Genomic DNA, 57,439 nt, shown 5'->3' with positions numbered 1-57,439 from the left:
ATGGCCTGGGACGAGTCGTCAGACGTTGTGGATGAGTCGTCAGACGTTGCAGATGAGTCGTCAGACGTTGTAGATGGCGGTCTTGTAGCGGGCCAGGTTCGACGGGTCGGAGAAGAACCGGACGGTCTGCTCCAACCCCTCCTGGAGGCTGTGGGCCGGTGCCCAGCCGGTCGCGGCGCGCAGCCGGGAGGCGTCGCAGACCAGCCTCATCACCTCGGACGCGGCGGGCCGGATGCGCTGCGCGTCCTCGCGGACCTCAAGCTCGGCCCCCATGAGCTTGCCGACCAGCGTCACCAGGTCGCCGACCGAGATCTCTCCGCCCGTACCGGCGTTGAACGTCCTGCCGACGACCGCCTCGGCGGGAGCGGTGCCCACCGCGAGGAACGCCTGGGCGGTGTCCTTGACGAACATGAAGTCCCGGGTGGGCCGCAGGTCGCCCAGGGCGATGGTCCGCTCGCCGGCCGCTACCTGCCCGATGACGGTCGGGATCACCGCCCGCATGGACTGGCGCGGCCCGAAGGTGTTGAACGGCCGCAGGGTGGCCACCGGGATGCCGAAGCTGGCGTAGTAGCCGTCGGCCAGCCGGTCGCCGCCCGCCTTGGAGGCGGAGTACGGGGACTGGGTGTTGATCGGGTGGTCCTCGGTGATGGGGACGGTCTGCGCGGTGCCGTACGTCTCGCTGGTGGAGGTGTGCACCATCCTGGGGATGCCGAGCCGGCGTACGGCTTCCAGCACGTTGAGCGTCCCGGTGACATTGGTGGCCACGTAGCTGTGCGGTGCCTGGTAGGAGTACGGGATCGCGATCAGCGCGGCCAGGTGGTAGACGGCCTCGGTGCCGGTGAGCAGGTGCTGCACCGACCCGGCGTCGCGTACGTCGCCGAGTACGACCTCCACGCTGTCCATCACGTCCTGCGGCAGGGTCTCCAGCCAGCCGTACGACGAGAAGGAGTTGTACTGGGCCATGGCGCGTACCCGGTGTCCTGATGCGACGAGCGCCTCCACCAGGTGCGAGCCGATGAATCCCTCGGCACCGGTTACTGCGACGGTTGTGGGAGCGGACGAGGTCACGGATCTGTCTCCTCTGAATGTGAATGTGAATGTGAATCGGTCAGGCCAGGGCGTCAGGGCGCCATGAGGTCACGGGGGCCCACGGGTTGCCGGGATCCGGTCAGCGGTGGGCCGTGGTCCGGCCCATCCGAGTGCACGCGACCGCCAGCAGCACCGCCGTCGCGCAGCCGCAGGCCGCCAGCTCGGCGGTCGCCGGGCTGAACAGAGCCGGTCCCCGGTGGGCCCCGTCCGACAGCGCCGCCTCCGCCACGGCGGCGGCGAGGCAGGCCACGGCGGACGGCCAGGCGATGCCGGCCGCCTGGAGCAGCAGGGCGACCCAGAGCGCCGCGCCGAGGGCGAGCAGCGGCAGCGGCGGCACCCCGGTGACCAGTGCCGGGGCGGCGAGCACCGCGAGGTACTCGGTGAGGCACAGGGCGAGCACGCCGGCCGCCCGGAGCCGGAAGCCCCGGGGGGTCCGGCTGTGCCGCAGAGCGGTGAGCGTCAGGCTCCGGTAGCGGTAGAGCAACCACTCGGCCACGCCCATGCTCAGCGTCAGCACGACGGCGGCCGGCCTGCCCGCCGCCGGGGCCATCAGCGTCAGCGCCCCGCCGGCCAGGCCGAACAGCCCGTACGGGAGGGAGGCGGTGAGCCGTGCCGTGCCCGGCACCGAGGAGCTGGTGGTGCGCAGCGACCGGACGATCTCCCGTACCGCCGACAGCACCGCCGCTACGACGGTGGCCAGCAGCAGCACGGCGACCGGCACCGGGCCGGGGCGCCACAGCGGTATGCAGGCCGCCCCGGCCGCCGTCGGTACGAGCGCGATCAGCAGGTGCTGTTCGCGTCCCAGCACGAGCAGCACTGTGGCCGCCGCCAGATAGAGCGCCTCTCCCGCCGCGAAGGCCGGGACGGCGCCCGCCCCCGAGACGGCCAGTGCGGTCGCCGCCGCTGCCGTCACCCCGGCCGGGGCCCCGAGCAGCAGGCACCGCGCGGCTGCCCGCCGACCTCCCGCGGCGAGCCGTACGTAGGCGCGGTGGGCCAGTGCCTGGTTCCAGGCCCAGGCCACGAGTGCAGAGGCGGCGAGCCCGGTGACCCGGCCGGGCAGCAGTCCTGCGCCCAGCAGGTAGGCCAGCCCGGGCAGGCCGAACAGCATCCCGCGCAGCAGGCACTGCCACGGGCTGGTCCGCCACGGGTCGGGCCCCGGTCCGGGGTCCGGGAACCGGCGCGGCACCCGGGCGTACAGCTCCTCCGCGACGGCGAACAGGTCCCGTCGCGCGTAGCGGGTGGTGATCTGTTCGTGCGTCAGCCCGTCGGACTCCAGCACCGCGGCGATCTCGTCCGGGTGAACGGCGGCCCCGCACACGTCCGCCAGCCGTTCGGCGAGCCCGTCGAGCGGGTCGTCGGCCCAGGTCGGTCGCCGCGGCGGGGTCGACAGGCGCAGCAATACGGTTCGGTCGTCGCCCGGCCGGTTCACCACTCACCTCCGGCCCGTCGGGCGCGCGGCGCCGGGTCCTCGGCCAGGTGCGTCCGGGTCTCGGAAAGGTGTGTCCGGTCCTCGCCCGCTGCCAGCGCGCCATAGATCTCCCGAAAGGAGTCGATGGTGTGCCGGAGCGTGAACTGGTCGATCACCCTCAGTCGCGCGGCCTCGCCCATCCGGGCCCGGCGGTCGGGCGCGCGCAGCAGTTCCAGGGCTGCCCGTGCCATCGCCTCCGGTTCGCGCGGCGGTACGACGAGTCCGGCGTCGCCCACTGCCTCGCGGACCCCGCCGACGTCGGTGGAGACGGTGGCCCGGCCGCACGACATGGCCTCGATGAGGGTGAAGGGGAAGCCCTCGCTGATGCTGGAGAGCATGACCACGGTGCCCGCCGCGTAGGCGTCGCGGATGTCCTCCACCCGGCCCTCGAAGGCCACCGCTTCGGCGATGCCCAGCTCCCGGCCGAGAGCCTGGCAGCGTTCCCGGTAGGCCTGGCCGCCGCTGGGTGTGCCGCCGAACAGCCGCAACCGCACCTGGGGCATCTCCCGGCGTACCAGGGCGAAGGCCCGGATCAGCGTTTCCAGGTCCTTGATGGGATCGACCCGCCCCGCCCAGGCCAGTGTGGGGGTCTCCGGTTCCGGACCGGCGGGAGGAAAGGCCCCGGGGTCCACACCGTTGTAGACGGTACGGATCTTGTCGGGCGCGGTGCCGCCCCGTTCCTCCCAGCGTCGGTTGTAGTGGCTTCCCGGCGTGATGAGCGCGGCGCGGGCGTAGGTCTCCTGTGCCAGCAGCCGGAAGAAGCCGAGCAGCAGTGCCTTCACCGGCCAGTGGTAACCGCCGGCGCCGTAACCGAGGTAGCGCTCACGCAGGTAGACGCCGTGTTCGGTGAGCAGCAGGGGCGTGCCGTACAGGTGCTGGGCCAGCAGTCCGGGGAGGGCTGCCAGTCCGCCGCTGACGGCGTGGGTGATGCCGTGCCTGGGTGGGGCGGCCGCCAGTGGGCGCAGGGCGTGTTCCAGCAGGTCGGTCGCGGTCAGTACGTCGTGCATGGTCGGCCGGGCGGCGTGGGTGGGTAGGTGCGGACGGTTCCAGACGGCGGCCAGGGTGCGTATCGCTGCCTCCGTGCGCAGCGCCGCCGTCAGCTCCCCGTACCGGGCCCGTGCCGCGAGGCCGTACAGCCCTTCGGCGAAGCGCTCCAGGGTGCTGGGGCCGGCCTGGGAGCCGGAACCAGGGCCGGGATCGAGGCCGGGATCGAGGAGGGCCAGCAGGAACATCTCGTAGGTGTCGAGGAAGCCCCGCAGCCGCCGGCCGCGCGGTGCGCGGCCGGTCGGCGTCGGTCCCCAGGTGGGTATGGAGACCACCTTGCTGACGTGCGCGGGCGTTTCCCAGGTGAGGGACTCACGGCCGTCACTGGTGACCGCGAGTATCTGGAAGTCCACGTCGGGTATGCCGTGGACCAGCTGATCGCACCAGACACTCACTCCGCCGTGGCTGTGCGGGTAGGTGCCCTCGGTGAGCATGGTGACGCGGGTCGCGCCGGTGTTGAGGGCCGCGATGGCCCTGGCCGTGCCGGATGGCGGTGTGTCCCCGAATGCCGGCATGGTGCGGTCGGTCCCTGCCAAGGTCCCCGTATCCCCGTATCCCCGTGTCCCGTCGTGCCCGTTGGGCCCGCTGGGACGGTGGCGCCCGTCGTGCAGGTCGTGCCCGTTGATCACGGTCAGCGCTTGCGGCGGACGGTGTCGCCGGGGCCTGCCGGGACAGGGCTGGTCACACCACTGGGCACACGCAGCGCGGGCGCCGGTGCGGCTGCCTTCGCGGTGCCGGTACCGTTGCCGGTGGGGGCCGCGGGCGTGGCCTGCGTGGTCAGTTGCAGGGTGATCGAGGCCTGCAGCACGCCGGGGGTGGTCCAGCCGGACAGCTGCCCGGCGTAGGCGGTGCCGAAGGCGGTGCTGCCGAGCAGCTGGTTCTGGGTGGTGCCGGCGGGCATGGTCGCGCTGGTCTGGGTGCCGTTGGGCGAGCTGATGGTGACCGTGTTGCCGATCCGGTAGGCGGTGACCTGGTTGTTCTTCACTGCGGCGGCCCAGGCGGCGCGGTTCTTCAGCTCGGTCCCGATGTCCTTCAGCCGCAGGTTGACCAACGGGGTGTTGGCGGCGTAGAGGCTGGTGTAGTCGCCCAGGATCTTGTCCAGCACCGGGTAGGCGATGCGGTCCTCGGCGAGGTTCGACTGGTGCATGTACACCGGCCGGGGGTCGTTGGAAAGCGCGTGTCCGAGGGCGATACGGCTCTCCAGCGGGACGATGTACGACGTGTAGCCGGTCTGGGGGTCCAGCGGGGCGCTCAGGCAGGTGGTGGTCGAGGAGCCCTCGCAGATGCCGCTGCCGCCGTTGGCCTTGCTGGTGTAGATGTAGTTGTACTCGTCCACTTCCTCGGTCGCGTGGCCCGCGTTGTAGTAGACGTTCATCGGGAAGCGCGGCACGGTGAGGGCGGGGCCGATCTGGCGCTGCTGCGGGTCCCGGGAATTGTCGCTGGCCAGCCACTTCACCCCGGTGGCGTTCAGGGACGGGGCCAGGTTGGGGTTGTCGTCGGGCTGCTGCGGCAGCACCTTCATCCCGGAGTGCTCACCGGTGACCAGTTCCGTGTTGTCGAGGGCGAGGCCCTTGCCATTGGCCCAGGTACGGTTCTGGGTGATCTGCGAGGTGATGTCGGCCTGGCTGACCCACTGGATCTTTCCGCTCGCGTCGGTGGAGCACTTCCACGGCACCACGCTGACGTCCTGGACGCAGCCCAGGAACGGGTGCTGGTAGGTGTGGTTGACCCAGCGGAAGGCACTCTTGTCGGCGATGAGCCGGTCCGCCGTCGGGTCGGCGCCACCGTGTTCCGCCTTGTAGTCCTCGCTGCCGCCGCCGTTGAACACCATGTCCAGAGTGAGCCCGTGGCCGGCGGACCACTGCTTGGCGTACTGGGCGTCCGCCGCCGTCATCCGGATCGGGTCGGGGGTGGCGCCCTCGCCCGGGGTGCAGTCCACGTCACCCGGGGTGCAGTTGAGCGAGGTGTTCCACCGGTCGTCGCCGAGGAAGACGTCGTCGACGTGGACCGCGAAGTAGTTGCGGTCGGCGCCCAGGTGGATGCCCTGGGTCAGCCATTCGACGATGCCCCGGGTCAGCAGCCGATACTGCTCCTGGTACTGGTTGTAGACGAAGTTGACGACCAGTTCCCGGCGCCCGTCGTGGGCGTACTCGCCGACGAGCGAACCGCGCGCGGAGCTGCCCGGGATCGGGGCGTCCACATAGCTGGTGAACGTGGCCCCGGCCTGCTGTTGGGCGAGCGGCACGGCCAGATAGCCGTAGCTCTCGGACACGTCGGGCGCGTTGTCCTCGAAGGGGACGTTCCCGCCGAGGTAGCCGAAGGGTCCGGTCTTCCCGACGGACGTCACCTGGGCGGTGGTGCCGTCGAGCGAGCCGATGTACCCGGGGGCCTGCGCGTAGTTCAGCCCGACCTCGGGCCTGGCGTAGGTGTAGGCGTCGGCCTGCCGGATGCCGAAGGTCTGCTCGAAGGTCGCCAGGGCCGCCATCTCGGCGGAGCCCGCTCCGAACGGGTTGTCGTTCGGCAGCACGACGGCCTGGTACTTGGCCCTGGGACGGCCGCTGACGGTATCGCTGAGGAAGGCGGCGTTGATCTGCGGCCGCCCGCTGTCGGCCAGGTTGACCCTGGTGTACGGGGTACCTGCCGAGTCGAGTTCGGCGGTGATGGCCCCGGTGGCCGGACCCCCGTCGTCGACGACGAGCACCTTCAGGTCGATCCTCGGCTCCAGCGTGGCTGCTTTCGCCGCTATGGGCGACGTGACAAGTGCGAGCACGGCAGCGCTGCCGCACACACCGGATTTCAACAGCATGCGACGCATGATGAACTCCCCCCAGCGCCGCGGGTCAGCGCGGCGCGGCATAACAATGGATCAGATACAGATCAGATACAGATCAGATACGGATCAGACGGTGATAGAAATTGCGCAGGCTTGCCTACTTGCGGGCACGACCGTGCCAGCAGTGAATACAACCGCATATACGTGAATCCCCCGATCCCCGCGCCCCCATCGCCCAGAGGTATATCACCTCCCGGCCTACCGTCGAGGCTTATCGCCTGTCGCCTCAGGGACGCACGCGAGCCCGTCCGACGGAATCGACGAGCGTGCGATTATGCCCCACCGCGCGGGTAAATGATCAAGCATACAAGCAGCTCAGAGCGCTCATTCGGCACGTAATCGAAGCGCCGACAAAAGTGCCGGAACCCCGCCCGGGACTTCGTCGACCGACCGCTAATAGGATCACCCGATGGTGCGATTCCAACGAGACGACCGTACGGATTATTCTCACATCCGCTAAACGACCCTGCGCCCTGGATCTGGGCCGGATCCCTCAGGTGGTGCAACCCATCGACGGCGACGCGCCGGACCGGGCGGTCGGGGGCCGGCTCGCCGACCGAGGCCCGAAAACGACCGGGCCGCGCGGCCTCGCAGCGGACGGCAAAAGCCTGCGCGGCGCGGCCGGAAGGACGGAGGCGCCCTCGACAGCCCCGGTGACCAACTGCACCCGGGCTGGATCCTGCGGCTGCCGAAGGACGCCTCGGGACCCGGCGTGCAACTGGCCAGGGACACCGCAGGCCAAGGCAGTGCCTCCGCTCCCCCGGCCTCCGGGACCGCGGCTCCGCCGGGCACGGGCGACGAGCAGTCCACCATGCTCACCATCCCCCTGGCCGCCGCGATCGCGATACTCGGCGCGATCCTGCTCGCCCTGGTCACCGCGGGCATCGTGGGCCGGCGGAAGGTGCGTGCCGGGTACGCCGTCGTCCGCCGGGGCCTTCACAAGCTGGGCGAGCCGGCACGCCGGCGCCGCAGGCTGGCCCATCGGCAGGCGACCAGCCGCCGGTTCGACGCGGACGTCGACGCGGTGCGGCGTGCCTACGGAACCCTCGGCGAGTTCGCCGCCACGGACCGGGAGCCCGAGAGGCCCGGTGCACGCGCTGAGCGTCGACGACGCCGACGTGACCGTGTGGCTGTCGGCGTCCGATGCGGCCGGCGCACCCTGGACGAACATCGACAGCACGCGCTGGCGCCGTCCCTCTGCCGCACCGGGCCGGCCGGTCCCGAGCGACGGCGGCGTGACCTCACCCTCTGATCTCTCCACGGCCTGTCTGGTCCGGGCAGGCACGGACGCCGACGGCCGGCCACTGTTCGTCGACCTCAGCCGCCTCGACGGTGTCCTCAGCGTGACCGGTGAGAAGGCGGTGGCCCGTGACGTCGTGCAGAACCTGCTGGCGGAGATCGCCCGTACCCGTCCCGGCACTCCGGTGACCGTGCTGCGGGGAACGGCCGACGCTCCACCGCTCGCCGTACCGCCGAGCCTCCAGCAATTGCCGCAGGTCACCCCTCAGATACGCCGAACGGGCGGGAGGCCACCGAGCTGGCAGCCCTGTGCGGTGCGGGCGGTGCGGGCTGGTCCGGGCTGGTCCGGGCTCGTCTACGGGGAGACGCAGGACGCGCACTGGCGCTGGTACACCGACGGTCACGGCCGCGTCGACATTCCCGTGCTGGACCTGAAGCTCGTGGTTCCGGCCTGAGCGCACTGTCGGCCCGCTGCCGAGGGACTCCTTGCTCCTCCGGCAGCGGGCGGGCGACTACCCGATGCTCCGGCACGCGGCACGGACGGGCACGAACTCCACGCTCCACGCGTGCCCATCGTCCTCAGCCGACGCGTTTGGCCATGGCCAAACCGAATGCCTCGCAGCGTCATCGCCCGCCACCCTTATGCCTGCATTTACCCACGTGTACAGCAAAGGCGCAGGTCACGATGGTGATACGAAACAGGTTCAAGTCCCGTCAGTCGCGCAGATATCGTAACCGAACAGTTGTTCAGAGTTCGCTCATTTGTGCGACAAATCGATGCCGCTTGCCTATAAACTGCGCTTGCGCGCCCGGGGGGCAGTCGGTCGTCATAACGTCATGACGACCGGCACCGTGACCAAGAGCGCATCACCCATGCCATCTCATCTCGTGCTCGAGCATGCCAGCAGACGTCGGCGCCTGTGCCTGACGACCGCCCCGAGGCCGCTCACAAGAGCCCGGATCGGCAGGTCCCCGGCTCCACACGGTCATCGGAAAGCAGCGAATTTCAATGGCAGAACGGCAATACCTCGGTCAGGGCACCACCACCTCCTGGGAGAAGTTCTGGTACGTCCTGGGCTGCATCTACCTCGGCGCCGCCTACTTCCAGAAGGTCCCGGTGAAGAAGGCGCTGAGCGAGTACGGGCTGGTCGAGATGACCGGTGCCGAGAAGTTCTGGTACGTCGTCGAGTGCATCTTCTTCGGCGCCGGCTACTTCGCGAAGACCACCATCAAGAAGGCACTGTCCGAGGTGCGGAACACCGGCACGGTCTGACCGCCGTTGGCGAATCCGTCGCCGGGGCACTCTCCTGGGAAACCGTGAACACTTAAGCGCTTAAGTGTTCACGGTTTCCGGCACCCATGGGGTGCGAGCGACACGGGGAAATGGTCGAGGTGCTGTCCGACCCGGCGCTGCACACGTTCATCGGCGGCACACCCGCCACTCCCGAGGCCTTGCGTTCACGCTACGAACGCCTCGTCGCGGGCTCCCCCGACCCGGCCACCGGGCCTCCGCGGCCGTCGTCGCGGCGGCCGGGCTGAGCCCGACCGACCGGTACCAGGACGGCGAAGTCCGGTGGGAGCTGCCGCTACGGCGGTGACCTCAGCCGCCGTGCGGGCCGCCCGCGGCCCGCCAGGCGTCGGCGAAGTGATGCACGTCCTCGAAGCGTTCCTCCGGATCGGACCGGGTCGCGCGGACGATCACCGCCTGCTGGGCCGGGGTGCCCCGCCAGGCGCGTTCCTCGTCCCCCCCGTCCAGGAGGAGCCGGGCGGTACGGCCCAGCGTGAACACGGTCGTACGGGTGTCGATCACCGAGCCCCGTACGAACTCCTCGGGAGCCATGAACCGCTGGGAACCCGGCAGGCGTTCCTCCTCGACCACGAACGGGCCCGGCCGGTACTCGTCGAGGTCGACCAGATGCAGGACGTGGCCCGCGAAGTCGTACAGCAGCGCGCCGTCGTAGAAGTCGACCGCGACATGCCCGGCGACCTCCACCGCGAGGTGGGCGTCGAGGACGCGGTCGAACGCGGTGAGGACACGTTCGACCGGCAGGGCGCGGAAGCGGGCCATCGGGCTCTCCGGGCCCGTACGGTCGCGCGGTCCGCCCACCGTGGCGGGGTACAGCACCTCGCCCTCCCGCCAGGGCATCACCACCGCCCAGCCGCCACCGCCACGCACGGCGATGCGGTGGACCTGCGGGACGATCGCCCGGTGCCGTACGGCCCGGTGGAAGGCCCAGGCCCGGTCGAGCGAGCGGCGTCCGTGGTCGCTGACCGCCTCCTTGACGAACCAGCGCGCCCCGTCGAGCAGCCGTACCCCGTAGGACACGCAACCGGAATCCTGCTCCCGGAACGCCTGGAACACCTCTCCCACCCGGCCCAGGTAGGGCTCCACGGCGGGCACTTCTTCGACTCCGAGCAACGAGTGGAGGACCATGGCTGCCAGCCTGCCCTACCGAACCCCTCCCGCGCGTCAGGACGACGCCCGCGCCACCAGTTCCGTGGGCAGGACGACCTGGCGTTTCTCCAGTCCGCGCGAGACCGCGGGGCGGCGGTCGGCGATCTCCCCCAGCAGGAGATCGATCATGGCGCGGCCCATCCCCTCGATCGGCTGGCGCACGCTGGTCAGGGGCGGATCCATGTGGCGGGCGATGGCGGAGTCGTCGTACCCGACGAGGGCCACGTCGTCGGGTGTACGGCGGCCCGCTTCCCGGAGGACCTGGCGGGCGCCCGCCGCCATCACGTCCGAGCCCGCGAAGACCGCGTCCAGGTCCGGGCAGCGGGCCAGCAGTTCGGTCATCGCGCGCCGGCCGCCCTCCTCGGTGAAGTCGCCCGGGACGATCAGCCGGTCGTCCACCTCGCGGCCGGCCGCGAGCAGCCCGTCGCGGTAGCCGTCCACCCGGCGCTGGGCACCGAAGACGTCGAGACGGCCCGCCAGATGGACGATCCTGCGACGCCCCCGGGCGATCAGGTGCTCGGCGGCCAGGCGGCCTCCGCCGTAGTTGTCGGAGTCCACGGACGGCAGTGTCTCGTCCGCCGAGCGGCGACCGCTGATCACCGCCGGGATCTCCAGCTGGGAGAGGAGGTCGGGGAGCGGGTCGTCGGCGTGCACGGAGACGAGGAGCACTCCGTCGACGCGATGCGCGGCCAGGTACTGGGCGAGGCGCTGCCGCTCCCGGTCGCTGCCCGCGAAGATCAGCAGCAGCTGCATCTCGGTGTCGGAGAGCTCCGCCCCGACACCGCGCAGCATGTCCGAGAAGTACGGTTCCGCGAAGAACCGGGTCTCCGGTTCGGGGACGACGAGGGCGATCGCGTCCGTGCGGTTGGCGGCGAGGGCGCGCGCCGCCGTGTTCGGGACATAGCCGAGTTCGGCGACCGCCGCCTCGACGGCGGCGCGGGTCGCGTCGCTGACCCGTGGGGAACCGTTGATCACCCGGGACACCGTGCCGCGGCCCACTCCCGCGCGTGCGGCGACCTCTTCCAAGGTCGGCCGGCCGCCTCCCCGGCCCCGCGCTCCGTGGCTTGCCATGGTCCGCCTCCCGTCGACGTCGCGTGCTCCGCGACTGGCCTGGAATCTAACAGTCCCGTTCACGGACGGAACCCCGGCAACCCGTCCGTGGCCGGGGCCCCGCCACCCCGTACGCGAACAGGGTCCCGCCACCGGGCCCAAGGGCCCGCGTCGCCCCCGCCCAAGGGCCCGCGTCGCCCCCGCCCGGGCAGGCTCGCCGAGCCCGGCGGCGCAAGCCGCCGACCGCTCGCCGGGGCCAACGCCCCACTGACACGAGCCACTTCAACCGTCCGACGCACCCCTCCCGCCCGTCCCCCCGGAGTTAGTTAACGGGCCGATAACTGAACGCATCTCTCCGCGTCGGCTCCCTTGACACCCCCGCGCGAACCGACGACTCTTCAACACATCACCTGTGGGAGCGCTCCCACGGTACCTGACACATACACATCCCGCACGTTCCCCGCCCGAGCCGCAGCGAGAAACAACGGGCCCAACAGTGCAGTTGGCCGGGGGGTCGGCACGTCAGGCAACAGGAGGACGCAATGCGCACGATTACCCGTCGGTCCCGCAGTCTGGGGGCCCTCGCGGCCGTCGCCGCGCTGACCACAGGGCTGCTGGCCGGCTGTGCCGACGACAGCGGTGGAAGCAGCGACAACAGCAGCAGCGACACGGGCGGCGGCAAGGGCAAGACCACGATCACCCTGGGGCTCTTCGGCACGATGGGCTTCAAGGAGGCCGGGCTCTACACCGCGTACGAGAAGCTCCACCCGAACATCAACGTCGAAGAGACCTCGATCGAGAAGAACGAGAACTACTACCCGGCTCTCGTCAACCACCTCACCACCAACAGCGGTCTCGCCGACATCCAGGCCGTCGAGGTCAGCAACATCGCCGAGGTCACCTCGACCCAGGCCTCGAAGCTGCTGGACCTGTCCAAGGTGTCGGGCGTCTCGAAGAGCAACTGGCTGGACTGGAAGTGGCAGCAGGCCACCACCAAGGACGGCCAGACCATCGGGCTCGGCACGGACATCGGCCCGATGGCCATCTGCTACCGCAAGGACATGTTCCAGGCCGCCGGTCTGCCCACCGACCGCGAGAAGGTGAGCCAGCTCTGGGCGGGCAGCTGGGACAAGTTCGTCGACGTCGGCAAGCAGTACAAGGCCAAGGCCCCGGCCGGCACCACCTTCATGGACTCACCCGGCGGTCTGCTCAACGCCGTGCTGGGCAGCGAGAGCAAGCGCTTCTACGACGAGTCCGGCAAGGTCATATACAAGACGAACCCCACCGTGAGGGCCGCCTTCGACCTGACCGCGAAGGCCGCGCTGGACGGTCTGGTCGGCAAGGAGACGCAGTTCCAGCCCGCCTGGAACCAGACGATCGCCAACAGCAAGTTCGCCGCGATCTCCTGCCCGCCCTGGATGCTCGGCACCATCAAGGGCTATGCGAAGACGTCCGACGCGGGCAAGTGGGACGTGGCCCAGGCGCCCAAGGCCGGCAACTGGGGCGGTTCCTTCCTGGCCGTGCCCAAGTCGGGCAAGAACACGACGGAAGCGGCGAAGCTGGCCGCCTGGCTGACCGCGCCCGAGCAGCAGGCGAAGCTGTTCGCCGTGCAGGGCAGCTTCCCGAGCGCACCGGGCGCGTACACCCTGCCCGCGGTGACCGGCGCGAAGAACGCGATGACGGGTGACGCCCCGGTCGGCCAGATCTTCGCGGAGGCCGCCAAGGACAGCCCGGTCCAGATCATCGGCCCGAAGGACCAGATCATCCAGCAGGGTCTGACCGACAACGGCGTGATCCTCTCGACCAAGGGCAAGACGCCCGCCGAGGCCTGGGAAGCGGCCACCAAGACCATCGACAACAACCTGGACCAGTGACCGGCATGGTCACCCCGCACGACACCGCCGCCGCGCCCCCCGAGAAGGAGGGGGGCGCGGCCCCGGCCCGCCCCCCTGCCGGCCCCGGGCCCGTCGACCCCGCCGACAAGGAGCAGCGGCGTCGGGCCCGGCTCTCCCGCCGCTGGCAGCGGGACCTGCGCTGGAGCCCGTACGCGTTCGTCTCCCCGTTCTTCGTGCTCTTCATCGCCTTCGGCCTGTTCCCGCTGATCTACACCGGCTGGGCCTCGTTGCACACGGTGGAGCTGACCGCGCCCACCGACATGAAGTGGGCGGGGCTGCACAACTACACGCGGATCTTCGACGACGACTTCTTCTGGAACGCGGCGAAGAACACGCTGACGATCGGGATCATCTCGACCGTCCCGCAGCTGCTGATGGCGATGGGCCTGGCCCACATCCTCAACTACCGGCTGCGGGCGTCCACGTTCTGGCGCACCGTGATGCTCGCCCCGTACGCGACCTCCATCGCCGCCGCCTCGCTCGTCTTCGCGCTGCTCTTCGGCCGTGACTACGGAATGATCAACTGGGTCCTGGACGCGGTGGGCTTCGACAAGATCGACTGGCAGGGCAGCAAGTGGCCCTCCCAGATCGCCGTTTCGTCGATCATCATCTGGCGCTGGACGGGCTACAACGCGCTGATCTACCTCGCCGCGATGCAGGCCATCCCGCAGGACCTGTACGAGTCGGCGGCGCTGGACGGCGCCACGCGCTGGAAGCAGTTCCTCCACGTCACGCTGCCCTCGCTGCGGCCGACGATCCTGTTCACCGTGGTCGTCTCGACCATCGGCGCGAGCCAGGTGTTCGGTGAGCCGCTGCTGTTCGACCAGGGCAAGGGCGCGTCCGGCGGTGCCGAGCACCAGTTCCAGACGCTCGGCCTCTATCTGTACGAGCAGGGCTGGGTGGGCCAGCATCTGGGCCGGTCCTCCGCCATCGCGTGGACGATGTTCCTGATCCTGATCGTGATCGGAGCCGTCAACTTCGTCATCTCGCGCCGGCTGCGCGCCAGTAGTCAAGGAGACCGGCCGTGACGACGACATTGCCCACGCCGAAGCCGACCACCGCCCCCGCGCCCGAGAAGCGCACATGGCGCGGTTCGAAGGCCAGGCGCGCCGGCGGGCAGATGCACGCCGGGCCCATCGGGTACGCGGTCCTCGCCCTGTTCACCTTCGGCTCGCTGTTCCCGCTGGTGTGGACGGCGGTCGCCGCCTCCCGTGACAACAACCGGCTGGCGCAGACCCCGCCCCCGCTCTGGTTCGGCTCCAACCTCTTCCACAACCTCGACGTCGCCTGGTCCAACGCGAATCTGGGCAAGGCGTTCCTCAACACGACGATCGTGGCGGGCACTTCGGCGACCGTCGTCGTCCTGCTGTCGACGATCGCCGGTTTCGCCTTCGCGAAGCTGCGCTTCAAGGGCCGTAACATCCTGCTGCTGCTCGTCATCGGCACGATGATGGTGCCGCCGCAGCTGATGGTGATCCCGCTGTACATGCTGGTCGCCAAGCTCCAGTGGACGGACCAGCTCCAGGCGGTCATCTTCCCGTCCCTGGTGAGCGCGTTCGGTGTCTTCTTCATGCGCCAGTACCTGATCCAGGCTCTCCCGAACGAGCTGATCGAGGCGGCCCGCGTGGACGGCGCGAGCAGCTGGCGGGTGATCTGGCACGTGGTGTTCCCGGCGGCCCGCCCCGCCATGGCGGTCCTCGGCATGCTGACGTTCGTACAGACGTGGAACGACTTCCTGTGGCCGTTCCTGGTGCTGACACAGACCGGCAACCCGACCGTGCAGGTCGCGCTCGCCGGCCTCGGCCGCGGCTACACCCCCGACCAGTCACTGATCATGGCGGGCGCGCTGCTCGGCACGCTGCCGCTGCTGGTCGTCTTCGCCCTGTTCGGCAAGCAGATCGTCGGCGGCATCATGCAGGGCGCCGTCAAGGGCTGACCTCGTCCGTCGGGGGAGAAAGGGGGCCGGGTCACCGCCGCCCCGGCCCTCCTCCCCCAGTCCCTCCTCCAGCCCCTCCCCATCCCCTCCCCCTCTTACCTTCGGTCTCCACGACCCCCTATGGCCCCTATGGGAGCGCTTCCATGCCTGAGCCCGCATCGCCCGTGACCTTTCCCCCCGCCTTCCTCTGGGGCGCGGCCACCTCCGCGTACCAGATCGAGGGGGCGGTACGGGAGGACGGCCGTACGCCGTCCATCTGGGACACCTTCAGCCACACCCCAGGCAAGACGGCCGCCGGTGAGACCGGTGACATCGCTGTCGACCACTACCACCGCTACCGCGACGACGTGGCTCTGATGGCGGAGCTGGGCCTGTCGGCGTACCGCTTCTCGATCTCCTGGTCCCGGGTGCAGCCGACGGGGCGCGGCCCCGCGGTCCAGCGGGGCCTGGACTTCTACCGCAAGCTGGTCGACGAACTGCTCGCGCACGACATCAAGCCGGCGATCACCCTCTACCACTGGGACCTCCCCCAGGAGCTGGAGGACGCGGGCGGCTGGCCGGAGCGCGACACGGCGCTGCGCTTCGCGGACTACGCGCGGATCGTGGGCGATGCGCTGGGCGACCGTGTGGAGCAGTGGATCACGCTGAACGAGCCGTGGTGCAGCGCGTTCCTCGGCTATGGCTCCGGGGTGCACGCGCCGGGCCGTACGGACGCGGCGGCCTCGCTCCGGGCCGCCCACCACCTCAATCTGGCGCACGGCCTGGGCACGTCCGCCCTACGGTCCGCGATGCCGGCCCGCAACACGGTCGCGGTGAGCCTGAACTCGTCCGTGGTCAGGCCGCTCACCCAGTCCCCGGCGGACCTGGCGGCGGTCCGGCGCATCGACAACCTCGCCAACGGCGTCTTCCACGGCCCGATGCTGCACGGCGCGTACCCGGAGGGGCTGTTCGCGGAGACGTCCTCGATCACGGACTGGTCGTACGTCCTGGACGGCGATCTGACGGCGATCAAGCAGCCGCTCGACGCCCTCGGCCTGAACTACTACACCCCGACGCTCGTCTCGGCGGCGGAGAAGTCGGCGGACGGCCCGCGTGCGGACGGGCACGGGGCGAGTTCCTACTCCCCGTGGCCGGGTGCGGACGAGGTCGCGTTCCACCAGACCCCCGGCGAGCGTACGGAGATGGGCTGGACGATCGATCCGAGCGGCCTGCACGACCTGATCATGCGCTACACGAGGGAGGCGCCGGGCCTGCCGCTGTACATCACCGAGAACGGCGCGGCGTACGACGACAAGCCGGACCCCGAGGGCCGCGTCCACGACCCCGAGCGCATCGCGTACCTCCACGGCCACCTGTCCGCCGTCCGCCGGGCGATCACCGACGGGGCCGATGTCCGCGGCTACTACCTCTGGTCCCTGATGGACAACTTCGAGTGGGCGTACGGCTATGGCAAGCGCTTCGGGGCGGTGTACGTCGACTACACGACCCTGACCCGTACGCCGAAGTCCAGCGCCCACTGGTACGGGCAGGCGGCCCGGACGGGTTCCTTGCCACCGGTTACACAGGCTGCCGCCGAGTAGCCACCGAGTCCATTGCCCGGGGGAACGGGGAACGGGGGAACGGGGGACGGGGGAACGGGGAACGGGGAACGGGGAACGGGGAACGGGGAACGGGGAAACGGGGAACGGGGAAACGGGGGAAACGGGGGAAACGGGGGTGGGGGCGCGGCGCCGGGGGGTGCCGCGCCCCCGGCGCGTTGCGCTGGACACCAGGGGTCAAGGTGACCGCGGTGGGGTTGGTGCAGCGGCGGTCGAAGCGGGCCGGGCCGGGCGGCGGAACGGGGCGGGTCGGAGTCGGAGTCGGAGTCGGAGTCGGAGTCGGAGTCGGCCGCATCGTGCGCATCGTGCACCGTCTCGGTCAACCAGAAGGAGGGCGTACCTTCGCGAGTGATCGACAGATGGTCATCGAGTAGGCCGGTGTTCGCAGCACCCGGTCGGGAAGGCACGCCTGTGCTCAGCGCAGTCAACGACGACGGCTCCACACCGTACGGCTCCCCGATCGACGAAATCGTACGCGCGGGAGCCCGTTTCGAACGCGGCCACCTCGTCGAGCGTGCCGAGGCGGTGGCCGCATGAACCGGCCGACGCACGGCACGCTGCACCACGTCGAGCTATGGGTGCCGGACCTCGACCGCGCGCTCGCCTCGCTCGGCCGGCTACTGGAGACGCTGGGTTACGCCCTCTTCCAGAGCTGGGACGGTGGCCGCAGCTGGCGACTCGGCCCGACCTACCTGGTCATCGAGCAGTCCGCGGCCCTGACCGCCGAACGCCATGACCGCTGTCGCCCAGGACTGAACCACCTGGCCTTCCATGTCGAACACGCCGCCACAGTCGACAAGCTGGCCACCGATGCCGCGCGGTACGGCTGGCGCCTGATGTTCCCCGAGCGGCATCCGTACGCCGGCGGCGGACAGCACTACGCGGCCTACCTGGAGAACGACGACGGTTTCGAAGTCGAACTCGTCGCGATCGAGCCACCCGAACAAGACTGAGATCGACCGATCAACAGGCTTGGCCGTCAGCTCCGCAGCCCGAGCTCGAACCAGGTGGCCTTGCCCGGCCCCGGCCCGTGTGTGCACACGCCCCAGGCGTCGGAGCCGTACGAGATGAGCTGTATGCCGCGGCCGTCTTCGGCGTCGGGGGTGGGAGTGCGGCAGGTGGGCAGGCCCGGGGCTTCGTCGTGGACGAGGACGCGGAGGCAGTGGGGGTCGGTCCAGCCGGCGTGGAGGGTCACGGGGGTGGCGCAGCCCTTGCTCGCGCAGGCGTTGATGGCGTTCGTGACGGCCTCCGAGGTCAACAGCACGGCGGTGTCGGTGAGTTCGGGGCGGTGGGAGGCGGCGAGGAGGGTACGGACGGTTTCGCGGGCGGCGCGGACCCAGACGGGGTGGGGCGGGAAGACGAGGGAGACGTCGGTGGGGAGGGGGACGTGGGGTGGGGGGTCCTCCATGGAGGGGGCTCCTTCGGGGGCGGGCGCACGCACGGGGTGACCAGGTCCGGGGCCTCAACGGGCGTGAGGGTGGGGGTACTTCCTCGGGGTGCGCAGGGGGGTGGGCTGCCTCCGAAGGTACGGTCAGTCATGAGCTGAGTTCAACCGTGAACGCCACTTACGACCCATGTGGGTGACGTCGGAAGCAACGGGTCGACGCCGCTGCCGCGAGCGCGGCACACTGCGCACGGTTCAGAGGGAGGGAACATGCCACCACGGAGCAGCCCCAGCGAACGTCAACGACGGCTGGGCGCCGAGCTGCGCAAACTCCGGCACCGCGCGCACATGTCGACCGATGACGCCGCCGAGCTGCTGGAGGGCGAGCGCACACGGATCAGCCACATCGAGGCCGGGCGGCTCGACGTCTCCCACAACCGGCTGTACAAGTTGCTGCGCGCGTACGGATCCCCGGCGGGACCGTACTTCGACGAGCTCATGAGCATGGCCCAGGCGAGCGGAAAGGGATGGTGGGACGAGTACGACGACACCATCGGCCCCACCGCCCGGAACCTGGCAGAGTTGGAGTCCCGGTCCGCCGTGCTGCGCACGCACGAACCACTCTTCATCCCCGGGATGCTCCAGACCGAGGAGTACGCGCGGGCAGTGCTCAGCGAAACCGAGGAGGACCCTCAACGGGCCAACCGCTATGTCGAGTTCCGCCTCGCACGGCAACACGTCCTGAGCGGCGGCTCCCCCGTGACGTACCGATCAGTCATTCACGAGGCCGCGCTGCACACCCAGATCGGCGGCCCGCAGGTCATGCGCAGGCAACTCCTCCGCTTGATCGAGGTCTCCCGCCTGCCGAACGTGACCGTGCAGATCTTCCCGTTCGAGGGCGGCGGCTACTCCGCGTACAGCCGCACGTTCGCCATTTTCGGCGGCATCGCACCGGAGCTGGACACGGTCTACTTGGAGCACCCGACGAACTCCCTCTTCCTCAGCGATGGAGAGCATCTTGATGAGTACGCCAAAATGTTCGAGCGCCTCTCCGAACTGGCCCTGGCTCCAGTCGACCCCGAGTCGGCCCCGGAGACCCACAAGTTCCGCGACTCACTGAGCCTGATCCAGCACGTCATGTACGCCCTGTGAAAGGAACAGAGATGCCCCGACTCACCTGGCAGAAGTCATCGTTCAGCGGCGGCGGCGAAGGCGAGTGCATAGAGCTGGCGTCGGCAACCCCGACATCCGACCGCATCCACCTCCGCGAAAGCGACCACCCCACCACCATCGCGCACCCCACACCCCAGGCCCTGGCCGGACTCATCGGCGCACTCAAGTCCGGTCGGATCGCCCGGCCTTGACATCGCGCCTCGCCACCAACGCGATCACGGCGAGGGAAGCCAGGGAAACGACGAGGAATACCGCGACCTCGAGGATCGACGGAAGTTCGTGCTGAACCACCACCGACGTCAGTGTCATTCCCACGGCGGCCGCGGCGACCGAGAGGGCCGCACGCTGGGCGGGGGGTCGAGTGCGGGCCATCAGGCGTACCACCGTCCTGGAAACACGAACCTGGCTCGAAAGTTATCGCCCTGCAGAGTACTGCCTCCCCATGAAAGGAACCCGATGCCCCACCTCGTCTGGCAGAAGTCTTCGTTCAGCGGCGGAGGCAACGGCGAGTGCATAGAGCTGGCGGCGGCAACCCCGACATCCGGCCGCATCCACCTCCGCGAAAGCGACCACCCCACCACCATCGCGCACCCCACACCCCAGGCCCTGGCCGGACTCATCGTCACGCTCAAGAGCGGGCTGTTCTGCGGGTATTGACGAGTTTTGACGCACCCTTGGCGGGGCGATTCCCCGTACCCATCCCGGAGCCTGTCAACGCGATCAAGGCAGGTAGATCGTTCTATCCCTGTGCCGGGATCGTTTGATCGTCGTGTCGGAGGTCGGCGGGCTTGTTGATCCAGGCGGCCTCGGGGAGTTTCGGTGGTTCGGGTGCCCCGCGGACGAATCGTTCGGGGTGCTGGCGGTAGACGCTCGTGAGGACGTCGGCGCGCATCTCGCGGAGCTGGTCGGCGAGGCCGAAGTGCACGTCGAAGGGGGTATGCATGGCTATTCCGGAGTGCCGGTGGGCGAGGTTGTACCAGTCGAAGAAACCGGTGCACCAGGCGCGGGCGTCCTCGATGCAGCCGAACCGCCCGGGAAAGTCGTGCCGGTATTTGAGGGTCTTGTACTGACTCTCCGAGTACGGATTGTCGTTGGACGTCTTGGGCCGAGAGTGCGACTTGGTGACACCCAGGTTGTTCAGCATCTGCGCGACGTTGTGGGCGATCATCGGCGAACCGCGATCCGAGTGGATCGTCAACTTGCTTTGCCGGACGGGGTACTTGGCGATCGTCGAGGACAGGAACTGCTCGGCCAGCTCCTTGTTCTCCGAGGCGGCGACCATCCAGCCGACCGTGTAGCGGCTGTAGATGTCGATGATCGTGTAGAGGCAGAAATAGCTGCCCTTGACCGGGCCCTTCAGCTTCGTGATGTCCCACGACCACACCCGGTTGGGTGCGGTGGCGATCAGCTCGGGCTTCTTGCGCGGCGGATGCGTGGCCTGCCGGCGCCGTTCGCGGACCTCGCCGTGCTTGCGCAGGATCCGGTACATCGTCGCCTCCGAGCACAGGTAGATGCCGCGGTCCAGCAGCACCGCGCAGATCTCGGCAGGCGCCATGTCGACGAACTCGGCCGAGCGCAGCACGGCCAGGACCTTCGCCTCCTCCGTCTCTGTCAGAGCCCGCGGATGCCGCTTGCGCTCCCGCTTCTGCCGCACCGGAGCCGGGGACCTGCGGTGGTGCCGATACCAGGTCGCCCGGCTCAGGCCGAGCGCGGGAAGGGGCGTCTTATGTGGGCTTCACCGGCCCTGGCGGGCGCCGTCCACGACGTCCGGGCCGCGCGCGAGCACGGCATCATCGAGGCACTCGCCGAGGCCGGCATCCCCTGCTGGGCGGACAAGGGTTACCAGGGTGCAGGCGGTACGGTCCGTCTCCCTTACCGCGGCCGATGGGACAGCCTCTCCACCGGCCAGCAGGCCGTCAATCGCTCCCACGCGAAGATCCGCGCACTGGTCGAGCAGGCCATCGCCACCCTCAAGTCCTGGCGCCTCCTCCGCAAACTCCGCTGCTCGACGACCCGGATCACGAGCCTCGTCCAAGCCGTCCTGGTCCTCCACCTCGCCGCCACGGGTTGAAATCAACCCGCAGCATTCACCAGATCCGTCAATTCGGCCTCGGTCATCCCAGCCCGCACACGAACATCGAAGGTGTAACCCTCATCGCAAAGCACCAGGTCAAGGCGCATGGGAGCCAGCCTGCGGAAGACGATCGCCAACCAGATCTCGTCTTCCTCCCAGACGTCCATGTACAGGCAGGTACCGTCCTCGTGCAGATACGCCTCACCCGGGCCGTTCTCCGTCTCAATCTCCCATGTGAGGCTGCGCACTTCGCTGCGGTGCATCGAGTCGACCTCGACCTCAGACCACCGGGCACGGATCGCGTCTGTCAGCGCATCCCGATCGACGCACCATCCGCCCGCATCGCCCTCGACCACCACCAAGAACGTCATAGCCAGGGTCTACCAGATGTCCGTGACACAGCGCCGATCGGCTGCCGCCTGAAGTTGGAATGGGCTCACTGCGGGCGAAGATGACCAAGCTCGCCGATCGTGGCTGGCTGCACAAACGGCCCGACGGACGGTTCACCGCACGCCGGTAGCCACACCGGCACGGTACGTCGGGGCGTAACCTGGGGGCCCCCGACGGCAGTTGACGTGTCTTGTGAGGAACAACACCAGCCCCGTCGAGGGCCCTGACGGCCTTGTCTACACTGCCCGCCTGCCGCTGTCGAGCGCCACTCTGAACTACCTCGCCACCGTGATACGCGGCCACTGCAAGAAGATCGGATCGCGGTGGCGGGCCCTGCCCGCGGGGAAGATCGCCGGCATCGTGCTGGCGGTGCTGCGCTGTGACCAGCGCCCCGGCGACCTCGCCGGCGGGAACGGAGTGCACCGCACCACGGTCACCCGGTGGGTCCGGGAGGCCGTCGGTCTGCTCGCCGCCCGCGCCCCGCGCCTGGACCGCGCACTGAAGAAGATCACCCGAACGGGTGGCGGGGTGGTTCTGCTGGACGGCACCCTGATACGGACCCGGCGGCGAACCGGCACGGCGAACCGGAAGAACTACTCCGGCAAGCACAAATGCCACGGTCTGCTGGTGATCGCGCTCACCGACGACCGGGGCGGCCTGCTGTGGGTCTCCGCGGCCCGCCCCGGACGATTCTCGGAGATCACCGCCTGCCGTCACGGCCAGCTCACCGCGAAACTGCGGGCGGCCGGGCTCGGCGCTATCGTCGACCTCGGCTTCGTCGGCCTCGACGACGGCGGCCCCGACGCCGACCCGGCGGTGATCACCGGCTACAAGGCCGCCCGCAACCGGCCCCTGACCCGAGGGCAGAAACTGTCCAACAAGGCGCTGGCCGCCGTCCGGGCGCCGGTCGAGCACGGCTTCGCCCACCTGAAGAACTGGCGAGTCCTCGGCAAGCTCCGCACCGACCCGAAGTGGGCGACCGCCCTGGTGAGGGCCCTGCTGGTCCTGACGAACCGCGAAGTCTCCCGATGACCGACGACCTTCACCGAAGTCATCCGCCCGCGACCAGCCCGAGTATCGCGAACCCCGCGCACACCAGACCCGCGACCAGCAACTTCACGATGCGCACTGCTCAGTCCGGCTGGGAGGTCGACTGGGCCGCCGCGAAGGCCGACTTCGGGGGGAGCACGTTCGCACCTGCCAGATCATGGTGATGCTCGCCTGCGCCGCTGGCGCGGAACCTGGGACGCGTCATCACTTGCGAACTGTGGCAACGCCTCCACAGACCCGTGTCCAGGTCGGCCGCTACAGGCGCGGAGGCAACCTGCTCCCGCGCTGCCGCTACTGCCTCGCTGGCGGACGGCAAGGGTAAAGATCGCGAGCTTCGATAGGCGCGTGCCGCACCGCCTAAAACGGACAGCCAAAAGGTGCAAAATCTAAAAAGATCGGCAATCAAGCAAACGTTGCTGATTGAAGCTTTGCTTCACTTTTACAGGACGACGGCATTCCGCCTTCCAGGAATCGCGAAGCCTGTTGATCAAGGAAGTTTTGCTTGATAGCGTCCAGAACTGCAGCGCTTCAATAGCGCCGTTCAGAGCAGAATCCGACGAGGAGGAATGCATCATGATGGAGAGCACCGAGTACGTTGAGCTCATCGAGATCGTCGACGAAGAGGGCGACTCTCTCGCCTGTTTCGACCAGGTGGGCTAAGTAATAAGTGCTGCCTTCCCCCTCTCTTGAGGGGGAAGGCAGCATTCTTTATATCTCTACCGGCGAACGGCTTGCACGGGAGGCGCTGATAAATGAGAAGGGAACCAAGGTGCGAGTTCGGCTAGTAAATCCCATCTTCCTTCAGGTTAAGCCTGAGGGGATTTACCTCTCCAGCCCTCGGGTAAAGCGGCGCATCCGCCTGCATCACTCCGTCGCCAGTGTACTGCTCGACCCACTCAAAGAGATAGATCTCGATGAGGTCAGGGATCGCTCTACGGACCTAGCGGCTGCAATTGAACAACTCTTGAGCCTGGGATTCCTCTGTAATGTTGAAGGGGCGGACAGAGGAGAAGAAATACCGAGCCCTTGGAGCGAGTGGGGTGGTTCCGCGTGGCAGTTTCATCACAGCATTCGTGATGCTCCATTCGTGAAGCCAGATTCCGAAGGACATGCGGGTTACAGCGAGGCTCTGGCCGGCCGTCAGCGTCCCCGGAACTCAAAGCCCATCGGCCCTGAGACTCCGGTCCTTCTATTGCCGCGCGTCCGGGCCAAGATGAGCAGCACTTTTGACGAGGTGCTTGAAGTCCGTCGGACGCATCGAGACTTCGCAGAAGCACCGGTTCCGTTGGAATCATTCGCAACTCTTATGCACTATGCGTTCGCCCCATTGCGGTTCGCTGATGCAGGACGTATGGGTGTAGTTCAGCTGCGGGCCAATGCGTCGGGCGGGGCGAGGCACGAGACCGAAGCTTATGTGATGGTCTTTAACATCGAGGATGTCGACCCTGGGGTGTATAGGTACGACAGTATCCGCCATGGGCTCATTTCGGTGCGAAATGAGGTGACGCGTGATTATGTCGAGTTCTTGACGCATCAGCAGGGGTTTTTCGAGTCCTCCGGCTTCGGAATTTTTACCACCGCTGTAGCCACGAGAATGTCCTGGAAATATCCACACCCGCGCGCCTATAAAATGCTGCTTCAGAATGTGGGGCACGTGGCCCAGGTGTTCTCTATGACGGCTGTAGCCCTAGGCCTAGGCGCCTCATTGACAGGAGCTTTCCGCGACAGCGAGGTCGAGGAATTTCTAGGTCTGGGCGGGGCGGAAGAGTTTCCAACCTTCGCGCTTAGTTGCGGCATACCGGAAAAGCGGGACGATGGCCTGCCCATTCGGCATCAGTCACCCAACAGGCCATTCATTAATTAGCCGCTTTTGAACCGGAGAGTCGGGATGCAGGAAACTATAACCCCTCTGAAGCCGCTGAATTACGGCAATTTTCGCAGTATGGTCATTGGCCGCGCAATCACCACTGTTGGAACCGGGATTGCTCCCATAGCCCTCGCCTTTGCCATACTCGACATGACGGGCTCTCCCACAAAACTGGGTATCGTCGTGGGAGCTCGTTCTATTGCCAACGCGGGAATGATGCTCTTCGGCGGGGTATTTGCCGATCGACTCTCACGCACACTTCTGTTGCAGGGATCGTCCTATGCCGCCGCATTTTCTCAGGCAGCAGTCGCCGTCTGTCTGCTGGCCGGGGAATCGACCCTACCGCTGATAGTGGTTCTATCCGCTCTGAACGGAATATTTTCCGCGATCTCCATGCCGGCGACTTCGGCTCTGGTGGCACAGACTGTTCCCCAGCAGATCCTACGGCAGGCGAACGCAATATTTCGCATGTTCACCAACGGCGCTCTCGTGATTGGCGCTGCTCTCGGCGGCATCATTTCCGCATCGCTCGGTTCAAGCTGGGGGATCGCGGTTGATGCACTTTCGTTCGCGATAGCCGGGATCGCTTTCAGCAGGGTTCGAGTCGGCGAGCCAGAAACCAGGAAAGAGAAGCGATCCACGCTCGCTGATCTGCGACAAGGCTGGTCTGAGTTCATATCCCATAAATGGCTTTGGATCGTCGTCCTGCAATCGACGATATGGCAGCTCGTCTGGGCTGGTAGCATTCAGGTACTTGGACCGGAAATTGCGGACAAGCACGTCGGAAAGAGCGCCTGGGGATTCATCCTGGCGGCACAGGCACTCGGCACAGTAGTTGGCGGGATAGGTGCGCTGAAATGGCGCCCCAAAAGGGCTCTGGCAATCGGCGTACTCTTGACCGGCCTGAGTTCTATACTGCCAATATCCCTTGCCCTGTCGCCAGTGCTGGTGATTCTCATCCCTGCCGCATTCATCGTGGGTGCGTCAATGGAGCAGATCGGAGTGGCTGGCGCCACGGCCATGCAGGAGAACATTCCGGCAGAGCGTATGGCGCGAGTTTACTCCTACCAGATCCTTGGTTCTACAGCCGCCGTTCCGGTCGGGCAGATATTGGCAGGACCCATGGCTAACGCTTATGGGAACGAGAGCGTTCTACTTTTCGCCGGCGCTTCGATCATCCTGTCCACGATGGGATCGGTTTCCAGCCGCAGCGTTCGAAGGTTGCAAGAAAAGCACTAGCCGCCATCAGGGGAACTGCGCTCTCGAACTGACGAGGGTCAGGGCTTCGGCAAGAGAAAAGAGGATTTGCAAGATGTCGGTGCGTCTCGACGTTATGACAGAGGACGAGTATAACGAATATGTGCCATATGTTGTCTCGGACTACGCGGAGCGAAACGTGCGCGCAGGGACCTGGCCGTCCGCTGGTTCACTAAAGCGGGCGAGGGAGGACTTCGACCGACTGCTGCCGCAAGGCCATTTGTCGACTGACAACTATCTCTACACGGCTAGGGACCCTGATACCGAGACTAATGTTGGGAACCTGTGGTACGCCATGCGAGGAGCTGGCGATGAACGCAACGCGTTCATACTCAACATGGAGGTTTCCAACCAGCTTCGAGGCAAAGGCTACGGCCGCGCCATGCTCGAGGCGTGCGCACGTTCAGCCGTGTCTCGCGGGGCGAAGAGCCTGGGAATCCAGGTACTTGGCCCTGATGAGTCCAGTAGGAGGCTCTTCCGTAGCGTCGGAATGATTGAATCCAGGGTGGTCATGTCCTGGGACTTGGGTAAGTTTGAATAAGTATGAGTTTCAGTTTTAGATCAAGCGAGGGGGCCAGAAAGCTTCTGACCCTCAAGTCAAACATCTCAGGTCGTCTCCGCACGATTAGCCGCCGTCCCTGTTTTTAGGGATCTGCGAAGAAAGGTATGCCCCATGGACTCTGCCCGGCAGGCTGACTTGGACGCGCTCAAGAAGGCGTACTCATTCCTGAGTGAAACAAGCGAGGATAGCGGCGAAATCCCCCTCGTGTTTGATGTTGCGAAAGAAGTCAGCCAGGTATTCGGGGTCGGAGACATCGAGGATGCTCTGAACTGTGGACTTCTGCGTTATCCTTATATTGGTATGGTGCGGCAAGGGCAGCAAGTGCCACCGGGCAGGTTCACCGAAACTCGACGTGTCGCCCGTACCGATCAGCGTCTCTACGCAGACGCACAAGCGGTCTCCGAGGAGTTCAATGGGGGATCCTCCATTATTCTCAAAGCCGTCGAAGAGTGGCACAGACCAGTACGTGCCTTGGTCGCAAAACTCGGGAACCTGCTCGGCACACGGGTAAAGGCTGATGTCTTCTTCACCCCTGCGGGTTCTCAGGCGCTCGCCGTTCACCGTGATGAGTACCATGTGTTCGCCGTTCAGTTGCATGGTGAAAAGGCGTGGCTACTCCAGGGGCTCCCCCAGGAAAGTTCATGGCGCGGCGGCCCAGCAAGCCTGGAGTCCTTGGGGGATCCCACCCATCTGACACTCAAAACTGGGCAAGGAATGTTCCTCGAGCGCGGCATGGCGCACTCCGCGTCAGCTCAGGAAGGGCCCTCCGTCCACATCTCCTTCGTGGTGCGCACTTTCCGCCTCGCAGAGCAGCTGGAAAAAATCTTCGCTGAAATCATCAGGGATGAAGCACGGGACTTCACATCTTTGGACCCCGACACCGTCCTGTTCCAGATGAGCGATGCAATTTCTCGCATTAGGGAACGATCGGATCACATCGTTCCGCAAGATGTAGCTGCTGGTGCCGTGAGGCATCTCAAGGAGTCTTCGCAGTACAAGAGGGTCTCATTCCAGAACTAAACCTCGCCGTTTCATTTGGTGTGGGGCCGGTTTCTGTGTGGTGACGCGAAAGTGCCTTCTGAGCTGGGACGATGAACCTTGTCGAGGGGTTCTTTCGGTCCAGACGGAAGGCACTTTCTGCGTGCAGGGTGTCGGTTTGCGCCCCCACAGCAGTCGCAGCTGACGGCGCGGGGGTGGTCGCTCACGCCTGTGCACGGTTGCTGGCTGATCTTGCCATGCCACCGGGCTGGCCAGCGCATACTTCACCGCATTGAGCAGTACGCATCGTGAAGTTGCTGGTCGCGGGTCTGGTGTGCGCGGGGTTCGCGATACTCGGGCTGGTCGCGGGCGGATGACTTCGGTGAAGGTCGTCGGTCATCGGAAGACTTCGCGGTTCGTCAGGACCAGCAGGGCCCTCACCAGGGCGGTCGCCCACTTCGGGTCGGTGCGGAGCTTGCCGAGGACTCGCCAGTTCTTCAGGTGGGCGAAGCCGTGCTCGACCGGCGCCCGGACGGCGGCCAGCGCCTTGTTGGACAGTTTCTGCCCTCGGGTCAGGGGCCGGTTGCGGGCGGCCTTGTAGCCGGTGATCACCGCCGGGTCGGCGTCGGGGCCGCCGTCGTCGAGGCCGACGAAGCCGAGGTCGGCGATAGCGCAGTGGTTCCAGCTTCCCGCGCACTGCCACTTCCAGCCCGAGTTCCTCACCCACCGCCCTGACCTGCACCGGGCCGTCAGCGACCCGTACGATCGCCAGGATCTCGCGGTAATCGCAGGGCAGCGCGGCCTCATCGGGCTCCTCGCCGCGGTGCGGGATCAGCAGGACCGCTCGCCCCGCCACCCGGGCGGGCGCCGGGGATGCGGCCACGGCGGTTTCCCCTTCGGCCCGGTCCTGCTCGGCCAGCCGGTTCAAGACCCGCTCGGCGACCAGCAGTTCCTCCCGCTCGGCCTGGACCTCCTGCAACTGCTTGGTCAACTCGTCGGCGAACCCATCCAGTTCGCTCCGGCGAGCGGTGATCCGCTCCAGGTCTCACATACCCTGCACCCTCTCGCGATCTCACCGCGTACTGCTCCGGTCACGGATCGTAGGAGCGGCACCGTGACGAACGCAGCGGAACCCGAGAACCGCCTCAGCCGACAGGGCAGACGATCTTCACCATGGACACCCGCCGCCGACCAGCACGAGCACGACAACCCGCCCGCACACCAGCCCACCTCACCTGCACATCTCACGATGCACGGGCCTCAATGAAAGTCACGTGCCACCACACCGTCAGCCAGAAATGATGTGGACCAGGTGACCAGGCGGCGCGAATGGAGGCTCTACATGGAGCAGTTGGAGCTGATCGTCGTGCAGCTCGAAGAAGCCAAGGGCATGATCGAGAAAGGGCGCCCGGTCAGGGGCATTGCGTGAACGGGATTCGTCTGGTTCGCCGGTCTCGTGAGTGACGTGGTGTCATGTCCGTTGCGAGACAGGGGTGCCGGGGCAGCAGAGCAGGCACGGTGCTGGTGATCATGTGGTTGTCGAGACCCATGAGAACCGAGCGAGACCGTGCCTGCCCGAACATCATCGCCCATCCCTTCCGCCATGGAACAACTGGGCTCCCAGACCACTTCCCTTGCCCCGAGCGATGCTGTTGACCTGTGTCGTTTCCTGAGCCTGGTGCCCGATCCCCGTGATGTGCGGGGGCGGAGGTATCCGGCGGTCGCTTTGCTGTGCGCGGCCGTCGCGGCGGTGCTGACCGGGGCCCGCTCGCTCATCGCGATCAGTGAGTGGATCGCGGATGCTCCGCAGCACGTCCTGGGCACTCTCGGCTTCGGCATCGACCCGTTCACCGGCCTGCGGCCCGTGCCGCACGCCGCCACGGTGCGGCGTCTGCTGCAACGCGTCGACGGCGACGCGCTGGACGCGGCGATCAGTGCGTATCTGCAGGCCAGAGTGGTGCCACCACCCTCGCCCGAGGGGAAGCAGCCGGTGCGGCGGGTAATCGCGGTCGACGGCAAGGTGGTGCGCGGCTCGCGTACCAAGACCGCCACGGCGATCCAGCTGCCGGCGGCGATGGACCATCAAGGCGTGGTCCTGGCCCAGCGGCAGATCGTCTCCAAGAGCAACGAAGTGCGCCACGAGGCGCTCTGTCGTATCCCCGGCTCAGCCGGGAAGAACTCGGAAGGAGGTTCTTGGGCTCAATGGCTAACCCTGAGGCGAAAGCCGACGGGGACAAGAGCATGCCATGGAAACTTGCGGCCGTGTCCAGAGATCAGGAACGGTGCACAGGGGAGTCCGCGTGATATGGCGAAAGCTAGACTGCCTGAATCCCAATCTCCAGTGATGCAACTCTTCATCCACCGGAAAAGATCTCTGAAACCGGTGCCGCGCTCTGCGTCGGATTATTTCGTTGGCGACGCAACTTCCGGAGCGCTGGGCGATGTCCAGTGAGGACATTCAAGGGGATGAGTGGGGCGCCTACGTCACGCTGCAAACGTACGACAGGGACGAACGTGGGATCGCCTACGGACCGCGAGGTCCAGGGCGACGGAGTGCTCGTAGTAGTCGTCGGAGTCGCGACCGGCCAGGGAGGACGGGAGAGCCGTCCGCAGGGCGAAGGAGCACAGATGATCGGACACACATGCCTGGGAGGTATGCGAAATGCAGAGTGCTGAAACGGTGCTGGGTGTCCTACGTGAACGCGGCCGGCGTGGCCTGCCGTTGGAGGAACTGTATCGACAGATGTTCAATCCGCAGCTGTATCTGCTGGCTTACGGGCGCATCTATTCCAACCACGGAGCGATGACACCCGGAGTCTCGGGAGAAACCGCAGACGGCATGTCCATCGGGAAGATCGATCGCATCATCGATGCGATGCGCCACGAGCGCTTCCGATTCAGCCCGGTGAGGCGCACTCATATTCCCAAAAAGAATGGAAAGATGCGCCCCCTGGGCCTGCCGTCATGGACGGACAAGCTGGTCGGCGAGGTGATGCGCCTATTACTGGAGGCGTACTACGAACCGACGTTTTCCGACCGTTCTCACGGTTTCCGTCCCGGACGCGGTTGCCACACGGCATTGACCGAGGTGGCCAACACGTGGACCGGGACAACCTGGTTCATCGAGGGAGACATCGCCGACTGCTTCGGATCTTTCGACCATGAGGTCATGATCACGATTCTGTCGGAGAAGATCCACGACAACCGGTTCCTGCTGCTGGTGCGCAACATGCTCGCGGCCGGATACATGGAGGACTGGGTCTGGCACGCAACGCTGTCCGGCTCGCCGCAAGGTGGCGTCCTCTCGCCCTTGCTGTCCTCGATCTACCTGCACAAGTTGGACATGTTCATCGAACAGACACTGATTCCCGAACACACCCGAGGAGAAAAGCGGCGGCACAACTCGGCCTACGTCAAGCTGTCCGGCATCATCGAGCGCGGACGCCGACGCGGCGACCGCGCAGTCGTACGGGAGGCGCGCAAACGGCGGCGAACGCTGCCCAGCAAAGACCCCTACGATTCGGGATACCGGCGGCTGAGGTACTGCCGCTACGCCGACGACCATCTCCTTGGTTTCACCGGGCCGAAAGCCGAGGCTGAGCAGATCAAGGCACGTCTGGCGACATTTCTGCGCGAGGAACTCAAGCTCGAACTGTCCCCCGACAAGACACTGATCACCCATGCCCGCTCACAAGCGGCACGCTTCCTCGGCTACGAGATCACCGCTCACCACGATCACCGAAAGGGAGCCCGAGGCCGCAGATGGACCGACGGCTTCATCAAGCTGAACGTGCCGCGATCGGTGATCAAGGCGAAGTGCGCTCGGCACATGCGGCGAGGCAAACCCGCCCACCGCCGCGACCTGGTCAACGAGAGCGACCACACCATCGTCGCGACATTCGGGGCCGAATACCGAGGGCTCGTCCAGTACTACCTGCTCGCCGGAGACGTCTACAAACTGAACCGGCTCGAATGGGTCATGCGAACCGCGATGCTGCGGACCCTGGCCGCCAAGCACCGCTCGTCGGTATCGAAGATGACGACCCGCCACAGGGTCAAGACCCAATGCCGCTAAGTTAGGCGGCTCGTGTCGTCCGCCTGACGATGGGGCAGGGGGGCAGCCGTCTCGCTAGGGTGCGGTTCGTGGCGCGAGTTGGGCAGGTCAGTGGGGACGAGCCGTCGGGCGGGCGGCTGACGGACCACATCGAGTTGGGTGTGCTCGCCCGTACGTTTCCCCGGGATCTGCTGGAGGAGGTCCTGGACGTCACGGGTCGGCGGGAGAGGCGGGTGCGGCGGCTTCCCGCTCATGTGATGATCCGTTACGTGATCGCGCAGGGCTTGTTCTTCGGGAGCGGGTCGGAGGAGGTCATGCGCCAACTGGTCGGTTCCCTGCGGCATCTGGGCTCGTGGAGTGACGACTGGCAGGTGCCCAGCACTTCGGCGATCGCGCAGGCCAGGGCCCGGCTGGGGGCCGAACCGCTGCGGGAGTTGTTCCGACGCGCGGCGGTCCCGGCGGCCGGACACGGCACCAAGGGCGCGTGGCTGGCCGGCCTGCGGCTGATGTCGATCGACGGAACCGGCCTGGACGCGGCCGACACCGAGGCCAACGTGGCCGCGTTCGGACGGATGAACTCCGGGCCCAAGGCGTCGGCCTTTCCCAAGGTGCACCTGGTCACCCTGTCCGAGTGCGGTACCCACGCTGTGGTCGCGGCGGAAATCGGCGGCTGCCGGACCGGGGAGCGTACGCTGGCGGCCGGTGTGCTGGACGCTTTGGAGCCGGACATGCTGCTGCTGGCCGACGCCGGTTTCTACAGCTGGCAGCTGTGGCACGACGCCGCCGCCACCGGCGCTGCCCTGGTGTGGAGGATCGGCGCCGGTGTGAGTCTGCCCGTCGTTCGTGCCCTGCCCGACGGCTCCTACCTGGGCCTGCTCTTCGACCCGTCGGTCAAGACCGCGCGCCGCCAGGCACTCCTGACCGCCGCCCGGGCCGGGCAGGAGGTGCCCGGGGAACAGGCGCAGCTGGTGCGGGCCGTGGAGTTCACCGTGCCCGACCGAAATCCCGACGGGGAACTGGTCTGCCTGATCACCACCGTCCTGGACCCCGCCCGGATCAGCGCCACCGAGCTGGCCACCGCGTATGCCCAGCGGTGGGAGCACGAGTCGGCGCTGGACGAGATCAAGACGCATCTGCGTGGTGGCGGCCAGATCCTGCGCAGCAAGTCTCCCAACATGGTCGAGCAGGAGATCTACGGACTGCTCCTGGCGCACTACGCGGTCAGGGACCTGATGTGCCAGGCCGCGGACGAAGCAGGCCACGACCCCGACCGGCTGTCATTCGCCCGCTCCGTCCGCGTCGTCCGCCGCCAGGTCACCGACCAGGCGGCCTTTCCCCCCTGAACACCTGCCCACGGCAACCGCCCACACCCTCGCCGAGATCACCGAGCGGCCCAACCCCCGGCGTCGCCACCGCACCTACCCCCGCGTCATCAAACGCGCCCGCCACAACTCCTACCGCGTGAAACGCCCCACCGACGTAGCCCTCAAACACACCGGACCACCCACACCGCAACTCATCCGAGCCACCTAACTTAGCGGCATTGGGTCAAGACCGAGACACCATACGGGCTCCGCACGTGCTTCGAGGCCACGCAACCGCGGCAGGGCAGGAAACCACTGGTCGCCCGGTTCGGAGGGATTCCCCTCCGGCGCAACAAGAACGCGGTGCCCTACGACCGCGTCCCCAACCCCACACCCCACCGTCATCGGGAAGTCGTCCGACGACTTCTCCGCAGCGAGTGCGAGCTCTGCCATCAGCGAGGCGAAGTGGAAACCCACCAAATCCGCACACTGGCCGATCTCACCGGCGCGGGGACCGCCACACCGGGTTGGAAGAAGCTCATGGCCGACAAGCGCCGCAAAACCCTGATCGTCTGCGGCGACTGCCACGACTCCATCCACCCCGGAACACCGGCATGATGATCACGGACATGCTCATCGGAGAGCTCACTGCGGGGAAACTCGCACGGTGAGTTCGGAGGGAGGCCGCGCGGAAAAGGACCAGTTCACGCTGGCACCTCGCCGCGCGGCCGACCCTACATCCCCTCCTTCCAGCCCCTGCTGGACACCCTGGATCTGAAGAACACCGTGCTGACCGCCGACGCCCTGCACACTCAGCACGATCACGGCGCCTACCTGACCGGCCGTGGCGCCCACTACGTGGCTGTCGTCAAGAAGAACCACCCCGGCCTGTATGCCCAGGTCAAAGGGCTGCCCTGGCAGGAGATCCCGCTCGGGCACCGCACCCGCGACCGCGCCCATCACCGCGACGAGATCCGCCGGCTCAAGGTCGCAGTGTTCCGCCATATCGACTACCCCGGGGCCCGTCAGGCGATCCAAGTCGTGCGCTGGCGCCGCGATCTGAGCACCGGCAAGCTGACCATGGAGCGCGTCTACCTGATCACGAGCCTGAGCGTCTTCGACGCCACCTGCGCCGAACTCGCCACCTGGATCAGAGGCCACTGGGGCATCGAGAACCTCCTCCACCACGTGCGGGACCGCACCTTCCGCGAGGACGACTCCAAGGTCCGCACCGGCACCCTGCCCCGCGCAATGGCCTCCTTGCGCAACCTCGCCATCAGCGTTCTACGCCAGGACGGCCAGACCAACATCGCCGCCGCCCTCCGCCACGCAAGTCGCGACTGCCGCCGGCCCCTGCGGGCCCTCGGACTCACGTGACGAACCCGGACACATCTCGATCACGCAATGGCCCTGGGCGCCCGGTGCCCGCTATGTTCGCTCCGACCATCCGACACCCGGAGCTGGCATGCAGACGACAGATGAACGGGCCGAGGAGGCGCTGGCATCGGCGGCGACGGCCGTCGTGGACCCCCCGGGTACCACCGCGACCCCCGTACGCGACTGGCCCCGGCACTGGCCGCTGCTGCTGGGGGCGGCCGCCCTGTGCGGCCCGGCGCTCTTCGTTCTCGGCCGGTGGATGGACCAACCGGCCATGCAGGCCTGGCGCACCGTCTGTCTCGCCGTCACCGTGCAGGCACTGCCGTTTCTGCTGCTCGGCACGGCCCTGTCCGGCGCGATCAACGCGTTCGTACCGGCACGGGTGTTCAGCCGCGTCCTGCCCCGGCGGCCCGTACTCGCCGTCCCGGTCGCCGGAGTCGCCGGAATCGTCCTGCCCGGCTGCGAATGCGCCTCGGTGCCGGTCGCGAACAGCCTGATCAGCCGAGGGGTCACCCCGGCCGCCGCCTTCGCGTTCCTGCTGTCGGCCCCCGCCATCAACCCGGTCGTACTGACTGCCACCGCCATCGCTTTCCCCGGCAGCCCCGAAATGGTGCTGGCCCGGCTGCTCGCCTCGCTCGCCACCGCCTCCGTGATGGGCTGGCTGTGGCTCTTCCTGGGCCGCGAGGAATGGCTCAAGCCGGTCGTGCGGCACACCGGGCACCAGCAGGACCACAGCCGCCTTCGGGAGTTCCGGCGCGGCTTCCAGCACGATTTCCTGCACGCGGGCGGCTTCCTGGTCGTCGGGGCCATGGCGGCGGCCACCTTCAACGTGGCGGTCCCGCGCTCCGTGCTCGACACGTTCTCCGGCTCGCCCTGGCTGTCGGTGCTGTTCCTGGCCGCGCTCGCCATCCTGCTCGCGGTGTGCTCGGAGGCCGACGCGTTCGTCGCGGCCTCTCTCACCGGTTTCTCGCCTCTCGCGCGGCTGACGTTCATGGTGGTCGGTCCGATGGTCGACCTGAAGCTGATCGCCCTGCAGGCGGGCACGTTCGGCCGGGCCTTCGCGATCCGCTTCTCCGCCGCCACGACGGTCGTCGCGATCCTGTGCAGCGCGCTGATCGGAGGAGTACTGCTGTGAAACGCCCCTTCCAGGTGACCCTGCTCGTCCTCAGCGGCCTCGGCCTGCTGCATGCCTCCCTCTTCACCGACCTGAGTCTCAGGTATGTGAAGGAGGGGATGCGTCCGATGCTGATCGCGTCCGGGGTAATGCTGCTCCTGCTGGGAGTGGCGGAGGCGTGGTCGCACCGGACTCCGGGTGTGCAGGACGACCACGACGAGCGCCAAGAGCACGAGGGCGGCGACAGCCATGACCACGGCACCGACAGCGACACCGGCAGCGGCAGCGGCAGCGGCAGCGGCAGCGGTCATGGTCACGACCACTCCGCCGTGCCCCGTGTCGCCTGGCTCCTCTTCCTCCCCGCGCTGAGTCTGCTCCTCTACGCCCCGCCGGCCCTCGGCGCGTACACCGCCTCGCGCGCGGCCCCCAAGGCCGTCGCGGAGCAGCGGTACTTCGAGCCGCTGCCCGCGACCTCGCCGGTCCCGATGACCCTCACTCAGTTCACCAGCCGCGTACAGCAGGACCACAAGCGGGACATCAAGGGACGCAGCATCCAGATGACCGGCTTCGTCACTCCCGACAAGCAGGGCGACGGCTGGTACCTGACCCGGATCATCTTCACGTGCTGCGCCGCGGACGCCACATCCGTGAAGGTGCGGATCCACGAGACCCCGGCCCTGACCGCCAACACCTGGGTGGCCGTCACCGGAACCTGGCACCCCGGCGGCACCCTGGGCACGAAAACCGCCCAGGCCGCCCTCGACGCCCGTACCGTCAAGAAGATCGCCCGCCCGGTGAACGCCTTCACGGACGCCCTCCCGCTCACCCCTCCTGGCGGCGGGCGGTGATCACCGCTCGCACCGGCCCGCTTCAGCCCACGCCCACTCCGCGCCTACGCCGTCGCACGGATCCTCGGTGCCCCCGCCGGACCGGCGCCCGCCCGTCCAGCTGGATCCATATCCGCACCTCGGTGCCGCCCAGCACCGACGAGCCGATCCGCACATCCCCGCCCGTCGACTCCGCCAGCCGCCGCACGATGTCCAGGCCGAGGCCGGTGGACCCGTCGCTCCCGGAGCCCCGCCCCCTTGCCATCGCGGTCTCCGGGTCCGTGATCCCCGGGCCCGCGTCCGACACCAGCACGATCACCGCGTCCTCGCTGTTGTGCACGTCGACCGCGAAGGCCGTGCCCTCCGGGGTGTGCCGGAAGACGTTCCCGAGGAGCGCGTCGAGGGCGGCCACCAGGTCGGCCCGGGCGACCGGTATGCGTACGGGACGGTCCACACCCGCGACCCGGACCTTGCGGCCCTCGTCCTCCGCGAGCGCCGACCAGAAGTCCATCCGCTCGCGCACGACCTCGGACGCGTCGCACCCGGCGCCGATGACTGTCGCCGCCGTCTGCGGCTTGGCCTCCCGGGCCGTCCGGATGATCGTGTCGACCTCCCGCTCCAACTGCGCCACGGCCGCCCGTGTCTGCTCGGCGGCCGCCCCGTCACCGAGCGAGGCCGTGTTGAGGCGGAGCACGGTCAGCGGGGTGCGCAGGCGGTGGGAGAGATCCGCCGCCAGCTCTCTCTCGTTCGCGAGCAGTTGTACGACCTGATCCGCCATCGAGTTGAACGCCACCGCCGCCAGCCGCAGTTCGATCGGCCCCTCCTCCGGCACCCTCGCCCCGAGCTTCCCCTCCCCCAGCTCATGCGCGCCCTCGACCAGCCGCTGGGCCGGCTGCACCATCCGTACCCCCAGCCGGTCGGCCACCGCGACCGAGCCGACGATGAGCGCGACGCCCACCGCGGCGAGCACCGCCCAGGCCGTGCCGACGCCGTTGCTGACCTCGGACTCGGGGACGTACACCTCGACGACCGCGATCTCCCCGGAGCTCAGCGCGGTGGGCTGGAGCAGGGTGGAGCCGCCGGGGACCTCCGAGGTGGAGGCCCGGCCTATCTTGCGTGTGGTCGCGATGTCCTCGGCCGCGGCCCGCTGCCGTCCGATGTCGACCGCCGCCTTGCCGTCGCTCGCCGGTATGTGGACGGCCATCCCGTCGTCCGAGCCCGCGGAGGCGACGACCCGCTCCAACTGGTCCCGGTCGGTGGTGATGGACAGCGCCGGCGCGATGGCCGCGGCCTCCCGCTCGGCGTTCGAGAACGCGCGGTCCCGGGCCATCTCCTTGATGACGAGCCCCAGCGGGACCGCGAAGGCCACCACGACCATCGTGGTCACCGCCACGCACACCTTGACCAGCGCCCACCTCATAGCGGCGGCTCCAGACCCGGCGGTTGTGTCCGCGGCGGCTCCAGCTTCACGCCGACACCCCGCAGGGTGTGCAGATAGCGCGGCCTCGCCGCCGTCTCGCCCAGTTTCCGCCGCAGCCAGGACAGATGGACGTCGATGGTCTGGTCGTCCCCGTACGACTGCTGCCACACCTCGGCGAGCAGTTCCTTGCGCGGGACGACGACACCGGGCCGCCCGGCGAGAAAGGCCAGCAGGTCGAACTCGCGGCGGGTGAGGTCCAGTCGGGCGCCGTCCAGCTCGGCCTGGCGGCGGAGGGGGTCGATGGCAAGGCCGCCGACCCGGATGACCCGCGACGCGGGCGCGTCCCCGACCACCGCCCGCGAGCGGCGCAGGACGGCGGCCATCCGCGCGGACAGGTGCTCGACCGAGAACGGTTTGGTCAGGTAGTCGTCCGCCCCGTCGTTCAGCAGGCGGACGATCTCCGTCTCGTCGTCCCGCGCGGTGGCGATGATCACCGGGACGTCGGTGATCCCGCGCAGCATCTTCAGGGCCTCGGCGCCGTCCAGATCGGGCAGCCCGAGGTCCAGGATGACGACGTCGAAGGAGAAATGGGCAACCTCGCGCAGCGCCTCGAGGGCGGTGCCGACACTGCGCACCGTGTGCGCGGCTTCGGTCAGATGCCGGATGAGAGCGCTGCGTACGAACTGGTCGTCCTCGACCACGAGCACACTTGCCATGCGCCGCACCGTACGCCATCCGCGCGATGCCGGTCCGGCGCCTGTGGACAACTCCCGCCAGGGGCCTTCCGGATGACACTGGATGACAGAGGAGACACTTGTGGGGCGGGTGGGGCAGTATGGCCCGCGATGCTCAAGGGACTCGTACACGTACTGGCTTGGTCGCTCGCCACGGGCGCGGCGACCACGCTGTCGTGGTGGGGTGTCCACACGGTCATGACGGGGACGGCGTACGACCCGCCGCGCGCGCTGCCCATCGCGGTGGGCGGGGCGACCACGCAGGAGTCGAAGCCGCTCGCCACGTCGACGAGTCGGCCGCCGGCCAGCCCGAGTGCCCCTGCCTCGAAGTCGCCGAGCAGTTCCCAGCCGACCGTGACCCCGTCTCCTTCGAAAACCCCGTCCGCCAGTCCGAGTCCGACCACGAGCGCGAACGCGGACGCCGCCGCACCGGCTGGGCAGGTCAAGAGTTACGACACCGACGGGGGCTGGGCCGTCTTCGATCTCGGTACGTCCTCCGCGACGCTCGTCTCGGCGACGCCGGGGGCGGGGTGGTCGATGCAGGTGTGGAAGACGGAGACGTGGATTCGGGTGGAGTTCACTTCGGGGGCGGATCGGGTGTCGGTGTTCTGTACGTGGCACGACGGGCCGCCGCGGGTGGAGATCGGCACGTATTAGCTCCGCCGGCTTTGCGGTTCAAGTGCGGGTTCGTTGTGGCTGGGCGCGCAGTTCCCCGCGCCCCTTACGGGGCCCGGTTCAGCGGAAGACCGATGCCGGTGGTGCCGGTGACGCCACCGCCGCCGCGTCCGCCACCGGTAGTGCTCCCCCGGTGAAGTCGGTGAGCCGCTTGCCGTGTTCGAGTCTGGCCGGGTGGGGGTCCGAGGCCGCGCGGCGGGTGAGTTCGGCCAGCGGCAGGGGGTGGCCGGAGGCGACGAGGATGGCGTTGCCGAAGCGTTTGCCGCGCAGGACCGTGGGGTCGGCGATGAGGGCGAGTTCGGGGAAGACGGTCGCGGCGGTGGCGATCTGGCCGCGCAGATGGGCCAGCGGGGGGCCGTCGGCGAGGTTGGCGGCGTACAGGCCACCGGGTTTGACGGCCCTGCGGACCTCGTCGAGGAATTCGACGGAGGTGAGGTGGGCGGGTGTGCGGGCGCCGCTGAACACATCCGCGATCACCAGGTCCGCCCAGCCGTCCGGCACCTTGGTGAGCCCTTCGCGGGCGTCCAGGGAGCGCACCCGGATGCGGGCGTTCGGGTCCAAGGGGAGTTCTCGGCGGACCAGTTGGACGAGGGAGGCGTCGCGTTCGACGACCTGCTGGGTGGAGCGGGGGCGGGTCGCGGCGGTGTAGCGGGCGAGGGTCAGGGCGCCGCCGCCGAGGTGGACGGCGTGCACGGGTTTGCCGGGCGGGGCGGCGAGGTCGATGACATGGCCGAGGCGGCGCTGGTACTCGAAGCTCAGATGGGCGGGGTCGTCGAGGTCCACGTGTGACTGGGGGGCGCCGTCGATGAGGAGGGTCCAGGCGCGCGGGCGGTCCCGGTCGGGTATCAGCTCGGCGAGGCCGCCGTCGACCGTCTCGACGATCGCCTCGGCGGACGCCTGCCCGCGCCGCGTACCACGCGACCCGTCACGCCCCGCGTCCCGCGCGTCGTCGGACCGCTTGTTCCTCGACCTTCCCATCCCGCCATTATCAGGGCGTACAGGGAGGTCGGCCCAGCGGCGGCCCTGCCGGGCGGCCGTCCGGTGTCCGCGCTGCTCAGGAACAGTTGTCCGCGACCTCGATCAGCCGGGCCGCCTCGCCCAGCGCGGCCCGCAGCACGGCCGGGTCGGTCGCCAGGTCCGCGTCACCGGGCGGCAGCAGCCAGTCCGAGCCCTCGACCGGGGGCTCGGGGGCCGGCCGCAGGCCCCGGCCGTTGGTCTGTGTGCAGGTGCTGCCCGGCATGTCCCAGGCGTCGGCGGTGCCCGGCGGCACCAGGAAGCCGAGGGTGTCGCAGCCGTCGTCGTGCAGGACGGGCCCGACGGAGTCGCAGGAACCGCGACGGAGGATGTCGACCGCCTCCAGGCCCTGGCGTGCCGGGACGGTCACAAGGTCGCAGTCGGCGCCGGGCGGCGGCGCGACCGGCTGTAGTGGGGCGCTGCACTCCGGGGACGGCCTGTGCTCGGCGGTCGACAGCGGCGTACGGAACTCGGTGCTCTCCATCCCGGCCTCCAACACGGAACCCCTCTTCCTGCACGAGCGGGTCGGGAGTTCGGGTGCGCTCCCGGTCCACAGGGTTCAACGCGTCAGAACGTCAACGGCTACGGCGTAACACCGCCGCAAAGGATGGCAGTTCATGGCAGATCGTGGTTGAGATATCCGGTTTGTAGCCAAACCCAGCGTGCCGACGCCGTCACAGCAGGTACGTTCTTGCTCCGCCGGGACAAGGTGACACAGGGCACAACACGGACAATTCACCTTGAATCCGGCATGGTTCGACGGTTCGCAAGAGAGGGCCCGGCCATGGCGTCGTCAGCGGTGACCTCGTCCCAGTCCCCCCGGCCACCACGGCCGAATCTCGCCTTCCGGCGGTTGCGCGGACAGCGCTCGCCGGGCGAGTTCGCCGCGGCGGTACGGAGGGCAGCGCGCGAGATCGGCGAGCGGGTCAGCTGTGACGCTCGCTACATCGGTCGGGTCGAGGCAGGCGAGATCCGCTGCCCCAACTACGCGTACGAACGGGTGTTCATGCACATGTTCCCCGGCCGCACGCTGACCGACCTGGGCTTCTCGCCCCGCTCGTTCGTGCGCGGTCGGGGGGCGCGCGGCACGGACGAGGCGCCCCCTCCGCACACCACGAGCCCGACGTACACCACCGGTGAGACGGAGGAGACGCACAAGACGTATGAGACGCAGGACCCGTACGACCCGCACGAGAACCACGAGGAGAGCGACGTGCAGCGTCGCGCATTCATGACCGGAGGCACCGCCACCGTGGCGGCGGCCTCACTGGGCCCCTTCGGGGTAGCCCTCGGCGGCACGGCCGAGGCGGCCGACCGCCGTTTCCACCGGGTGGGGACGTCCGAGGCGGGCGCCCTCGAAGAGGCCGTACGCCGGATCCGACTGCTCGACGACCGGCACGGGGCCGACGGCCTCTACCGGCGGGCCGCGGCGCCGCTGCGGACCGCGTACGAGCTGCTCGACGCGGGCACCGCCCGGCAGACGACCGCCGACCGGCTGTACTCGGGAGCGGGTGAACTGGCCATTTCGGTGGGCTGGTTGGCACACGACTCCGGGCGCTTCGACGACGCCCGCTCGCACTACGCGGAGGCGCTGGCGACCGCCCGGATGTCCGGCGACCCGGGCCTGGAGGCGCACGCCTTCTGCAACACGGCCTTCCTGGCGCGCGACGCGGGGCGCCCGCGCGAGGCGGTGCGCGCGGCCCAGGCGGCGCAGCGCGCGGCGCGCCCGCTCGGCTCCCCGCGGCTGCTCTCGCTGCTCTCGCTGCGCGAGGCGGGCGGCTGGGCGGGGCTCGCCGACCGCCCGGGGTGCGAGCAGGCGCTCGCCAGGGCGCAGACGCTCTTCGAGCGGGGTCCCTCCCCGGCCGATCCCGAGTGGATGACCTTCTACGGGGAGGCCGAACTGGAGGGTCTGGAGGCGCAGTGCTGGTCGACGCTGGGCGACTGGCCGCGCGCGGCCCGGCACGCCCGGCGCGCCGCGCACCTCCAGGATCCGCACTTCACCCGCAACATCGCCCTCTACACCGCCGAACTCGCGGACGACCTCGCGCGCGGCGGCCGCCCCGACGAGGCCGCCCTCGCGGGTCTGCGCGTCCTCGACCTGCTGGGCGAGGTCCAGTCGTCCCGGATCCAGACCATGCTGGCGGGCACCGCGCGCGTGCTGCTGCCGCATCGCAGGGCATCGGGTGTCTCGGCCTTCCTGGAGCGCCACGCGAGCCTGCCGCGCATCCCGTGAGCGCGGCCCCGTGAGCGCGGCCCCGTGAGCCCGGCCCCGCCGGCCCGTGCCTACGCGGTCAGGTGTCCGCAGTCGTTCCACGCCTCGATCGCGGGCTCGCCGTAGGCCCAGCCGAGCACCGACAGCGAGGTCGGGTTGAGGCGGACGCGGGCCGCGAAGTCGAGGGGCAGGCCGAGCCAGCGGGCGCCGATCGAGCGCAGGATGTGGCCGTGCGCGAAGACCAGCACGTCGCGGTCCTCGGCGCGGGCCCAGGCGACGACCTCGTCCGCGCGCGCGGTGACCTGCTCCAGGCTCTCGCCCCCGGGGACGCCGTCGCGCCAGATGAACCAGCCCGGACGGATCGCCTGTATCTCGGCCGGGGTCATGCCCTCGTAGGTGCCGTAGTCCCACTCCATGAGGGTGTCCCAGGTGGTCGCGCGCTCGCCGAAGCCGGCCAGTTCGCAGGTCTCACGCGCGCGTGCCAGGGGGCTGGTGCGCACCTCGACCCCGGCGAGCCCGTCGAAGGGAGCCCGTTGCAGTCGTTCGCCGAGCACCTTGGCGCCGCGTCGGCCCTCCTCAAGGAGCGGGACGTCGGTCCTGCCGGTGTGCTTGCCGGACAGCGACCACTCGGTCTGTCCGTGCCGGGCCAGCAGGATGCGCGGTGCCATGAAGAGGGGCCTTTCCGGTTCGCGGGAGGAATGGGTCACTCCATCATCGCGCACCCCGCCACCGGGCAACCCGTCGGGCGATCTCTGCGTCTTTGACAACCAGGAGTGCCCTCCCTGAGGTCCAGGGGTGCCTCCTTACGTCTTTCACATACACCGTAAAATCGGGTGTGGTCGCGCATGGTCGCCAGCAGACTGTTGAGACGGTCGCGTCACCACACCGTAAACCGCTGGTCATACGCGCGACGCGCGCGGGATCACACAAGCAGATGGGGGAGGGCGATCGGATGCCGCAGACCGATGCACGGCGAACCGAGGCGGCACCGCACGCCCGGCTCCGCCGGTGGACCGAGCTGCGCGCCTCCGTCGCACTGCACACCCGGCTGCGCTGGTGGACCGAGCTGCCGCTGATCGTGCTGGTGTACGCGTCGTACTCGGCGGGCCGGCTGCTCGCCCGCGGCAACACCGACAGCGCCGTCGACCACGGCCTGGAGATCCTGCGCGTCGAGAAGGCGCTGCACCTCAACGCCGAGCACCCGCTGAACCGGTTGTTCACCCGCGAGGCCTGGCTCGGCGTCCCGGCCGACTTCTGGTACGCGTCACTGCACTACCTGGTGACGCCCACGATCCTGATCTGGCTCTTCCGCTCCCGGGCCGTGCGCTACCGCGCGGCCCGCACCTGGCTGATGACGTCCACGGTGATCGGCCTGATCGGCTTCACCCTGCTGCCGACCTGCCCGCCCCGGCTGCTCTCGGCCGGCCACGGCTTCGTCGACACGATGGCCCAGTACAGCTCGTACGGCTGGTGGGGCGGCGAGGCGAGCGCGCCGCGCGGCCTCGGCGGCATGACCAACCAGTACGCGGCGATGCCCAGCCTGCACGTGGGCTGGTCGCTGTGGTGCGGAGTGATGCTGTGGCGGTACGGCCGCACGCCCGTCGTCCGGCTCGCGGGCATCGCGTATCCGCTGCTCACCACGATCGTCGTGATGGGCACGGCCAACCACTACTTCCTCGACGCGGTGGCGGGCGCCGCCGTGATGGGCATCGGACTGCTGCTGACCCCGTTCGTGAGGCGGCTCGCCAACCGGGTGCAGACACTGCTGAGTGCCCGTCTCCCGTGGGGCGCGGGCGCCTCGCAGGGCGCACGTTCCTCAATTGTCAGTGGCGGATGCCAGACTTCCACGGGTGAACGAATTCCCCGACAGCGCGAGTCCCCCATCGGGCCCGGAGCCGAGCCGGGTGCCTCTCCCAAGGACGCGGGGGAAGGCGCTGCGGCAGCTGCTCGCTGAGCTGCGCGGTCCGGCCGTGCCGCCCAAGGCGCTCGACGCGCGTGCCCTCGCGGCGCTCGCCGCGAACCCCGGATGCGAGCGGCGCGCCCTGCTGGACGGCGCGGGCGTGGACAAGGCGAAGCTGGCGGACGCGCTGGGCTCGCCGTCCGCCTTCGGCCAGTCCCAGTTCGCCTTCATGCGGGGCAACGCGTTCGAGGCGCGGGTCAAGGCCGACGGGGGCGCGGAGCTGCTGCGGCTGGTGCACGAGAAGCTGGACCCGGGCGCCGAGCCGCCCGCGGCCGGTGTCGTCCCCGACCTGAGCGCGGTCGGTCCCGAGGGCCGCACGGCCCGTACGGCCCTCGCCCTGCGCGAGGCCACCGCGGCCGGCGTCTGGACCCTGCTCGACCACCCCATGCTCGCCCTCGACGTCGCGGGCTCCCCCGCCTTCCTGGAGCCGGACGCCGTCGTGGTGCACCCCGACGGCGGCTGGACGGTCGTGGAGATCAAGTCCTTCCCGATGCTGGACGGCTCGGCGGACCCGGCGAAGGTGGGCGCCGCCGCCCGCCAGTCCGCGGTGTACGTCCTCGCCCTGGAGGAGGTCGCCGCGCGTCTCGCCCAGGACGGCGCCCAGGCCCCCGAGGTCCGCCACCGTGTCCTGCTGGTCTGCCCCAAGGACTTCTCCAACCTCCCCACCGCGTCCGCCGTGGACATCCGCAAGCAGCGCGCGGTCACCCGCCGCCAGCTGGCCCGCCTCACCCGCGTCGAGGACATCGCGGACGCCCTCCCCGAGGGCGCCTGCTTCGCCCCGGACCTCCCGGCCGCCGATCTGACGACGGCCGTCGAGTCCGTCCCCGCGGCCTACGCCCCCGAGTGTCTGGCCGCCTGCGAGCTCGCCTTCCACTGCCGCGACCGCTCCCGTGCCGAGGGTGTGGTGACGGCCCTGGGGCGTTCGCTCCGCTCCGAGCTGGGCGGGCTGACGACGATCGGGGAGGTGCTGGCGGCGGCCCACGGCGTGGCCGGGGACCCGGAGGACCCGGCGGTGGCCGCCCTGCGCAGGGCGGCCGCGCTGCGGGCGGAGGCCCTGCGAGGGCGCGCGACGCACCCCGCCGGCCAGGAGGAACTCGGCAGCGAAGACCTTCCGGAGGTGGCCCCTTGTCGCTGATCGCCACCCTCGCCCGGCTGGAGGCCGTCGAGAGCGGACACGCCCAGCCCGTGGCCACCGTGCGGCACCGGCATCTCACCGAGCGGCCCCTCGTCCTCGTGCCGCTCACCACCGCCGGTGAGGCCGGGGCCCCGCTCGGGGCGCTGGTCGGTACGGACCGGGACGCGCCCCGGCTGCTGGTCGTGCCCCAGCCCCGGGACCGCGACCTGCGGTTCGCGTTCCTCGCCGAGCTGGCCGATGCCGTGCTGCCCTACCTGGACTCGTACGCGGACGTCGTCGAGGCCGCCGAGCGGAGCGAGACCGATCCGGAGACCGGCAAGCGGGTCAAGGTCGAGGTCGAACTGTGCGCGGACGCCCCGCAGCTGATCGTGCCGAGCCGCGCGGGCGTGGAGTTCGTACGGCTCCTCGGTCGCTCCATGCGGTTTCGGCGCACCGCGGAGCAGGAACCGGAAGCACCTCATCCGGCGCCGCCCCGGGTGCCGTTGCTCGGCCGGTGGCTGACGCACTTCGGAGAGCGGGCCCGGGTGCCCGGCTCCGCCCTGCTGCTCGCCCTCACCGACGTACTGTCCCGGCACTGGGCCACCGGCCAGAGCAGCCTGGAGGACCAGCACCTGGGGGCGCTGCTCGCCTGGATCGACCCGGCGGAGGGCGTATCGGGCGCGGCGGCCGCGCTGCGGGCCGAGTTGCGACGGGACGCCAGGGGGCAGCTGGTCTGCCCGCCCGCCGGACCCGCCACCGACCCCGCCTTCGACAACAAGCTGCTCGCTCCCGCCATCGAGCGCTACGACCGCGCGCGGACCGCCCTCGCCGCCGCCCAGGACGGCCTGGAGGCGGACGACCGGCTCGGTGAACTCACCACCGCCGAGCGGGAGATCCACGCCCTCGTCGAGCAGGTCACCCGGCCCACCTGGGACGCGGTGTGGCACGGCCTCGACCTGTTGCGGGCGCTGCCCGAGGGCACCCACGCGGCCGACCGGTGGACCCGCGACCGCTGGTCGTTCACCGGCCACCGCGACCGGGTCACCGCGGGCGAGCCCCCGCAGCCGCGCCGCGACGACGCGGTCACCGCGGCGAACAAGCTGGCCACGCGCGAGCGCGAACAGGCCCGCCTGGACGCGCAGGAAGCCCTCGACGATCCGCTCGTGATGGCCGGGCGGCGGCTGGTGGGCGAGGCCTTCGCGGGCGAGGTCACGGACGTGGTCATGACGTACAGCGAGAGCAAGCGGCCCAGCCCCCGCCCGCTGGTGACCGTGCGCACGGAGGACCGGCCCTATCTCGGGGAGCGTGCGAAGGTGTTCCGGTCGCTGGGCGGGAAGCCGCAGGCGGCCGAGTTCGTCGGGTACGAGGGACCGGTGGAGGGCGACGGTCTGGTGGTCCTGCGGATCGTCGACAAGATGGGGCGCGGCAAGGAACCCGACGCCGGGTCCGTGCCGGAGAAGGGGGACCTCGTCTGCTTCACGCTCTTCGAGCACGAACAGCGGGGCGGCGCGAAGCTGCCCGACCCGGAGGAGACCCCGTGGACGCACGGCGGACCGCCGGGCGACCCCGACGCCGTACCACGGCCGGACCCGGTGACGGAGGAGGACGTCCTGTGACCACCGTCTTCGATCCCGGGGCCGCGGCCGGCCGCGCCACCGACGCGATCCTGCACGACACCCTGCACGGCACCCACCGCGGCGTCGTGGTCGACTCGCCCCCGGGGGCCGGGAAATCTACCCTCGTCGTCCGCGCGGCACTCGAACTGGCCTCGGCCGGGCGCCCGTTGATGGTCATCGCGCAGACCAACGCCCAGGTCGACGACCTGGTGCTCAGGCTCGCCGAGAAGAACGCGGACCTGCCCGTCGGACGGCTGCACAGCAGCGATCCGGACCCGTACGACAAGGCGCTGGACGAGCTGGCGAACGTACGCAAGTCCACGAAGGCCCGTGATCTGGCCGGACTGGACGTGGTGATTTCCACCGCCGCCAAGTGGGCCCACGTCAAAGAGGTCGAGCCCTGGCGGCACGCCATCGTCGACGAGGCGTACCAGATGCGCTCCGACGCGCTGCTGGCCGTGGCGGGGCTCTTCGAGCGGGCGCTGTTCGTGGGCGATCCCGGGCAGTTGGACCCCTTCGCGATCGTCGGCTCCGAGCAGTGGGCGGGCCTGTCGTACGACCCCTCGGCGTCCGCCGTGACCACCCTCCTGGCCCACAACCCCGAGCTGCCGCAGCACCGTCTCCCGGTTTCGTGGCGGCTGCCGGCGTCGGCGGCGCCGCTCGTCTCGGACGCGTTCTACCCGTACACGCCGTTCCGCAGCGGCACGGACCACGGCGACCGGCGGCTGGCCTTCGGCGTGGCGTCGGACGGTTCGGGACCCGACCGGGTCATCGACGAGGCGGCGGAGGCGGGTTGGGGCCTGCTGGAGCTGCCCGCCCGGCACACGCCGCGTACGGACCCCGAGGCGGTGCGGGCGGTGGCCCGGGTCGTACGACGGCTGCTGGACCGGGGCGGTGCGGCTGTCTCGGAGCGGGCGGACGAACCGGTGCCGCTGACCGCCGACCGGATCGCCGTCGGTACGGCGCACCGGGACCAGGCGGCGTCCGTGCGGGCGGCGCTCGCGGACCTCGGGGTCGCGGATGTCACCGTCGATACCGCGAATCGGCTCCAGGGACGGGAATTCGATGTGACGGTGGTGCTGCATCCGCTGTCGGGGCGGCCGGACGCGACCGCGTTCCACCTGGAGACGGGGCGGCTGTGCGTCCTCGCCTCCCGGCATCGGCACGCGTGCATCGTGGTCTGCCGGGCAGGGGTGACAGAACTGCTGGACGACCATCCGTCGACGGAGCCGGTGCAACTGGGAGTCACGGTGAAGTTCCCGGACGGGTGGGAGGCCAATCACGCGGTGCTGTCGCATCTGGCGGAGCACCGGGTGGTGTGGCGGCCGTAGCTCGCCCCCTCGCGCGCCCCCCGTATGGGCGCTCGGGCCCACTTGCGCGGGCGGGGGACAATGGACGGTGGTCCGCCCACGGAGCGGGCCCCTGACCCGTATGAGGAGGAGAAGACATGGCGGAGCCCACGCCGCGTCGGAACGAACCGCGGCTACGCCCCGCGCCCCTGCTCTTCGAGCCCGCGGAGGCGGCCGGTGACCCGGAGCACTTCTTCGATCTCGAATCGATCGACGACCCGGGGGCGCTGCTGGCGCGGGCCACGGAGCTGACGCTCGCGTTTCGGGCCGCGGCCGATCGGGCGCTGGAGTTCCAGGCGATCGCCGCGGCGCAGCTTGCCGATCCGCGGCGGTTCGACCGGCTTACGCCGGCTGCCGTTGCCGAGCGGGCCGAGTGGACCGAGGACTACGCGAAGAAGATGATCGAGTTCGGTCGTGATCTGCTCCGGGGAGCGGAGGGGGACGGGCGTGGCCTTGGGCACGGGGTCGGCGACCACGCCTGAGCCGGACGGTTCTCGCCCCCGCCGCCCCTACCCTCCCCCAAGCTCTCGGCTTCGCTCGAGCAGGGGGGACCCCCATCATCCCGTACCTGGGGGCTCCGCCCCCAGACCCCCGCCAGGGGCGCTGCGCCCCCTGGACCCCCGCATCGGCCTGAACGGCCTCGTCCTCAAACGCCGGACGGACTGAATGGCGCGGGGCCTGCGCCGAAGGCTTCTGGGGGCGCGGGGAACTTCGCGGTCCGCCCCCACCGGCCCGCAGACCAGCGAACCCGGGGCAGCGGGGAACTTCGCGGTCCGCCCCCGCTCGCCGAGACCGGCATATGCCAGCGGGGCAAGGTACTCCTACCCTCGCCGCGCTGTCCCGGTTTCTCGCAACTCTCGGGGAGCACGCGCTTACCGACGGTAGATCTCATCACCATGAGCAGCCCACGGAACCCGGCAGGCGCCACCCCGCACGGCCCTCACAGCTCCGTCGCCCCGTTGCCCGACCGGTTCGACGCGTCCGGCGTCACGCCGGACGGCGCCGCCTGGCTCGCCTCGGCAGGAACGTATCCGCGCAGCACCCTCGCCCTCTGGGACGAACGGCCCGCCGCCCCGATCGTGCTGCCCTGCGGCACCGCCTTCGACATCGTCAACACGCCCGCGATCTTCGGCCGCCGGATGCTCGACCAGCTGTGGGAGGAGGGGCCGGGCTCGGGCCCCGTGGCGGCGTACCGCGGACGGATGCTGCTGTTCAGCGCGCCGGGCACCGCACAGCGGCTCCCGTCGCTCCTGGAGTGGGAGGAGTGGGGGGTCCCCGGCGGCTCCCGTGGTTCCCGTGGTTCCGGCGGCTGCGGTGGCTCGGGGCGGGGAGATGCCGTTCCGCCGCTGCTCTGTCACGGCCCCGGAGACGCGGTGACCGTCCCCGCGCTCCGCCCCGTCACCCGCCTCGAATCCCGTTGGCTGGTGGCCCCCGACACCCGGCATCCATGGCTGCCCGGCCCCGAGATCCTGCTCTGGGCGACCGCCCGGGCGGCCCATGGGCCCGCCTCCGCCGCGGTGCGGATATCGATTTTTCCTCCCGCCGATCAGGATGCTAAGGTCTACGACGTCAGCAGGCGCCGCTAGCTCAGTTGGTTAGAGCAGCTGACTCTTAATCAGCGGGTCCGGGGTTCGAGTCCCTGGCGGCGCACGCTAGCGATGGCGGGTATGTACGCGGAAAACGCGTAGATACCCGCCGTCGTCATTTCCGCGCGGTGGCACCGTGAAGGCTCAGCCCGTCGTGATCTTCACCGTCCACTCCCCCGAAGGCGTCCGGTCCTCCACCTCGACATGGACTTTCTCGCCGGGGACCGTGAACGTCTCCCCGAGTTCGACCGGCGCGTCCGCGAGGGGCGGGTAGACCGACTCGCCGAAGCAGGACTCGGAGTGCGGGTGCCCGTCGACGACCTCGATGGGGCCGCCGCCGGACTCGGCGTCGCTGCGGACGCGGTAGACGAGGATGCCTTGCGTGCAGGTGGTGCCGTCGTTGCCCGCCGAGCCGCGCGCCTCGAAGGCGAGCGCGCTGTCGGGACCCGTACGGACGACCGCCAGCTTGGTACCACCACCGGCACCGAAGGCCTGCCTATCCGAGCCGAGGCCCTGCCGACCCTGCCCGTCCGAACCGAAGGCCTGCCCGTCCGAACCGAAGGCCTGCGCATTCGACACACCCGGCACATCCGACTTATCCGATGCGCCCAACGCACTCGACACACCCGACACACCCGACACACCCAACCCGCCCGAGTCAGAAATACCCGCCTCGGCGGCCCCCGCCGGCCCCACCCCCAGCGGCTCCAACGTCAACCGTGTACTCCCGCGCCCCCGCACACACCTCACCTGGCGCGGTTCCAGCCAGCCCAGTTTCCACTTGTGCCAGCCGAACAGGTCCGGCGCGAGGCCGAACTGACTGCCCATGAGGTCCCAGTCGCCGACGTACGTGTCCCAGTCGCCCTTGCCGTCGGAGGGGCGGTGGTAGAGGTCGGGCAGGTCGAAGACATGACCCGTCTCGTGGGCGAGGACGAGGCGGTCGGGCGGATGCTTCTCGAAGACCGTGACGACCCGGCCGATGTCCTTGCCGTCGGCCCGCACCGGGGTGTCGAGGTTGACGACCTTCGTCGCGTCGGAGTCCACGCCCGGCGCGTCCGGGTCGGCGACGAAGTAGACGACGTCGTAGCGCGAGAAGTCGACCCGCCGGTCGGCCGCGGTGATCGCGTCGCGCAGATAGGCGCCGCGCCGCGCGGCGTTCCAGTCGCGCCGTATGGCGTACGAGGTGGAGGCGTGCGGCATCCGGATCCAGTCACGCTGGGCATGCGGGTGCAGCGTGAACCTGCCGTAGGAGGCCCGCTCGAAGAAGCGACTGGTGGCCGGGAAGTGGTCGGCGGTCAGTTCGGCGGGCGTGGTGCGCGGGTGGGAGTCCGGGAAGGACAGGAAGACGAGAACCGCGTCGAGGGGGCGGGTGGGGCGCGGATAGGCGGTGTTCCAGGTGTCGAGGCCCTCCGAGTGGTGGGCCTCGGTCCGCCGCAGGGCGCAGGGGGAGAAGAGGGGTTCCGCGAGTGCGGGGCCGGTGACGAGGGAGGTCGCGGCCATCGCCGCCATCGAGGTGAAGGCGGCCGCGGTGCTGCGCCAACGCGGCGCGCCCGGACGAAGGAGAAGCCGTAGGACCTCACAGGTCCGACCCTGCCGGGCCTCCCGGGCGAGACTCCTCAGGGCGCGCTGACGCGGCACGTCGACCTCCGGATGCGGATTTCGGGACACCGCACCCAGCTTGGGTGATCTTGTAGTACTTCGTCCTGTTTGTCTGCACCAGAAGAGTGAGAGACCTTGAGTTGCCGAAACCCCGAACGACACCCCGAGCACTCACGGAACGTCACGCGTGATCGCCGGGTGAAGGAACCGGTCCAGATGCAGGCAGAAACGATCTGTCAGAACGGGTGGTTGTTCCGGGACACTGGACTGTGGCTGGAAGGCCCCGAGACCAGCCTCTATGATCGGCACACTTTCCTGCACGGACACGGCTTGTTCGGCCGTCCAGCACCGGCCGACCACCCCGAGAGACCCATACGAAGAACGAGTGCACTGCGGGAGCGAGCGGTGAGCGGAACGTCCGAAGGGCCGACGCCCGCGGCAGACCTCGTCCGGCCGGCCGTCACAGAGCGTCACATTGACACATCTCGGCGTACGTCACCTCGTACGTCTCGTACCTCTCGTACGTCCGCCGGGTTGCCTCCCGGCGCATCCGTCTCGCCCGGTTCGCCGACTGGCGCGTCCGTCTCGTCCGGTTCACCGGTCGGCGCGTCCGTCTCGTCCGGTTCACCGGTCGGTGCGTCCGTCTCGTCCGGCTTGTCGGGCTCGTCCGGTTCCTCGGCAGGCGTATCCGGGTCCGGCTCCGCGTTTTCTCCTTCCGGCGTGTATGCCGCGGTGGAAGCGGTTTCCGACACGCCCGGGTCCGCCCTCGACCTCGACCTCGGCCTCGACCCGGCCGGCGGGGCATCCGTCCGTACCTCGCTTGCCGTCTTCGCCGCCGCGCCGCTCCCGATGGCCGTCGTCGATCGCGAAGGTCTGGTCGTCACCGCCAACGAGTCACTGGGCGCACTGCTCGGCACCGGGTCCGGCGCGCTCGTGGGACGGATCGCCGCCGATCTGGTGGACCTGGCCTCGGACGCCCGCACCTGGCACGCGTACCGCGAGGTGCTGCGCGGCCGGCAGGCCCGGCTGCGCTGCACGCGCCGCCTCAAGCACCCCGACGGGCACTCGCTCTGGGTCCAGGTGGCCGTCACGCCGCTGCCCCCGGAGGAGCAGGCGGTGCTGCTGTCCCTCACGGACATCAGCGCACGCCGTGAACTCCAGGCCCGGCTGCGGCACTTGCAGATGCACGACCCGTTGACCCGGCTGCCCAACCGCACCCTGTTCTTCGAGCGACTCTCGTCAGCTCTGGAGGTGGAGGCGTACGAGGAGGGCGGCACCGGCCGGATCGGGCTCTGCTATCTGGACCTGGACGGGTTCAAGGCGGTCAACGACACGCTCGGGCACCGGGTGGGCGACCGGCTGCTCGCGGCCGTCGCCGAACGGCTGACGCGCTGTGCCGACGAGGCGGGTTACGCCCGGGCGGTCACTCCCCTGGTGGCCAGGCTGGGCGGTGACGAGTTCGCACTGCTGGTCGAGGACTCGACGGGCACGGAGCAGGTGGCCGACCTCGCCGAGTCCGTGCTGAAGTCGCTCCAGGCACCCTTCGACCTCTCCGGCCAGCGGCTGTCCGTCTCCGCGTCGATCGGGGTGGTCGAGCGGCGTGCCGCCGGGACGACCGCGACCGGTCTGATGCAGGCCGCGGACACGACGCTGTACTGGGCAAAGGCGGACGGCAAGGGCCGCTGGACGCTCTTCGACCCGGAGCGCAACGCGCACCGCATGACCCGCCAGGCGCTCTCCTCCACTCTCCGCGCGGCCGTCGAACGGAACGAGTTCGCCCTGGAGTACCAGCCCTTGGTGGGTATGGAGGACGGCGGGGTGCGGGGTGTCGAGGCGCTTGTCCGATGGAACCATCCACAGTTCGGCACACTGACGCCGAATCGGTTCATCGGATTGGCCGAGGAAGACGGTTCGATCGTGCAACTCGGCCGTTGGGTGCTGGCCACCGCCTGCCGCCAGGCCCGCCGCTGGCAGCTGGACCACCCGGCCGCGGCGCCGATCTTCGTCAGCGTCAACGTCGCCGTACGACAGGTGTGGGACTCCGACCTGGTCGCGGACGTGGCGGAGATCCTCGCGGAGACGGGTCTGGCCCCGCATCTTCTGCAGCTGGAGCTGACGGAGTCGGCGGTGATGGGTTCGGCGGGGCGGCCTCTGCAGGCCCTTCAGGCCCTCAGCGACATGGGCGTCCGTATCGCCATCGACGACTTCGGCACCGGCTACTCCAACCTCGCCTACCTCAGCCGTCTCCCGGTCTCCGTCCTGAAGCTGGACGGTTCCTTCGTCCGCGGATTCCAGTACGAGGAGCGCGACGGGACCGGCGCCCAGCGCAACGCCGCCGACGAGGTCATCGTCGAGGCGCTCATCCAACTCGCCCACCGCCTCGGCCTGACGGTCACCGCCGAGTGCGTGGAAACCGCCTCCCAGGCCACCCGCCTGCGCGGTATCGGCTGCGACACCGGGCAGGGCTGGCTGTACTCCCGCCCGGTGGCGCCGGATCGTATCTCCGCACTGCTGACGACGAACTCCTGATCGTCCGTCTCCCGGCAGTCCAGCTCTTTGCCGTCCGCCTCTTTGCCGTCCACCTCTTTGCCGTCCACCTCTTTGCCGTCCGCCCCTTGGCCGTCGGCGAGGTTCTGAGGTTCTGAGGTTCTATGGGGCCTTCGGCAGTCCGTAGGCGTCCGCGATCAGTTCGTAGGAACGCAGGCGTACGTCGCCGCTATGGGCGTTGCCCGTGAGCATCAGCTCGTCGGCGCCCGTGCGCTTCTGGAGGTCGTCGAGGCCGGCGCGGACCTCGTCCGCGGTGCCGTGGATGACGTTGGCGTTCCAGGAGGAGACGAACTCCTCTTCCATGGGCGAGAAGGCGTACGTCTCCGCCTCCTCCGGGGTCGGGACCAGGCCGGGGCGGCCGGTGCGCAGCCGGACCATGTTCAGGGCGGCGGCCAGGACCTGGCGGCGGGCCTCCTTCTCGTCCTCCGTGGCGAGGGCGGAGACGCCGATGAGGGCGTACGGGGCGTCCAGCACGGCGCTCGGCCGGAAGGACTCGCGGTAGAGGTCCAGTGCCGGGATGGTGTTCTGGGCCGAGAAGTGGTGCGCGAAGGCGAAGGGCAGACCGAGGACGCCGGCCAGGCGGGCGCTGAAGCCGGAGGAGCCCAGCAGCCAGATCGGGGGGCGGTGCGGGGACTGGACGCCGCCGGGGGAGGTGGACTGGATGGGGCCCGGGACCGCGTGGATGCGGGCGTAGGGGTGGCCGTCCGGGAAGTCGTCGTCCAGGAAGCGGGTCAGCTCCGCGAGCTGCTCGGGGAAGTCGTCGGCGCCCTCGTGGAGTCGTTCGGTGCGGCGGAGGGCGGCGGCCGTGGCGCCGTCCGTGCCGGGGGCTCGGCCCAGGCCCAGGTCCACTCGGCCCGGGGCCATGGCTTCGAGCGTGCCGAACTGCTCCGCGATCACCAGGGGGGCGTGGTTCGGGAGCATGACGCCGCCCGAACCCAGGCGGATGCGGGTCGTGTGGGCGGCGAGGTGGGCGAGGATCACCGCGGGTGAGGAGGAGGCCACGCCCGGCATGGAGTGGTGTTCGGCGACCCAGTAGCGGTGGTAGCCACGGGACTCTGCGAGGCGGGATATGGCGACGCTGGTCTGCAGGGCGGCGGTGGCGGTGCGGCCTGCGCCCACGGTGACCAGGTCCAGTACGGAGAGGGGTACGGGCGCGGTGCCCTGCGCGGTGCCTCGGATCTCGTCCGTGTCGTCCACCGGGGTGCCTCCTGTTGCGTACGCGGTGCGTTTGTCGTCTCCCCAACAGGAGACAGTCCCCGCTTATTCCCGGCCGGTGCATCGTGAGTGCCGCCGTTTTCCTCGCCCCCGCCGCCCCTACCCGTCCCACCCCTGGGGGCTGCCGCCCCCAGACCCCCGCATCGGCCTGAACGGCCTCGTCCTCAAACGCCGGACGGGCTGAAAGATCGCGGGCCGGGGGTGGGTGGGTGAGCGGGGGGTGGGTGGGGTGCGGCCTTCGGCCTCGGGCTCACACGCCGGACCGGCTGAAGGAGCGCGGGCCGGGGGCAGGTGCGTGACCGGGGGTGGGTGGGGTGCGGCCTTCGGCCTCGGGCTCAAACGCCGGACCGGCTGAAGGAGCGCGGGCCGGGGGCAGGTGCGTGAGCGGGGCGGGTGGGATGTGGCCTTCGGCCTCGGGCTCACACGCCGGACCGGCTGAAGGATCGCTGGCCGGGGGTGGGTTGGTGCGGTGCGCGGCCTTCGGCCTTGTGTTCAAGCGCCGGACCGGCTGAGGGGCGCGGGCCGAGGGCGGGTGGGTGAGCGGGGTGGGTGGGGTGGTGCGCTTGTGCTTCGGACCAGGCCCGCGTCTTTCAGGGGCGCGGGGGACTGCGCGGGCAACCCCCGGCCACCCGCAGACGAAAGGCCGTCTGACGGGGGCGTGGGGTGAAGCCCTGTCTCAGGGGTGGGGGAAGGGTTATGCCTGGATGATCGGCTCCTTGGTGAAGAGGGTGCCGAGGGCGGGGGCGTTCACCTTGCGGTCGGCCAGGCGGAGGGCCTCCCAGACCGTGACCTGGTTGGCGGTGAGGACCGGCTTGGAGAGTTCCTTCTCCAGGGCGGGCAGATACGCCGCCGTGTGGAGGGCCGTGTCGGGGAGGAGGACGGCGTCCGCGTCGGGGTGGTCGCCGGCCCGGGCGAGCGCCAGCGCCTCCATCTCACCCCAGTTCCCGTTCTCCACCGCCGTGACGATCCCGGAGGCGTGGACCGACACCACCTCCACACCCGCCTCCCCGAGGAAGTCCGCGAACAGATCCGCCACGTCCTGCGGATACGTCGCCGCGATCGCCACCCTGCGCGCCCCGAGCTCCCGTACGGCGTGCGCGAAGGCGAAGGCGGTGGAGGAGGCGGGCAGCCCGGCCGTCCGGGCCAGCGCGCGCACCTGCTCGTGGGCGCCCTGCCAGCCGTACACGAAGCTGCCGCTGGCGCTCGCCCAGACCACCGCCTCGGCGCCGGACAGCCGCAGCTCTTCGACGCCCGCCGCCAGCCGTTCCGCCGAGCCCATCTCGCGCAGCGCGTCCACCCGGTGCGTGTCCTCGCCGAGGTCCGTGTGGACCAGCTGTAGGCGGATGTCGCTGCCGAGGAGCTGCTCCATCCGTGGGTAGTCGTCCTCCGCCGAGTGGCCCGGGTAGAGGAATCCGAGTGCGGTCATGCCCAACCTTCCTGTTGTTCCGGCGGTACCGGCCCCCTCGGGCGGCCTGATCGATCAGCCGCTGACAGGGGCCCGCCACCCGGGTACCCAGACGACGCGGGCACGCCCACACTTTCCCGTACCCGTGAGCCGAAGGGGGCGACCACGCCGACCCCGCGCCGCGGGCGCGGCCCGCCGAGCAAGGAGGCCTCCATGGCGGCACCGGCCTCACGAAGGGGGACGAAGGGGCAACGGACCGTGCGTGCGTCCGTGTTGGCCCTGTGCTCCCGAAGCTACGACGAAGTGACAAGTAGCTCTCTGTAGCTGGTCTCGGGCTTTGTTGTGCTGGTTTCAGATGTTCTCGCCTCCTGTCTGATGTTCCCGCGTCGCCTTGGTCGTATTGCCTGCGGTCGAGAGGGGTTGGGCGTGCGTCAGGAGTGGGAGCCGGAGGACCTGATTGAGGTCTGGACCGTTGCTGGAGGAGGACCAGGAGAGGCTGCGGAACAAGTCAGGGGCGAACCGGCTGGGGTTCGCGTTGCTGCTGAAGTTCTTCGAGGTGGAGGCGCGTTTCCCGGAGGATGTCTCGGAGGTGCCGGTCGCCGCGGTGGCGTATGTGGCCCAGCAGGTGAAGGTGGCGGAGGAGGAGTGGGGGGCTTACGACTGGGCGGGGCGGGCGATCAAGCAGCACCGGGTGGAGGTCCGGGCCGCGTTCGGGTTCCGCGAGTGCACTGTGGAGGACCGGGGGCAGCTGGCGGAGTGGCTGGCGGCCGAGCTGTGCCTGGCGGAGTTGAGCCGGGACCGGCTGGCGGAGGCGGTGGTCGCGCGCTGCCGCAACGACCGGCTGGAGCCGCCGACGCCGGGCCAGGTGGGGCGGCTGGTCGCCTCGGCGGTGAACACCTTCGAGGAGCGGTTCTGCGGGAGAACGGTGGAGCGGCTGTCGGCGGCGAGCCGGTCGAGGCTGGATGACCTGGTGGC

The 57,439-nt window shown here is 69.3% G+C and carries 50 protein-coding genes, 1 tRNA gene and 6 pseudogenes; 39 read left to right on the top strand and 18 right to left on the bottom strand.

Annotation, left to right across the window (positions count from 1 at the left end):
* Nucleotides 1-60: 60 nt before the first annotated feature.
* The 4 genes from RV986_RS33350 to RV986_RS33335 all read right to left on the bottom strand — a co-directional run bounded on the left by RV986_RS33350 (nt 61) and on the right by RV986_RS33335 (nt 6,416).
* Nucleotides 61-1,068 carry an SDR family NAD(P)-dependent oxidoreductase gene (locus RV986_RS33350; RefSeq protein ID WP_475920920.1) on the bottom strand — a complete coding sequence of 336 codons (1,008 nt, stop codon included), beginning with the start codon at nt 1,066-1,068 and terminating at the stop codon, nt 61-63.
* A gap of 100 nt (nt 1,069-1,168) precedes the next feature.
* Nucleotides 1,169-2,518, bottom strand: a complete 1,350-nt coding sequence (locus tag RV986_RS33345) for a hypothetical protein (protein ID WP_475920919.1) — start codon at nt 2,516-2,518, stop codon at nt 1,169-1,171.
* Complete coding sequence (pelF, locus tag RV986_RS33340; RefSeq protein WP_475920918.1) at nt 2,515-4,116, bottom strand: GT4 family glycosyltransferase PelF; 1,602 nt, start codon at nt 4,114-4,116, stop codon at nt 2,515-2,517. Before pelF ends, RV986_RS33345 begins: the two co-directional genes overlap by 4 nt.
* 116 nt (nt 4,117-4,232) lie before the next feature.
* Nucleotides 4,233-6,416 carry a hypothetical protein gene (locus RV986_RS33335; protein ID WP_475920917.1) on the bottom strand — a complete coding sequence of 728 codons (2,184 nt, stop codon included), beginning with the start codon at nt 6,414-6,416 and terminating at the stop codon, nt 4,233-4,235.
* A 730-nt stretch (nt 6,417-7,146) separates the two neighbouring features.
* Here RV986_RS33335 and RV986_RS33330 point away from each other — a divergent pair.
* The 4 genes and pseudogenes from RV986_RS33330 to RV986_RS33315 form a co-directional block, all read left to right on the top strand.
* Complete coding sequence (locus RV986_RS33330) at nt 7,147-7,686, top strand: hypothetical protein (protein WP_475920916.1); 540 nt, start codon at nt 7,147-7,149, stop codon at nt 7,684-7,686.
* Nucleotides 7,670-8,128, top strand: coding sequence for a hypothetical protein (locus RV986_RS33325; RefSeq protein ID WP_475920915.1), 459 nt, complete (start codon nt 7,670-7,672; stop codon nt 8,126-8,128). Before RV986_RS33330 ends, RV986_RS33325 begins: the two co-directional genes overlap by 17 nt.
* Nucleotides 8,129-8,682: 554 nt before the next feature.
* A complete protein-coding gene (locus RV986_RS33320) occupies nt 8,683-8,946 on the top strand; it encodes a hypothetical protein (protein ID WP_475920914.1) in 264 nt (87 codons plus the stop codon).
* A gap of 107 nt (nt 8,947-9,053) precedes the next feature.
* A pseudogene (locus RV986_RS33315) lies at nt 9,054-9,173 on the top strand (GNAT family N-acetyltransferase); the annotation flags it as partial.
* Between the two features lie 100 nt (nt 9,174-9,273).
* Here RV986_RS33315 and RV986_RS33310 read toward each other — a convergent pair.
* The gene (locus RV986_RS33310; protein WP_475920913.1) at nt 9,274-10,107 is read right to left on the bottom strand and encodes a serine/threonine-protein kinase; all 834 of its coding nucleotides are present in this window, start codon (nt 10,105-10,107) and stop codon (nt 9,274-9,276) included.
* 36 nt (nt 10,108-10,143) lie between these two features.
* Entirely contained in the window at nt 10,144-11,199 is a 1,056-nt protein-coding gene (locus RV986_RS33305) for a LacI family DNA-binding transcriptional regulator (protein WP_475920912.1), read from the bottom strand.
* Between the two features lie 521 nt (nt 11,200-11,720).
* On the opposite strand from RV986_RS33305, the gene RV986_RS33300 reads away from it, so the two are divergent.
* The 6 genes from RV986_RS33300 to RV986_RS33275 all read left to right on the top strand — a co-directional run bounded on the left by RV986_RS33300 (nt 11,721) and on the right by RV986_RS33275 (nt 17,560).
* Entirely contained in the window at nt 11,721-13,052 is a 1,332-nt protein-coding gene (locus RV986_RS33300; RefSeq protein WP_475920911.1) for an ABC transporter substrate-binding protein, read from the top strand.
* 5 nt (nt 13,053-13,057) lie between these two features.
* Nucleotides 13,058-14,101: a carbohydrate ABC transporter permease gene (locus tag RV986_RS33295; protein WP_475924524.1), complete on the top strand. Its 1,044-nt coding sequence runs from the start codon at nt 13,058-13,060 to the stop codon at nt 14,099-14,101.
* Nucleotides 14,098-15,009, top strand: a complete 912-nt coding sequence (locus RV986_RS33290) for a carbohydrate ABC transporter permease (protein ID WP_475920910.1) — start codon at nt 14,098-14,100, stop codon at nt 15,007-15,009. Before RV986_RS33295 ends, RV986_RS33290 begins: the two co-directional genes overlap by 4 nt.
* Nucleotides 15,010-15,152: 143 nt before the next feature.
* A complete protein-coding gene (locus RV986_RS33285) occupies nt 15,153-16,589 on the top strand; it encodes a GH1 family beta-glucosidase (RefSeq protein ID WP_475920909.1) in 1,437 nt (478 codons plus the stop codon).
* 429 nt (nt 16,590-17,018) lie between these two features.
* Nucleotides 17,019-17,144: a hypothetical protein gene (locus RV986_RS33280; RefSeq protein WP_475920908.1), complete on the top strand. Its 126-nt coding sequence runs from the start codon at nt 17,019-17,021 to the stop codon at nt 17,142-17,144.
* Nucleotides 17,141-17,560: a VOC family protein gene (locus tag RV986_RS33275; RefSeq protein ID WP_475920907.1), complete on the top strand. Its 420-nt coding sequence runs from the start codon at nt 17,141-17,143 to the stop codon at nt 17,558-17,560. Before RV986_RS33280 ends, RV986_RS33275 begins: the two co-directional genes overlap by 4 nt.
* Nucleotides 17,561-17,586: 26 nt before the next feature.
* Here the strand turns inward: RV986_RS33275 and RV986_RS33270 are convergent, their stop codons facing one another.
* On the bottom strand, nt 17,587-18,015 hold the full coding sequence (locus tag RV986_RS33270; RefSeq protein ID WP_475920906.1) for an ATP-binding protein: 429 nt from the start codon (nt 18,013-18,015) through the stop codon (nt 17,587-17,589).
* A gap of 246 nt (nt 18,016-18,261) precedes the next feature.
* On the opposite strand from RV986_RS33270, the gene RV986_RS33265 reads away from it, so the two are divergent.
* The 3 genes from RV986_RS33265 (at nt 18,262) to RV986_RS33255 (ending at nt 19,821) form a co-directional block, all read left to right on the top strand.
* Complete coding sequence (locus tag RV986_RS33265) at nt 18,262-19,143, top strand: helix-turn-helix domain-containing protein (protein WP_475920905.1); 882 nt, start codon at nt 18,262-18,264, stop codon at nt 19,141-19,143.
* An 11-nt stretch (nt 19,144-19,154) separates the two neighbouring features.
* The gene (locus RV986_RS33260; protein ID WP_475920904.1) at nt 19,155-19,355 is read left to right on the top strand and encodes a DUF397 domain-containing protein; all 201 of its coding nucleotides are present in this window, start codon (nt 19,155-19,157) and stop codon (nt 19,353-19,355) included.
* 265 nt (nt 19,356-19,620) lie between these two features.
* Nucleotides 19,621-19,821: a DUF397 domain-containing protein gene (locus RV986_RS33255; protein ID WP_475920903.1), complete on the top strand. Its 201-nt coding sequence runs from the start codon at nt 19,621-19,623 to the stop codon at nt 19,819-19,821.
* A gap of 82 nt (nt 19,822-19,903) precedes the next feature.
* Here the strand turns inward: RV986_RS33255 and RV986_RS33250 are convergent.
* Nucleotides 19,904-20,875, bottom strand: a pseudogene (locus RV986_RS33250) (IS3 family transposase); the annotation flags it as partial.
* Between the two features lie 6 nt (nt 20,876-20,881).
* On the opposite strand from RV986_RS33250, the pseudogene RV986_RS33245 reads away from it, so the two are divergent.
* Nucleotides 20,882-21,235, top strand: a pseudogene (locus RV986_RS33245) (transposase family protein); the annotation flags it as partial.
* A 2-nt stretch (nt 21,236-21,237) separates the two neighbouring features.
* Here the strand turns inward: RV986_RS33245 and RV986_RS33240 are convergent.
* Nucleotides 21,238-21,609 carry a hypothetical protein gene (locus tag RV986_RS33240; protein ID WP_475920902.1) on the bottom strand — a complete coding sequence of 124 codons (372 nt, stop codon included), beginning with the start codon at nt 21,607-21,609 and terminating at the stop codon, nt 21,238-21,240.
* Nucleotides 21,610-21,820: 211 nt separating this feature from the next.
* Here RV986_RS33240 and RV986_RS33235 point away from each other — a divergent pair, with 211 nt between their 5' ends.
* The 6 genes from RV986_RS33235 (at nt 21,821) to RV986_RS33210 (ending at nt 27,384) form a co-directional block, all read left to right on the top strand.
* A complete protein-coding gene (locus tag RV986_RS33235) occupies nt 21,821-22,660 on the top strand; it encodes a transposase family protein (RefSeq protein ID WP_475920901.1) in 840 nt (279 codons plus the stop codon).
* A 501-nt stretch (nt 22,661-23,161) separates the two neighbouring features.
* On the top strand, nt 23,162-23,338 hold the full coding sequence (locus RV986_RS33230) for a hypothetical protein (protein WP_475920900.1): 177 nt from the start codon (nt 23,162-23,164) through the stop codon (nt 23,336-23,338).
* Nucleotides 23,339-23,345: 7 nt separating this feature from the next.
* Nucleotides 23,346-24,542 (top strand): SagB/ThcOx family dehydrogenase, encoded by a 1,197-nt coding sequence (locus RV986_RS33225; protein ID WP_475920899.1) that lies wholly within the window; start codon nt 23,346-23,348, stop codon nt 24,540-24,542.
* Nucleotides 24,543-24,566: 24 nt separating this feature from the next.
* A complete protein-coding gene (locus tag RV986_RS33220) occupies nt 24,567-25,784 on the top strand; it encodes an MFS transporter (RefSeq protein ID WP_475920898.1) in 1,218 nt (405 codons plus the stop codon).
* A 73-nt stretch (nt 25,785-25,857) separates the two neighbouring features.
* Nucleotides 25,858-26,343 (top strand): GNAT family N-acetyltransferase, encoded by a 486-nt coding sequence (locus RV986_RS33215; RefSeq protein ID WP_475920897.1) that lies wholly within the window; start codon nt 25,858-25,860, stop codon nt 26,341-26,343.
* Between the two features lie 132 nt (nt 26,344-26,475).
* Nucleotides 26,476-27,384 (top strand): JmjC domain-containing protein, encoded by a 909-nt coding sequence (locus RV986_RS33210; protein WP_475920896.1) that lies wholly within the window; start codon nt 26,476-26,478, stop codon nt 27,382-27,384.
* A gap of 354 nt (nt 27,385-27,738) precedes the next feature.
* On the opposite strand, the pseudogene RV986_RS33205 reads toward RV986_RS33210, so the two are convergent.
* Nucleotides 27,739-28,014, bottom strand: a pseudogene (locus tag RV986_RS33205) (transposase family protein); the annotation flags it as partial.
* A 631-nt stretch (nt 28,015-28,645) separates the two neighbouring features.
* Here RV986_RS33205 and RV986_RS33200 point away from each other — a divergent pair.
* From RV986_RS33200 to RV986_RS33165, 8 genes and pseudogenes are all read left to right on the top strand, one after another.
* Nucleotides 28,646-28,771 carry a hypothetical protein gene (locus tag RV986_RS33200; RefSeq protein WP_475920895.1) on the top strand — a complete coding sequence of 42 codons (126 nt, stop codon included), beginning with the start codon at nt 28,646-28,648 and terminating at the stop codon, nt 28,769-28,771.
* Between the two features lie 174 nt (nt 28,772-28,945).
* Nucleotides 28,946-29,794 (top strand): transposase family protein, encoded by an 849-nt coding sequence (locus tag RV986_RS33195; RefSeq protein ID WP_475917258.1) that lies wholly within the window; start codon nt 28,946-28,948, stop codon nt 29,792-29,794.
* A gap of 210 nt (nt 29,795-30,004) precedes the next feature.
* Nucleotides 30,005-31,402 (top strand): annotated as a pseudogene (locus RV986_RS33190) (reverse transcriptase/maturase family protein); the annotation flags it as partial.
* Nucleotides 31,403-31,485: 83 nt separating this feature from the next.
* A complete protein-coding gene (locus RV986_RS33185; protein WP_475920894.1) occupies nt 31,486-32,739 on the top strand; it encodes an IS4 family transposase in 1,254 nt (417 codons plus the stop codon).
* A gap of 324 nt (nt 32,740-33,063) precedes the next feature.
* Entirely contained in the window at nt 33,064-33,318 is a 255-nt protein-coding gene (locus RV986_RS33180) for an HNH endonuclease (RefSeq protein WP_475920893.1), read from the top strand.
* Nucleotides 33,319-33,348: 30 nt separating this feature from the next.
* On the top strand, nt 33,349-34,077 hold the full coding sequence (locus tag RV986_RS33175) for an ISAs1 family transposase (protein ID WP_475924250.1): 729 nt from the start codon (nt 33,349-33,351) through the stop codon (nt 34,075-34,077).
* An 88-nt stretch (nt 34,078-34,165) separates the two neighbouring features.
* Nucleotides 34,166-35,212, top strand: a complete 1,047-nt coding sequence (locus tag RV986_RS33170; protein WP_475920892.1) for a permease — start codon at nt 34,166-34,168, stop codon at nt 35,210-35,212.
* Nucleotides 35,209-36,039 carry a TIGR03943 family putative permease subunit gene (locus RV986_RS33165; RefSeq protein WP_475920891.1) on the top strand — a complete coding sequence of 277 codons (831 nt, stop codon included), beginning with the start codon at nt 35,209-35,211 and terminating at the stop codon, nt 36,037-36,039. The genes RV986_RS33170 and RV986_RS33165 overlap by 4 nt, the downstream gene beginning before the upstream one ends.
* A 22-nt stretch (nt 36,040-36,061) precedes the next feature.
* Here RV986_RS33165 and RV986_RS33160 read toward each other — a convergent pair whose 3' ends face one another.
* Together RV986_RS33160 and RV986_RS33155 are read right to left on the bottom strand one after the other, a co-directional pair.
* Complete coding sequence (locus RV986_RS33160; protein ID WP_475920890.1) at nt 36,062-37,438, bottom strand: sensor histidine kinase; 1,377 nt, start codon at nt 37,436-37,438, stop codon at nt 36,062-36,064.
* Nucleotides 37,435-38,154: a response regulator transcription factor gene (locus tag RV986_RS33155; protein ID WP_475920889.1), complete on the bottom strand. Its 720-nt coding sequence runs from the start codon at nt 38,152-38,154 to the stop codon at nt 37,435-37,437. Before RV986_RS33155 ends, RV986_RS33160 begins: the two co-directional genes overlap by 4 nt.
* A 129-nt stretch (nt 38,155-38,283) precedes the next feature.
* Between RV986_RS33155 and RV986_RS33150 the strand changes: the two genes are divergently transcribed.
* Nucleotides 38,284-38,829 carry a hypothetical protein gene (locus RV986_RS33150; protein ID WP_475920888.1) on the top strand — a complete coding sequence of 182 codons (546 nt, stop codon included), beginning with the start codon at nt 38,284-38,286 and terminating at the stop codon, nt 38,827-38,829.
* Between the two features lie 78 nt (nt 38,830-38,907).
* Here RV986_RS33150 and RV986_RS33145 read toward each other — a convergent pair whose 3' ends face one another.
* Nucleotides 38,908-39,825, bottom strand: coding sequence for a spermidine synthase (locus RV986_RS33145; RefSeq protein WP_475920887.1), 918 nt, complete (start codon nt 39,823-39,825; stop codon nt 38,908-38,910).
* Between the two features lie 76 nt (nt 39,826-39,901).
* A complete protein-coding gene (locus tag RV986_RS33140) occupies nt 39,902-40,345 on the bottom strand; it encodes a hypothetical protein (RefSeq protein WP_475920886.1) in 444 nt (147 codons plus the stop codon).
* A 300-nt stretch (nt 40,346-40,645) separates the two neighbouring features.
* Between RV986_RS33140 and RV986_RS33135 the strand changes: the two genes are divergently transcribed.
* Nucleotides 40,646-42,094, top strand: a complete 1,449-nt coding sequence (locus RV986_RS33135; protein WP_475920885.1) for a hypothetical protein — start codon at nt 40,646-40,648, stop codon at nt 42,092-42,094.
* Between the two features lie 50 nt (nt 42,095-42,144).
* On the opposite strand, the gene RV986_RS33130 is transcribed toward RV986_RS33135, so the two are convergent.
* Nucleotides 42,145-42,741, bottom strand: a complete 597-nt coding sequence (locus tag RV986_RS33130) for a histidine phosphatase family protein (protein ID WP_475920884.1) — start codon at nt 42,739-42,741, stop codon at nt 42,145-42,147.
* 284 nt (nt 42,742-43,025) lie between these two features.
* Here RV986_RS33130 and RV986_RS33125 point away from each other — a divergent pair, with 284 nt between their 5' ends.
* From RV986_RS33125 to RV986_RS33095, 7 genes are all read left to right on the top strand, one after another.
* Nucleotides 43,026-44,027: a phosphatase PAP2 family protein gene (locus RV986_RS33125; RefSeq protein ID WP_475920883.1), complete on the top strand. Its 1,002-nt coding sequence runs from the start codon at nt 43,026-43,028 to the stop codon at nt 44,025-44,027.
* A complete protein-coding gene (locus RV986_RS33120; protein WP_475920882.1) occupies nt 43,978-45,168 on the top strand; it encodes a hypothetical protein in 1,191 nt (396 codons plus the stop codon). The genes RV986_RS33125 and RV986_RS33120 overlap by 50 nt, the downstream gene beginning before the upstream one ends.
* Entirely contained in the window at nt 45,159-46,763 is a 1,605-nt protein-coding gene (locus RV986_RS33115; protein WP_475920881.1) for a hypothetical protein, read from the top strand. The genes RV986_RS33120 and RV986_RS33115 overlap by 10 nt, the downstream gene beginning before the upstream one ends.
* The gene (locus RV986_RS33110) at nt 46,760-48,094 is read left to right on the top strand and encodes an AAA domain-containing protein (protein ID WP_475920880.1); all 1,335 of its coding nucleotides are present in this window, start codon (nt 46,760-46,762) and stop codon (nt 48,092-48,094) included. Before RV986_RS33115 ends, RV986_RS33110 begins: the two co-directional genes overlap by 4 nt.
* 116 nt (nt 48,095-48,210) lie before the next feature.
* Entirely contained in the window at nt 48,211-48,594 is a 384-nt protein-coding gene (locus RV986_RS33105; protein ID WP_475920879.1) for a hypothetical protein, read from the top strand.
* A gap of 414 nt (nt 48,595-49,008) precedes the next feature.
* On the top strand, nt 49,009-49,698 hold the full coding sequence (locus tag RV986_RS33100; protein WP_475920878.1) for a bifunctional DNA primase/polymerase: 690 nt from the start codon (nt 49,009-49,011) through the stop codon (nt 49,696-49,698).
* Nucleotides 49,689-49,762: transfer RNA gene (locus RV986_RS33095), tRNA-Lys, on the top strand. Before RV986_RS33100 ends, RV986_RS33095 begins: the two co-directional genes overlap by 10 nt.
* A gap of 80 nt (nt 49,763-49,842) precedes the next feature.
* Here RV986_RS33095 and RV986_RS33090 read toward each other — a convergent pair.
* On the bottom strand, nt 49,843-51,366 hold the full coding sequence (locus RV986_RS33090) for a M6 family metalloprotease domain-containing protein (protein ID WP_475920877.1): 1,524 nt from the start codon (nt 51,364-51,366) through the stop codon (nt 49,843-49,845).
* Between the two features lie 336 nt (nt 51,367-51,702).
* On the opposite strand from RV986_RS33090, the gene RV986_RS33085 reads away from it, so the two are divergent.
* Nucleotides 51,703-53,826 carry a putative bifunctional diguanylate cyclase/phosphodiesterase gene (locus RV986_RS33085; protein ID WP_475920876.1) on the top strand — a complete coding sequence of 708 codons (2,124 nt, stop codon included), beginning with the start codon at nt 51,703-51,705 and terminating at the stop codon, nt 53,824-53,826.
* A gap of 120 nt (nt 53,827-53,946) precedes the next feature.
* On the opposite strand, the gene RV986_RS33080 is transcribed toward RV986_RS33085, so the two are convergent.
* Nucleotides 53,947-55,041 carry an LLM class flavin-dependent oxidoreductase gene (locus RV986_RS33080; protein ID WP_475920875.1) on the bottom strand — a complete coding sequence of 365 codons (1,095 nt, stop codon included), beginning with the start codon at nt 55,039-55,041 and terminating at the stop codon, nt 53,947-53,949.
* 712 nt (nt 55,042-55,753) lie between these two features.
* Nucleotides 55,754-56,485, bottom strand: coding sequence for a maleate cis-trans isomerase family protein (locus tag RV986_RS33075; RefSeq protein ID WP_475920874.1), 732 nt, complete (start codon nt 56,483-56,485; stop codon nt 55,754-55,756).
* 436 nt (nt 56,486-56,921) lie between these two features.
* Between RV986_RS33075 and RV986_RS33070 the strand changes: the two are divergent.
* Nucleotides 56,922-57,293: pseudogene (locus RV986_RS33070) on the top strand (DUF4158 domain-containing protein); the annotation flags it as partial.
* Nucleotides 57,294-57,439 lie beyond the last annotated feature (146 nt).

It is taken from the genome of Streptomyces sp. RLA012, assembly GCF_056270325.1.
This window is presented reverse-complemented; position numbering and strand designations above follow the sequence as displayed.

Coding starts and splice junctions, on each gene's coding strand:
- pelF (WP_475920918.1), bottom strand. CDS start 4,116: ATGCCGGCATTCGGGGACACACCGCCATCCGGCACGGCCAGGGCCATC.
- RV986_RS33335 (WP_475920917.1), bottom strand. CDS start 6,416: ATGCGTCGCATGCTGTTGAAATCCGGTGTGTGCGGCAGCGCTGCCGTG.
- RV986_RS33320 (WP_475920914.1), top strand. CDS start 8,683: ATGGCAGAACGGCAATACCTCGGTCAGGGCACCACCACCTCCTGGGAG.
- RV986_RS33310 (WP_475920913.1), bottom strand. CDS start 10,107: ATGGTCCTCCACTCGTTGCTCGGAGTCGAAGAAGTGCCCGCCGTGGAG.
- RV986_RS33305 (WP_475920912.1), bottom strand. CDS start 11,199: ATGGCAAGCCACGGAGCGCGGGGCCGGGGAGGCGGCCGGCCGACCTTG.
- RV986_RS33300 (WP_475920911.1), top strand. CDS start 11,721: ATGCGCACGATTACCCGTCGGTCCCGCAGTCTGGGGGCCCTCGCGGCC.
- RV986_RS33295 (WP_475924524.1), top strand. CDS start 13,058: ATGGTCACCCCGCACGACACCGCCGCCGCGCCCCCCGAGAAGGAGGGG.
- RV986_RS33285 (WP_475920909.1), top strand. CDS start 15,153: ATGCCTGAGCCCGCATCGCCCGTGACCTTTCCCCCCGCCTTCCTCTGG.
- RV986_RS33275 (WP_475920907.1), top strand. CDS start 17,141: ATGAACCGGCCGACGCACGGCACGCTGCACCACGTCGAGCTATGGGTG.
- RV986_RS33270 (WP_475920906.1), bottom strand. CDS start 18,015: ATGGAGGACCCCCCACCCCACGTCCCCCTCCCCACCGACGTCTCCCTC.
- RV986_RS33265 (WP_475920905.1), top strand. CDS start 18,262: ATGCCACCACGGAGCAGCCCCAGCGAACGTCAACGACGGCTGGGCGCC.
- RV986_RS33260 (WP_475920904.1), top strand. CDS start 19,155: ATGCCCCGACTCACCTGGCAGAAGTCATCGTTCAGCGGCGGCGGCGAA.
- RV986_RS33255 (WP_475920903.1), top strand. CDS start 19,621: ATGCCCCACCTCGTCTGGCAGAAGTCTTCGTTCAGCGGCGGAGGCAAC.
- RV986_RS33240 (WP_475920902.1), bottom strand. CDS start 21,609: ATGACGTTCTTGGTGGTGGTCGAGGGCGATGCGGGCGGATGGTGCGTC.
- RV986_RS33220 (WP_475920898.1), top strand. CDS start 24,567: ATGCAGGAAACTATAACCCCTCTGAAGCCGCTGAATTACGGCAATTTT.
- RV986_RS33215 (WP_475920897.1), top strand. CDS start 25,858: ATGTCGGTGCGTCTCGACGTTATGACAGAGGACGAGTATAACGAATAT.
- RV986_RS33210 (WP_475920896.1), top strand. CDS start 26,476: ATGGACTCTGCCCGGCAGGCTGACTTGGACGCGCTCAAGAAGGCGTAC.
- RV986_RS33195 (WP_475917258.1), top strand. CDS start 28,946: ATGGAACAACTGGGCTCCCAGACCACTTCCCTTGCCCCGAGCGATGCT.
- RV986_RS33170 (WP_475920892.1), top strand. CDS start 34,166: ATGCAGACGACAGATGAACGGGCCGAGGAGGCGCTGGCATCGGCGGCG.
- RV986_RS33160 (WP_475920890.1), bottom strand. CDS start 37,438: ATGAGGTGGGCGCTGGTCAAGGTGTGCGTGGCGGTGACCACGATGGTC.
- RV986_RS33155 (WP_475920889.1), bottom strand. CDS start 38,154: ATGGCAAGTGTGCTCGTGGTCGAGGACGACCAGTTCGTACGCAGCGCT.
- RV986_RS33150 (WP_475920888.1), top strand. CDS start 38,284: ATGCTCAAGGGACTCGTACACGTACTGGCTTGGTCGCTCGCCACGGGC.
- RV986_RS33145 (WP_475920887.1), bottom strand. CDS start 39,825: ATGGGAAGGTCGAGGAACAAGCGGTCCGACGACGCGCGGGACGCGGGG.
- RV986_RS33140 (WP_475920886.1), bottom strand. CDS start 40,345: ATGGAGAGCACCGAGTTCCGTACGCCGCTGTCGACCGCCGAGCACAGG.
- RV986_RS33135 (WP_475920885.1), top strand. CDS start 40,646: ATGGCGTCGTCAGCGGTGACCTCGTCCCAGTCCCCCCGGCCACCACGG.
- RV986_RS33130 (WP_475920884.1), bottom strand. CDS start 42,741: ATGGCACCGCGCATCCTGCTGGCCCGGCACGGACAGACCGAGTGGTCG.
- RV986_RS33125 (WP_475920883.1), top strand. CDS start 43,026: ATGCCGCAGACCGATGCACGGCGAACCGAGGCGGCACCGCACGCCCGG.
- RV986_RS33105 (WP_475920879.1), top strand. CDS start 48,211: ATGGCGGAGCCCACGCCGCGTCGGAACGAACCGCGGCTACGCCCCGCG.
- RV986_RS33100 (WP_475920878.1), top strand. CDS start 49,009: ATGAGCAGCCCACGGAACCCGGCAGGCGCCACCCCGCACGGCCCTCAC.
- RV986_RS33075 (WP_475920874.1), bottom strand. CDS start 56,485: ATGACCGCACTCGGATTCCTCTACCCGGGCCACTCGGCGGAGGACGAC.